The organism is Pararhizobium capsulatum DSM 1112, assembly GCF_030814475.1.
GTDB lineage: Bacteria > Pseudomonadota > Alphaproteobacteria > Rhizobiales > Rhizobiaceae > Pararhizobium > Pararhizobium capsulatum.
In genome coordinates, this window is the sequence record NZ_JAUSVF010000001.1 from 1,133,547 (window position 1) to 1,191,217 (window position 57,671).

51 protein-coding genes, 2 tRNA genes and 6 pseudogenes (1 of these 59 only partly in view) are annotated in these 57,671 nt (G+C 58.1%); 40 read left to right on the plus strand and 19 right to left on the minus strand.

Annotated features, from left to right (window positions below; all coding sequences use genetic code 11):
- A protein-coding gene (locus QO002_RS05350; protein WP_307227430.1) for a helix-turn-helix domain-containing protein crosses the window boundary here: on the minus strand, positions 1-465 show its 5' portion. It extends 942 nt beyond the left edge of the window; 465 of the gene's 1,407 nt are visible here — the first part of the coding sequence; the start codon lies at positions 463-465; the stop codon falls past the left edge of the window.
- Positions 466-585: 120 nt separating this feature from the next.
- On the opposite strand from QO002_RS05350, the gene QO002_RS05355 reads away from it, so the two are divergent.
- From QO002_RS05355 to QO002_RS05380, 6 genes and pseudogenes are all read left to right on the plus strand, one after another.
- A complete protein-coding gene (locus QO002_RS05355) occupies positions 586-2,118 on the plus strand; it encodes an acyl-CoA carboxylase subunit beta (RefSeq protein ID WP_307227432.1) in 1,533 nt (510 codons plus the stop codon).
- Positions 2,119-2,131: 13 nt separating this feature from the next.
- Entirely contained in the window at positions 2,132-4,135 is a 2,004-nt protein-coding gene (locus QO002_RS05360) for an acetyl-CoA carboxylase biotin carboxylase subunit (RefSeq protein WP_307227434.1), read from the plus strand.
- Positions 4,136-4,296: 161 nt separating this feature from the next.
- Positions 4,297-4,608, plus strand: coding sequence for a hypothetical protein (locus tag QO002_RS05365; RefSeq protein WP_307227436.1), 312 nt, complete (start codon positions 4,297-4,299; stop codon positions 4,606-4,608).
- Positions 4,609-4,622: 14 nt separating this feature from the next.
- Positions 4,623-6,821 carry a methylmalonyl-CoA mutase gene (gene scpA, locus QO002_RS05370; RefSeq protein WP_370878455.1) on the plus strand — a complete coding sequence of 733 codons (2,199 nt, stop codon included), beginning with the start codon at positions 4,623-4,625 and terminating at the stop codon, positions 6,819-6,821.
- Between the two features lie 7 nt (positions 6,822-6,828).
- Positions 6,829-7,231 (plus strand): annotated as a pseudogene (mce, locus tag QO002_RS05375) (methylmalonyl-CoA epimerase).
- A 445-nt stretch (positions 7,232-7,676) separates the two neighbouring features.
- Positions 7,677-10,811 (plus strand): type 2 periplasmic-binding domain-containing protein, encoded by a 3,135-nt coding sequence (locus tag QO002_RS05380; protein ID WP_307227438.1) that lies wholly within the window; start codon positions 7,677-7,679, stop codon positions 10,809-10,811.
- A gap of 82 nt (positions 10,812-10,893) precedes the next feature.
- Here the strand turns inward: QO002_RS05380 and QO002_RS05385 are convergent.
- Positions 10,894-10,968 (minus strand) — tRNA-Thr (locus QO002_RS05385).
- Between the two features lie 156 nt (positions 10,969-11,124).
- On the opposite strand from QO002_RS05385, the pseudogene QO002_RS05390 reads away from it, so the two are divergent.
- From QO002_RS05390 to QO002_RS05440, 11 genes and pseudogenes are all read left to right on the plus strand, one after another.
- Positions 11,125-11,334 (plus strand): annotated as a pseudogene (locus QO002_RS05390) (hypothetical protein); the annotation flags it as partial.
- A 229-nt stretch (positions 11,335-11,563) separates the two neighbouring features.
- Positions 11,564-12,856, plus strand: a complete 1,293-nt coding sequence (gene murA, locus QO002_RS05395) for a UDP-N-acetylglucosamine 1-carboxyvinyltransferase (protein ID WP_307227440.1) — start codon at positions 11,564-11,566, stop codon at positions 12,854-12,856.
- 119 nt (positions 12,857-12,975) lie between these two features.
- Positions 12,976-13,413 carry a DUF2948 family protein gene (locus tag QO002_RS05400; RefSeq protein ID WP_307233177.1) on the plus strand — a complete coding sequence of 146 codons (438 nt, stop codon included), beginning with the start codon at positions 12,976-12,978 and terminating at the stop codon, positions 13,411-13,413.
- Positions 13,414-13,499: 86 nt separating this feature from the next.
- The gene (gene hisD / locus QO002_RS05405) at positions 13,500-14,804 is read left to right on the plus strand and encodes a histidinol dehydrogenase (protein WP_307227443.1); all 1,305 of its coding nucleotides are present in this window, start codon (positions 13,500-13,502) and stop codon (positions 14,802-14,804) included.
- Entirely contained in the window at positions 14,801-15,280 is a 480-nt protein-coding gene (locus QO002_RS05410; protein ID WP_307227446.1) for a UPF0262 family protein, read from the plus strand. The genes hisD and QO002_RS05410 overlap by 4 nt, the downstream gene beginning before the upstream one ends.
- A gap of 10 nt (positions 15,281-15,290) precedes the next feature.
- Positions 15,291-15,764 carry an arsenate-mycothiol transferase ArsC gene (locus QO002_RS05415; protein ID WP_307227447.1) on the plus strand — a complete coding sequence of 158 codons (474 nt, stop codon included), beginning with the start codon at positions 15,291-15,293 and terminating at the stop codon, positions 15,762-15,764.
- Between the two features lie 126 nt (positions 15,765-15,890).
- Positions 15,891-16,109, plus strand: coding sequence for a translation initiation factor IF-1 (infA, locus tag QO002_RS05420; protein WP_004435948.1), 219 nt, complete (start codon positions 15,891-15,893; stop codon positions 16,107-16,109).
- A 111-nt stretch (positions 16,110-16,220) separates the two neighbouring features.
- On the plus strand, positions 16,221-16,841 hold the full coding sequence (locus QO002_RS05425) for a Maf-like protein (protein WP_307227450.1): 621 nt from the start codon (positions 16,221-16,223) through the stop codon (positions 16,839-16,841).
- Positions 16,842-16,843: 2 nt separating this feature from the next.
- On the plus strand, positions 16,844-17,062 hold the full coding sequence (gene yacG / locus QO002_RS05430; RefSeq protein ID WP_307227452.1) for a DNA gyrase inhibitor YacG: 219 nt from the start codon (positions 16,844-16,846) through the stop codon (positions 17,060-17,062).
- A 179-nt stretch (positions 17,063-17,241) separates the two neighbouring features.
- Positions 17,242-17,317 (plus strand) — tRNA-Phe (locus QO002_RS05435).
- 808 nt (positions 17,318-18,125) lie between these two features.
- Positions 18,126-18,791, plus strand: a complete 666-nt coding sequence (locus tag QO002_RS05440) for a hypothetical protein (RefSeq protein ID WP_307227455.1) — start codon at positions 18,126-18,128, stop codon at positions 18,789-18,791.
- A 298-nt stretch (positions 18,792-19,089) separates the two neighbouring features.
- On the opposite strand, the gene QO002_RS05445 is transcribed toward QO002_RS05440, so the two are convergent.
- Entirely contained in the window at positions 19,090-19,596 is a 507-nt protein-coding gene (locus QO002_RS05445; protein WP_307227457.1) for a hypothetical protein, read from the minus strand.
- A gap of 700 nt (positions 19,597-20,296) precedes the next feature.
- On the opposite strand from QO002_RS05445, the gene QO002_RS05450 reads away from it, so the two are divergent.
- Positions 20,297-20,767: a single-stranded DNA-binding protein gene (locus tag QO002_RS05450; RefSeq protein WP_307227459.1), complete on the plus strand. Its 471-nt coding sequence runs from the start codon at positions 20,297-20,299 to the stop codon at positions 20,765-20,767.
- A 290-nt stretch (positions 20,768-21,057) separates the two neighbouring features.
- On the opposite strand, the gene QO002_RS05455 is transcribed toward QO002_RS05450, so the two are convergent.
- The 3 genes from QO002_RS05455 to QO002_RS05465 are packed head-to-tail and all read right to left on the minus strand — an operon-like array spanning position 21,058 to position 23,175.
- Positions 21,058-21,702 (minus strand): GIY-YIG nuclease family protein, encoded by a 645-nt coding sequence (locus QO002_RS05455; RefSeq protein WP_307227461.1) that lies wholly within the window; start codon positions 21,700-21,702, stop codon positions 21,058-21,060.
- A complete protein-coding gene (locus QO002_RS05460) occupies positions 21,692-22,336 on the minus strand; it encodes a hypothetical protein (protein ID WP_307227463.1) in 645 nt (214 codons plus the stop codon). Before QO002_RS05460 ends, QO002_RS05455 begins: the two co-directional genes overlap by 11 nt.
- The gene (locus tag QO002_RS05465) at positions 22,333-23,175 is read right to left on the minus strand and encodes a hypothetical protein (protein WP_307227464.1); all 843 of its coding nucleotides are present in this window, start codon (positions 23,173-23,175) and stop codon (positions 22,333-22,335) included. The genes QO002_RS05460 and QO002_RS05465 overlap by 4 nt, the downstream gene beginning before the upstream one ends.
- A gap of 266 nt (positions 23,176-23,441) precedes the next feature.
- Between QO002_RS05465 and QO002_RS05470 the strand changes: the two genes are divergently transcribed.
- From QO002_RS05470 to QO002_RS05490, 5 genes are all read left to right on the plus strand, one after another.
- A complete protein-coding gene (locus QO002_RS05470; RefSeq protein ID WP_307233179.1) occupies positions 23,442-23,867 on the plus strand; it encodes a very short patch repair endonuclease in 426 nt (141 codons plus the stop codon).
- Between the two features lie 62 nt (positions 23,868-23,929).
- Positions 23,930-24,985 carry a DNA cytosine methyltransferase gene (locus QO002_RS05475; protein ID WP_307227466.1) on the plus strand — a complete coding sequence of 352 codons (1,056 nt, stop codon included), beginning with the start codon at positions 23,930-23,932 and terminating at the stop codon, positions 24,983-24,985.
- Between the two features lie 43 nt (positions 24,986-25,028).
- A complete protein-coding gene (locus tag QO002_RS05480; protein ID WP_307227468.1) occupies positions 25,029-25,901 on the plus strand; it encodes a NaeI family type II restriction endonuclease in 873 nt (290 codons plus the stop codon).
- A gap of 365 nt (positions 25,902-26,266) precedes the next feature.
- Complete coding sequence (locus QO002_RS05485) at positions 26,267-26,575, plus strand: hypothetical protein (RefSeq protein ID WP_307227470.1); 309 nt, start codon at positions 26,267-26,269, stop codon at positions 26,573-26,575.
- 144 nt (positions 26,576-26,719) lie between these two features.
- A complete protein-coding gene (locus QO002_RS05490) occupies positions 26,720-26,878 on the plus strand; it encodes a hypothetical protein (protein WP_307227472.1) in 159 nt (52 codons plus the stop codon).
- A 30-nt stretch (positions 26,879-26,908) separates the two neighbouring features.
- Here the strand turns inward: QO002_RS05490 and QO002_RS05495 are convergent, their stop codons facing one another.
- Positions 26,909-27,481: a hypothetical protein gene (locus QO002_RS05495; RefSeq protein WP_307227473.1), complete on the minus strand. Its 573-nt coding sequence runs from the start codon at positions 27,479-27,481 to the stop codon at positions 26,909-26,911.
- A gap of 641 nt (positions 27,482-28,122) precedes the next feature.
- Between QO002_RS05495 and repC the strand changes: the two are divergent.
- Together repC and QO002_RS05505 are read left to right on the plus strand one after the other, a co-directional pair.
- Positions 28,123-28,479 (plus strand): annotated as a pseudogene (gene repC / locus QO002_RS05500) (replication initiation protein RepC); the annotation flags it as partial.
- 69 nt (positions 28,480-28,548) lie between these two features.
- Positions 28,549-29,337, plus strand: coding sequence for an NYN domain-containing protein (locus QO002_RS05505; protein WP_307227476.1), 789 nt, complete (start codon positions 28,549-28,551; stop codon positions 29,335-29,337).
- A gap of 589 nt (positions 29,338-29,926) precedes the next feature.
- Here QO002_RS05505 and QO002_RS05510 read toward each other — a convergent pair.
- From QO002_RS05510 to QO002_RS05520, 3 genes are all read right to left on the minus strand, one after another.
- Positions 29,927-30,289 carry a DUF4238 domain-containing protein gene (locus tag QO002_RS05510; RefSeq protein ID WP_307227478.1) on the minus strand — a complete coding sequence of 121 codons (363 nt, stop codon included), beginning with the start codon at positions 30,287-30,289 and terminating at the stop codon, positions 29,927-29,929.
- Between the two features lie 137 nt (positions 30,290-30,426).
- Positions 30,427-30,852 (minus strand): DUF4238 domain-containing protein, encoded by a 426-nt coding sequence (locus tag QO002_RS05515; RefSeq protein ID WP_307227481.1) that lies wholly within the window; start codon positions 30,850-30,852, stop codon positions 30,427-30,429.
- 96 nt (positions 30,853-30,948) lie between these two features.
- Positions 30,949-31,032: a hypothetical protein gene (locus QO002_RS05520; protein ID WP_307233181.1), complete on the minus strand. Its 84-nt coding sequence runs from the start codon at positions 31,030-31,032 to the stop codon at positions 30,949-30,951.
- A gap of 407 nt (positions 31,033-31,439) precedes the next feature.
- On the opposite strand from QO002_RS05520, the gene QO002_RS05525 reads away from it, so the two are divergent.
- A complete protein-coding gene (locus QO002_RS05525; protein WP_307227483.1) occupies positions 31,440-31,874 on the plus strand; it encodes a response regulator in 435 nt (144 codons plus the stop codon).
- Between the two features lie 76 nt (positions 31,875-31,950).
- On the opposite strand, the pseudogene QO002_RS05530 reads toward QO002_RS05525, so the two are convergent.
- Positions 31,951-32,136, minus strand: a pseudogene (locus QO002_RS05530) (transposase); the annotation flags it as partial.
- Positions 32,137-32,487: 351 nt separating this feature from the next.
- On the opposite strand from QO002_RS05530, the gene QO002_RS05535 reads away from it, so the two are divergent.
- The 6 genes from QO002_RS05535 to QO002_RS05560 all read left to right on the plus strand — a co-directional run bounded on the left by QO002_RS05535 (position 32,488) and on the right by QO002_RS05560 (position 39,964).
- Complete coding sequence (locus QO002_RS05535) at positions 32,488-32,784, plus strand: hypothetical protein (RefSeq protein WP_307227485.1); 297 nt, start codon at positions 32,488-32,490, stop codon at positions 32,782-32,784.
- Positions 32,785-32,955: 171 nt separating this feature from the next.
- The gene (locus QO002_RS05540) at positions 32,956-33,144 is read left to right on the plus strand and encodes a hypothetical protein (RefSeq protein WP_307227487.1); all 189 of its coding nucleotides are present in this window, start codon (positions 32,956-32,958) and stop codon (positions 33,142-33,144) included.
- A 621-nt stretch (positions 33,145-33,765) separates the two neighbouring features.
- Positions 33,766-35,079, plus strand: a complete 1,314-nt coding sequence (locus tag QO002_RS05545; RefSeq protein ID WP_307227489.1) for a COG3904 family protein — start codon at positions 33,766-33,768, stop codon at positions 35,077-35,079.
- 264 nt (positions 35,080-35,343) lie between these two features.
- Positions 35,344-35,679: a hypothetical protein gene (locus QO002_RS05550; RefSeq protein ID WP_307227490.1), complete on the plus strand. Its 336-nt coding sequence runs from the start codon at positions 35,344-35,346 to the stop codon at positions 35,677-35,679.
- 301 nt (positions 35,680-35,980) lie between these two features.
- On the plus strand, positions 35,981-38,344 hold the full coding sequence (locus QO002_RS05555) for a phospholipase D-like domain-containing protein (protein WP_307227492.1): 2,364 nt from the start codon (positions 35,981-35,983) through the stop codon (positions 38,342-38,344).
- 9 nt (positions 38,345-38,353) lie between these two features.
- On the plus strand, positions 38,354-39,964 hold the full coding sequence (locus tag QO002_RS05560) for a hypothetical protein (RefSeq protein WP_307227494.1): 1,611 nt from the start codon (positions 38,354-38,356) through the stop codon (positions 39,962-39,964).
- A 395-nt stretch (positions 39,965-40,359) separates the two neighbouring features.
- On the opposite strand, the gene QO002_RS05565 is transcribed toward QO002_RS05560, so the two are convergent.
- From QO002_RS05565 to QO002_RS31110, 6 genes and pseudogenes are all read right to left on the minus strand, one after another.
- Positions 40,360-40,857 (minus strand): hypothetical protein, encoded by a 498-nt coding sequence (locus QO002_RS05565; RefSeq protein WP_307227496.1) that lies wholly within the window; start codon positions 40,855-40,857, stop codon positions 40,360-40,362.
- Between the two features lie 413 nt (positions 40,858-41,270).
- Positions 41,271-41,528 (minus strand): hypothetical protein, encoded by a 258-nt coding sequence (locus QO002_RS05570; protein WP_307227498.1) that lies wholly within the window; start codon positions 41,526-41,528, stop codon positions 41,271-41,273.
- 398 nt (positions 41,529-41,926) lie between these two features.
- Complete coding sequence (locus QO002_RS05575) at positions 41,927-42,799, minus strand: hypothetical protein (RefSeq protein ID WP_307227500.1); 873 nt, start codon at positions 42,797-42,799, stop codon at positions 41,927-41,929.
- Positions 42,799-43,761: a nucleotidyl transferase AbiEii/AbiGii toxin family protein gene (locus QO002_RS05580; protein WP_307227502.1), complete on the minus strand. Its 963-nt coding sequence runs from the start codon at positions 43,759-43,761 to the stop codon at positions 42,799-42,801. The genes QO002_RS05575 and QO002_RS05580 overlap by 1 nt, the downstream gene beginning before the upstream one ends.
- A 624-nt stretch (positions 43,762-44,385) precedes the next feature.
- Positions 44,386-44,829 carry a hypothetical protein gene (locus QO002_RS05585; RefSeq protein ID WP_307227504.1) on the minus strand — a complete coding sequence of 148 codons (444 nt, stop codon included), beginning with the start codon at positions 44,827-44,829 and terminating at the stop codon, positions 44,386-44,388.
- A gap of 498 nt (positions 44,830-45,327) precedes the next feature.
- Positions 45,328-46,109 (minus strand): annotated as a pseudogene (locus tag QO002_RS31110) (IS5 family transposase).
- A gap of 362 nt (positions 46,110-46,471) precedes the next feature.
- Between QO002_RS31110 and QO002_RS05600 the strand changes: the two are divergent.
- The 5 genes from QO002_RS05600 to QO002_RS05620 all read left to right on the plus strand — a co-directional run bounded on the left by QO002_RS05600 (position 46,472) and on the right by QO002_RS05620 (position 51,436).
- Positions 46,472-47,836 (plus strand): hypothetical protein, encoded by a 1,365-nt coding sequence (locus QO002_RS05600; protein WP_307227508.1) that lies wholly within the window; start codon positions 46,472-46,474, stop codon positions 47,834-47,836.
- Between the two features lie 15 nt (positions 47,837-47,851).
- On the plus strand, positions 47,852-48,217 hold the full coding sequence (locus tag QO002_RS05605; RefSeq protein ID WP_307227510.1) for a hypothetical protein: 366 nt from the start codon (positions 47,852-47,854) through the stop codon (positions 48,215-48,217).
- A gap of 214 nt (positions 48,218-48,431) precedes the next feature.
- On the plus strand, positions 48,432-50,315 hold the full coding sequence (locus QO002_RS05610; protein WP_307227512.1) for an AAA family ATPase: 1,884 nt from the start codon (positions 48,432-48,434) through the stop codon (positions 50,313-50,315).
- Positions 50,316-50,317: 2 nt separating this feature from the next.
- Complete coding sequence (locus tag QO002_RS05615) at positions 50,318-50,860, plus strand: hypothetical protein (protein WP_307227514.1); 543 nt, start codon at positions 50,318-50,320, stop codon at positions 50,858-50,860.
- 273 nt (positions 50,861-51,133) lie between these two features.
- Positions 51,134-51,436 (plus strand): hypothetical protein, encoded by a 303-nt coding sequence (locus QO002_RS05620; RefSeq protein WP_307227516.1) that lies wholly within the window; start codon positions 51,134-51,136, stop codon positions 51,434-51,436.
- 457 nt (positions 51,437-51,893) lie between these two features.
- Here the strand turns inward: QO002_RS05620 and QO002_RS05625 are convergent, their stop codons facing one another.
- Positions 51,894-52,787: a hypothetical protein gene (locus QO002_RS05625; RefSeq protein ID WP_307227518.1), complete on the minus strand. Its 894-nt coding sequence runs from the start codon at positions 52,785-52,787 to the stop codon at positions 51,894-51,896.
- A gap of 146 nt (positions 52,788-52,933) precedes the next feature.
- Here QO002_RS05625 and QO002_RS05630 point away from each other — a divergent pair.
- Positions 52,934-54,307 (plus strand): annotated as a pseudogene (locus QO002_RS05630) (transposase).
- Positions 54,308-54,438: 131 nt separating this feature from the next.
- Positions 54,439-54,744, plus strand: coding sequence for a S16 family serine protease (locus QO002_RS05635; RefSeq protein WP_307227520.1), 306 nt, complete (start codon positions 54,439-54,441; stop codon positions 54,742-54,744).
- Between the two features lie 213 nt (positions 54,745-54,957).
- On the opposite strand, the gene QO002_RS05640 is transcribed toward QO002_RS05635, so the two are convergent.
- Complete coding sequence (locus QO002_RS05640) at positions 54,958-56,925, minus strand: hypothetical protein (RefSeq protein WP_307227522.1); 1,968 nt, start codon at positions 56,923-56,925, stop codon at positions 54,958-54,960.
- Between the two features lie 194 nt (positions 56,926-57,119).
- Here QO002_RS05640 and QO002_RS05645 point away from each other — a divergent pair, with 194 nt between their 5' ends.
- Positions 57,120-57,593 carry a hypothetical protein gene (locus QO002_RS05645; protein WP_307227523.1) on the plus strand — a complete coding sequence of 158 codons (474 nt, stop codon included), beginning with the start codon at positions 57,120-57,122 and terminating at the stop codon, positions 57,591-57,593.
- Positions 57,594-57,671: the final 78 nt, after the last annotated feature.

The window sequence follows — 57,671 nt, forward strand, 5'->3', positions numbered from 1 at the left end:
GTTGTCCACGAAGTGAAAGAAATCGCGCACTTCCTCATAGGGCGTATTCTCCACCAGGATTTGCTCGTCCAGCCGATCGTCAAGGCTCGAAAGCTGTTCGCTGCGCTGCCGGTAGGCCCGATGGCAGTTGATCAGGGCGTGGGCAAACCCCGGCGCATTCTGGGAGACCAGCTTCAATTCCTGAAGGCTGGGAATATAGTTTGCAAACAGAGGGTCCGACAGCGTTTCCGCCAGGGCAGAGACGAGGCGATCTCCGCCTCCGGCCGACAGGTCGCTGATGTCCAGCTTGAACTTGTCGGCGAGCGCGAGCAGGACGGTAGCGGAGACCGGCCGCTGGTTGTTCTCGATCTGGTTCAGATAACTGGTCGAAATTCCCAGTCGTTCAGCAAAGACCGCTTGAGTGGTCTTGTGGGCTTCGCGCAGATCGCGCACCTTTCGTCCGACGTAGAGTTTTCCAGCGGCCATGTTGCTTTTTCGCTAAATGAGATTTGCGTATTTGCAACTTTTACATTTGCACACGATCGGCACTTTTGCCAACCCGTGGTTTTCGCTAGTTCGACAGGGAAATTTAGAAAGAAGGGCATCATGGCGGTTAATCTTGAGAGGCTCGAGCGGCGAAGGGAACAGGCCCGTCTTGGCGGCGGGCAGAAGCGCATCGACGCCCAGCACGGCAAGGGCAAGCTGACGGCGCGCGAGCGCATCGACGTGCTGCTCGATGAAGGCTCTTTCGAAGAATATGACATGTACGTCACCCACCGCGCGGTCGATTTCGGCATGGCCGAACAGAAGATTGCCGGCGATGGCGTTGTCACCGGCTGGGGCACGATCAACGGCCGCCAGGTCTACGTCTTCTCCCAGGATTTCACCGTGCTCGGCGGCTCGCTGTCGGAAACCCATGCCCAGAAGATCTGCAAGATCATGGATATGGCTGTGCGCAATGGCGCCCCCGTCATCGGCCTGAATGACTCAGGCGGTGCCCGCATCCAGGAAGGCGTGGCCTCGCTTGCCGGCTACGCGGAAGTCTTTCGTCGCAATGCCGAGGCCTCCGGCGTTGTGCCGCAGATTTCCGTGATCATGGGACCCTGTGCGGGCGGCGCCGTCTATTCCCCGGCGATGACTGATTTCATCTTCATGGTGCGCGACACATCCTACATGTTCGTGACAGGCCCGGATGTGGTGAAGACCGTCACCAACGAGATCGTCACGGCCGAGGAGCTCGGCGGTGCGAGCACCCACACGAAGAAATCCTCCGTTGCCGATGCCGCCTATGAGAACGACATCGAAACGCTGGAGCATGTCCGCCTGCTCTTCGATTTCCTGCCCTTGAGCAACCGCGAAAAGCCGCCGGTGCGCCCGTTCCATGACGATCCTTCCCGGCTTGAAGCCCGCCTCGACAGCCTCATCCCGGAAAGCTCCGCCAAGCCCTACGACATGAAGGAGCTGATCCTGGCGATTGCCGACGAAGGGGGTTTCTTCGAGCTGCAGGAAGCCTTTGCCCGCAACATCATCACCGGCTTCATCCGCATTGAAGGCCAGACGGTTGGCGTCGTCGCCAACCAGCCGATGGTGCTCGCCGGCTGCCTCGATATCGATTCATCACGCAAGGCTGCCCGCTTCGTCCGCTTCTGCGATGCCTTCTCGATCCCGATCCTGACGTTGGTCGACGTCCCCGGCTTCCTGCCGGGCGTGGCGCAGGAATATGGCGGCGTCATCAAGCACGGCGCCAAGCTCTTGTTTGCCTATTCGGAAGCGACGGTGCCGATGGTGACGCTGATCACGCGAAAAGCCTATGGCGGCGCCTATGACGTCATGGCCTCCAAGCATATCGGCGCCGACGTCAACTATGCCTGGCCAACCGCCGAAATCGCCGTGATGGGCGCCAAGGGCGCGACCGAGATCCTCTACCGCTCCGAACTCGGCGACGCTGACAAGATCGCCGCCCGGACGAAGGAATACGAGGAGCGCTTCGCCAACCCCTTCGTTGCCGCCGAACGCGGCTTTATCGACGAGGTGATCATGCCCCATTCCTCCCGCCGCCGCATCGCCCGTGCCTTCGCCTCGCTCCGCAACAAGCAGGTGACGACCCACTGGAAAAAACACGACACGATCCCGCTGTGAGGACTTAAAAATCATGATCAAGAAAATCCTCATCGCCAACCGTGGTGAAATCGCCTGCCGGGTCATCCGCACGGCGAAGAAAATGGGCATCGCCACCGTTGCCGTCTATTCTGATGCTGACCGTGACGCCCTGCATGCGCGCGAGGCCGATGAGGCCGTGCATATCGGCCCGGCGCCGTCCTCCCAGTCCTATATCGTCATCGACAACATCCTTGACGCGATCCGCCAGACCGGCGCCGACGCCGTGCATCCCGGCTACGGCTTCCTGTCGGAAAACGCAGCTTTTGCCGCAGCACTCGAAAAAGAAGGCGTCGCCTTCATCGGCCCGCCGGTCCGGGCGATTGAGGCGATGGGCGACAAGATCACCTCGAAGAAGCTTGCGGCCGAAGCCGGCGTTTCCACCGTGCCCGGCCATATGGGCCTGATCGCCGACGCCGACGAAGCCGTGAAGATTTCCGGTGAGATCGGCTATCCCGTGATGATCAAGGCATCTGCCGGCGGCGGCGGCAAGGGCATGCGCATCGCCTGGAACGACATTGAGGCACGCGAAGGTTTCCAGTCCTCGAAGAACGAGGCAAAATCTTCCTTCGGTGACGACCGCATCTTCATCGAGAAGTTCGTGACCCAGCCGCGCCATATTGAAATCCAGGTGCTGGGCGACAAGCATGGTAGCGTGCTCTATCTCGGCGAGCGCGAATGCTCGATCCAGCGGCGAAACCAGAAGGTCATCGAGGAAGCCCCGTCCCCATTCCTCGATCCGGCCACCCGCAAGGCCATGGGCGAGCAGGCGGTGGCGCTCGCAAAAGCCGTCGGCTATTACTCGGCAGGCACTGTCGAGTTCATCGTCGATGGCAACAGGAATTTCTATTTCCTCGAAATGAACACCCGCCTGCAGGTCGAGCATCCAGTCACCGAACTCATCACCGGCATCGATCTCGTCGAGCAGATGATCCGTGTCGCGTCAGGCGAAAAGCTGGTCTTCGGTCAGGACGACGTAAAGCTGAACGGTTGGGCGATCGAAAGCCGCCTCTATGCCGAGGATCCCTATCGCAACTTCCTGCCCTCCATCGGCCGCCTGGCGCGATATCGCCCGCCGGTCGAAGGAAAAGCCGCAGATGGCTCTGTTGTCCGCAACGATACCGGCGTCTTCGAAGGCGGCGAGATCTCGATGTACTATGATCCGATGGTCGCCAAGCTCTGCGCCTGGGCGCCGGACAGGCTGTCGGCCGTCGATGCCATGGCCCGTGCGCTCGATGATTTCGAGGTCGAGGGTATCGGCCACAACCTGCCGTTCCTGTCGGCCGTCATGCAGCAGGATCGTTTCCGCGAGGGCCGGCTGACAACCGCCTATATCGCGGAGGAGTTCCCGGATGGCTTCCAGGGCGTCGAGCCGGATGTCGCTTCCGCCCGCGTGCTGGCTGCCGTCGCCACCCTGGTCAATCAGGTGCTGCAGGAACGTGCGGTGCAGATTTCCGGCACCATCGGCAATCACCGCCGCGTCGTGGCCAAGGATTGGGTCGTGCGCTTTGGCGATACGGAGCTTGCCGTCACGCTTGAAACTGGTGCGGAGGGCGTCAGCATCCGCTTTGCCGATGGCACTGCTCTGTCGACCGCCGGCACCTTCGTGCCCGGCGCCACCCACGCCCGCTTCACGATCGGCGGCGAGCCGATCGGCGTGAAGATCGATCTCGTCGGCTCCGCCATCCGGCTGCGCTGGCGCGGCATGGATATCCGCGCCCATGTCCGCTCGGCCCGCGTTGCGGCCTTGGCCCTGATGATGCCGAAGAAGCTTCCGCCGGATACCTCGAAGATGCTGCTCTGCCCGATGCCCGGCGTCGTCACGATGATCGCGGTCTCGGAGGGTGAAACGGTCGAGGCCGGTCAGGCGCTGGCCACTGTCGAGGCGATGAAAATGGAAAACATCCTGCGCGCCGAACGCCGCGGCACGGTCAAGCGCGTGGCGGTCACCGCAGGCGCGAGCCTCGCGGTGGACGAGCTGATCATGGAGTTCGAGTGATGTCCGTCAGGACAGAGGGGGGTAAAACCCCAATCACCAAACTCTCCGTCCCCGCAAATCCCCGCGCCCCGTCTGCATGCCATCATCGCCCCGTCCTGTCATCGGCTACTCCGCGAGGCGTCGCGGCGAGGCGGGATCGGCGCCGGGGGCTGGAGCGGGACGTGATCTCCTTCTTCCGGGGTTGGCAGAAAATGCTCCCCTTCTGCGGACGCCCGGGCGACAATGCCCTGTGTTTCGCCGCAGGCGTGCCTGTGCGGCACACAACGCCCTTGGAGACAGGGGAAGCAGAGGGAGCGGAGTTGCGGACAAAAACCGCTGAACGGGGCGCTTCCGGGCGTCATTTATTTACTCTTGTTCGCGGCACCCTGAAGCGCCCCGGCCGAGATATCAAAGACCTGAAAAACCACGGCGGCATCCCGCGCGTGGATAAAGCCATTTCCGGCGCGCCCGTGGTCATTGCCGCCGCCGACTGAAGAGGAAACAGCCCATGCCCGAAAAGACAGGGCCCGACAAGACAGGGCCTGAAAAGACGAGGCCCGAAAAGATAAGGCCCGACAGGACGATCGCCGATTGGCAGGCCCTTGCCGAAAAGGAGCTGAAGCGCTCGCCCGATGATCTCGTCTGGCAGACCCCGGAAGGCATTGCCGTCAAGCCGGTCTATACCGCAGACGATCTTGCCTCGGTCGATCACCTGGGTTCACTGCCCGGCTTTGCCCCGTTCACCCGCGGCCCCCGCGCGACAATGTATGCCGGCCGCCCCTGGACCATCCGTCAATATGCCGGCTTCTCGACGGCCGAAGCCTCGAATGCCTTCTATCGCAAGGCGCTCGCCGCCGGACAGCAGGGCGTCTCCGTCGCCTTCGATCTCGCCACCCATCGCGGCTATGACAGCGATCACCCCCGCGTCGTCGGCGATGTCGGCAAGGCCGGCGTGGCGATCGATTCGGTCGAGGACATGAAGATCCTGTTCGCCGGCATCCCGCTTGAGAAGATCTCGGTGTCGATGACCATGAACGGCGCCGTCATCCCGATCCTGGCCAATTTCATCGTCGCGGGCGAGGAGCAGGGTGTTCCTCGCGCCGCGCTCTCCGGCACCATCCAGAACGACATCCTCAAGGAGTTCATGGTCCGAAACACCTATATCTACCCGCCTGAGCCCTCGATGCGCATCATCGCCGATATCATCGAGTATACGGCGAGGGAGATGCCGAAATTCAACTCCATCTCGATCTCCGGCTATCACATGCAGGAGGCCGGCGCGACGCTGGTGCAGGAACTGGCCTTCACGCTGGCAGACGGCCGCGAATATGTGCGCGCCGCCATCGCCAAGGGCCTTGATGTCGATGAGTTCGCCGGCCGCCTGTCGTTCTTCTTCGCCATCGGCATGAATTTCTTCATGGAGGCCGCAAAACTCCGCGCCGCCCGCCTGCTCTGGACGCGCATCATTGAGGAGTTCGAGCCGAAGAAGGCCTCGTCCCTGATGCTCCGCACCCACTGCCAGACCTCCGGCGTCTCGCTTCAGGAGCAGGACCCCTACAACAACATCGTCCGCACCGCCTTCGAGGCGATGTCGGCGGCCCTTGGCGGCACCCAGTCGCTGCACACCAATTCCTTCGACGAGGCGATCGCGCTGCCGACGGAATTTTCCGCCCGCATCGCCCGCAACACCCAGCTCATCCTCCAGCATGAAACCGGCGTCACCAGGGTCGTCGATCCGCTGGCCGGCTCCTACTACGTCGAAAGCCTCACATCAGAGCTTGCGGAAAAGGCCTGGGCACTGATCGAGGAGGTCGAAGCGCTCGGCGGCATGACGAAAGCCGTTGCCGACGGCCTGCCCAAGCGCCTGATCGAGGAAGCCGCCACCCGCCGCCAGGCCGCCGTCGATCGCGGCGAGGAAGTCATCGTCGGCGTCAACAAGTACCGGCTGGAAACCGAGGACGATCTCGACATCCTCGATATCGACAACGCCGCCGTGCGCGCCGCCCAGATCCGCCGCATCGAGGAAACCCGACGCCGCCGCGATTCAGCGGACGTCAAAGCGGCGCTCTCGGCACTCACCGAGATCGCCCGCACAGGCGAAGGCAATATTCTGGAAGCAGCAGTGACGGCCGCCCGCGCCCGCGCCACGGTCGGTGAAATCTCCGATGCACTGCGCGTCGTCTTCGGCGATCATTCGGCGGTGCCGGAGGTGGTCAGCGATATCTACGGCGAGGCCTATGCTGGCGATCCCGAGCTTGAGACGCTCGCCATCAGGCTTGCCGAGGTCTCCCGCAGCATCGGTCGCCGACCGAAGATCATGGTCGCCAAGCTCGGCCAGGATGGCCACGATCGCGGCGCCAAGATCATCGCGTCGGCCTTCGGCGACATGGGCTTCGACGTCTTGGCCGGCCCGCTGTTCCAGACGCCGGAGGAGGCTGCCGACATGGCGCTTTCCACCAAGGTCCACGTGCTCGGCGTCTCCTCGCTCGCTGCGGGTCACAAGACGCTTTTGCCGCAACTGGTGGAGACCCTGCGCGAAAAGGGCGGCGGCGATATCATCGTCGTCTGCGGCGGCGTGGTGCCGCGCCAGGATTACCAGTTCCTGATGGATCACGGCGTCGCCGCCGTCTTCGGCCCCGGCACCAATGTCATGGACGCCGGCCGCGCCGTACTGGATCTGCTGGAAGGCAAGCTAAGAAACCTGTGAGGGAAAAATGATAAGCTGGCTCAATCATATCGCGATCGTCGTTCCCGATCTCGCAAAAGCTGCAACGCAATATGAGCGTCTCGGCGCGACCGTTTCTGCACCCATCGACTTGCCGGAACACGGCGTCACCGTCATCTTTGTCGGAATTCCAAATACCAAGATCGAGCTCCTGCACCCGCTTGGCGAGGGATCTCCCGTTGCGAAGTTTCTCGAGAAAAATCCCCGCGGGTGGCATTCATCATATCTGCTTCGAGGTCGCCGAAATCGAAGAGGCGTCGGACAAGCTTCGTGAGATTGGCGTGAAGGTTCTCGGCGACGGGAAACCGAAATTTGGCGCACACGACAAGCCCGTCCTCTTCGCGCACCCGAAAGATTTCCAGGGCGCGTTGATCGAATTCCAGGAGATGTAGACGTGAAAATATTGTCTGGAGCGAATGGAAAAATTCTCGATGCAGGATGATGCGACGCACGCCCGTCTCTCTCCGCTCGAAGAATTCCGACTGTGCAACCGTGACCGCGTGTTCCCTGATCAGCTTCGCCGTATGAAACGTGTGCTCGCGGGTTGAATATTCGCCTTTGCATTCATGCTCGCCGGTCTGAGGCGAGGTATCTTAACGGGATGTTCATAAAACCGGTACCAGGATATTTCTTGTCTTTCTAATGCAAACTATGATAGAATTTTTAGATTGGGAAGGAGCAAGTGATGCGTGTGTTCTTGATGGCATTTCTGTTGGTGTCGCTGTCAGTCGCAGGAGTGGGACAGGTCGTTCCAGCCCATGCGGGACTCGCATGCGATCCTAAACAGCAGACCTGCTGATCGTACGATTCCTACCTTACAGAAGTAGGAGTTAAACGATGGGCGAGAAAACGGATGTGTGGCCGGCAGATGTGCCAGCCCAACTGTGGAACTATGATCTGTTGCAACCGGCAACAGACCGGCCTTTTCCGCTCCCACTGATGGGAATGAAGCCGGATTGGGTGTTTGTCGGCTACTATGCGGTCGGTATCGCCATCATCCTGATGTTTGCCTGGAAGCGCTTCAACAAGCGGACGTTTGGCACCTCGCCCGATGATTATCTCGTGCTGCAGGAGTTGAGCCCCACCGAGTTGCGGGGCACGGGCAAAATGGTCCAGGCCTATTGCTATTATGCCGGCATTCTGCTGCTCATCTACAGCGGTTTCGCGTTGTTCGGAAATCTGATCGTCGCGGCGCTGAAATCGACGGATATTGCCGGTCTTCAGGTCACCATTGATCCCACCTCGCTCGGCAGCCGAAGCTGGCCGATTACGCTTGCGCTTGCGTTTGCGGGATTCACCGAACTGTTCAGGCCGATCGACGTGATGGAAGTATGGCTACGCCGCCAGGCCCATCATTGGGTGGGGATTCCGACGCGCGTAATGGCGCGAACGGAGAGGCTGCTTCATGTTCTCGACGATGAAATGAAGGTCACGGCGGGCAAGAACGATCCGAGCGGCCCGGACGGCAGGAGGCTCCCCGCCTGGGCGATCGATCACATCAGGAAGAAGATGAATGTCGGCCGCCTCATGCAGAAGTATAAGCAATTGAAGGGCATGGCGGCGCTCGTGCAGGAGCCGGGGTCATGGCCCGACATCTCTCTGCTCAATACGGTAAAGCCCCTGGCAAAAAAAGTGTCACTCGAGGCAGAAGCGGCGCTGCTGAACTTCGAGGAGGTTCTGAACCTGAACACCAGACTCGAAACCATTTCCGATGATAAACCACCACCGGCCAAACCTGGAGAAAGTGTAGCCCCAGGGAGCGCGGAATCAGCTGAGCAGGTCGCTGCACGCAACCGGGAGAAAAGGCTCCAGATGCTCGACGCCGCAATAGCGGCTGTTAACAAATCCCGGCGGGAAACTGGCGCGCTGCTTACCGTGTATGCAGAGCGCGATGCGCAGAAGGCCGGCCTTGGACAAACCCCTATCGAGAAAGCGATCAAGACGGCTTTCCCATCCGAGCCGCCGACAGATATCGGCTTTTGGCTTCTTTTCCTGCTGATGCCAATCTTCTTTCTCTACGCAACGATGACCGGGTTCGGGATGCATGGCATGATCAGCAATGTTAAAACCAACCTCATCACCATCCTGGCGACCGCGGCTGCAGAAACGTTCAGGCTTGTCGCAATCTTCCTGCTGCCGCTGCTCGCTGTCGTGGCGTTGAGAAGTTACCTTAAGGAAATCAACCGCTGGCGTCCGCTAACCCTGGGAGGGTTCAACCGCGCGGTACCAATGCAGGCCATCGCCGTGGGCCTTGTCGCCGCCGTTGTTGCCACCATCGCGCTAACGGGGTTCAGCCTCGGCGTGACGGCAGTGGTAGCGGAAAATAGGGATCGATTTCGCACCATTCTGTTTTCGGCGCGGCCGGCAGCGATACCATACTACCTCTCCTATGCCTTCTGCGCCGTGTTCTTTACGCTCATCACGATCTGGGCCGTGGACTCTCTGCTCGAAGTAAAGTCCCGCCCCAAGGCATTTGGCTTCGGAGTGCTCAATGCATTCGTCGTCATGTTGCTGATGGCTATCCATTTCCTCATGTGGACGGGAAGGGGCTGCGGCGAGTTCAGTTGCCTGTTCACCACCATCGGCGAAAGACTGAGCTCGAGTGCGACCCTTTCCGACGTGTATGCGCAGCTCAATCTGACCGATTTTGTAGCCTATTTTGCCATAGGCTTCCTCTCCGCCGGGCTGTTCGCTTTTCCCTCGACAGCGGAGGATACGGGTAAGGACGGTGCTGACAGGCCGCATTCACAGCGTATCTTGGGGGCAGCCTGGGTTATGCTGGCGGCTGTCGCTTTATTGTTGCTGCTGGTGCCCACCCCACTCCTTGCCGGTGGCGAGGGATCCGCGCCCGCTTCTCGGTCCAAGAGGGTCGTCTATGTCGGCGTTCGCACCAATGCCGAGCCCTTTTCCTACAAGGCTGGCAAGGGCCGGGAGCAGATCGGGCTCGCCTATCGGGGATACGCGGTCGATCTTTGCTATCAAATCCTCGAGGGGGCCGGCTATAGCGTGGAATTCGTGCCGGTTACACCCCGCAATAGGTTCAGTCTGATCCGAAAGGAGCCCGGCAAGGACGGCGATTGGTCAGTTGCGGACAAGGCGAAACCGGTGGTAGATATCCTCTGCGAGCCGACGACCTTGCGCTTCAATCGCACGATAGAAGATTCGAAAGGCATTTTCTCTCCGATAATTTTCGCGACGGGCGTTTCGTCGATCATGCGATCCTCTCGCGCTCCAAACGCTTCAGACACCTATCTGGCCTATGTCGATGGAACGACAGCGGGCTTCGTTGCGGACAAGGCGTGCAAGAACGATATGTTCGCCATCTATGACGAAGCGGCATCTGACGGCACGGACTGCTCGCCGGTCTTGGAGCCGACCCGTGAGAGTTTTCGTGATGGCCGAATGCTCTATGCCGACGACTGCAATCCGACGACCCAGTCTGCGTCGGTAGTGGATCCAAAATCACCGAAGGACAAAAGGGTGTCTGTGCAGCCCAAGGCGCGCTATCATGTCTGTGCCTTTGCAAGTCACGACGAGGTAATCGAGTGGTTTTGCAATTTCTCCGATAGGGCACTAAAGGCAAGAATCGTCTATTTTGGCGATCAGGAAATAATCAGGGCCAAGTTGGCATCGGCCCGCGCTGAAGGGCGTTGCCCGGAGGGTGGCATAGAGCCTCAGTCGGCTTCCTATACATATGAACCCTACGCGCTTTTGATGAGCAATACCGATCCTGAACTCGTGCAGGTCGTCCAGCGCGGCGTTTATGACTTCTTCTCCCACAGGAGCAAGGCGATAGGGCTTTTCTCCACCTATTTTCCAGGTGCAGAGATGTCGCCAGTGCTGGCATATCTCTTCCTGCTCAACGCCGTGGAAGATGAAATTTTTTTCCAGGTTCCCTATCTTGAGCGGGAGCGCACCATATACGCCACGCAGAAGGGTGCTTATCTCTTTGGAAAGCGCAACGGCCAATAAGGCCCGAGCGCCGCCGCTGTCACCCATGTGCACCGGCGACGAGCGATGGCGTCGATAACCTGTTGAAAAGTATCGAAAAAAATGGTGCTGCTAGAGAGATTTGAACTCTCGGCCTCTCCCTTACCAAGGGAGTGCTCTACCCCTGAGCTATAGCAGCATCCGGCGCCGCGGATCAGTCCGTTCCGGCGCAAGCGAGGGCCTATTGCCATAGCTGGTTGGCAAGCGCAAGCACCAATCCGCAGATTTCGCGTGAGGATCGAGGAAAAGGGTGGATGACTTTCGGTTTCTTCCGTTTTGCGCTATGGCGAGGATCATGGAAAAAGATGAGGATCAGGCGAACGGCTCTTTGCCGTCGAAACCGGTACGCTCCCGTGCCGCAGAGGCCGAGCGCCAGGCTGAAGCGCGCCGCGAGAGGGCGGCAAAGACCCTGCGGGAAAACCTGTTGCGACGAAAGCAACAGGGCAGGGCGCGCAGGGCGGGTGCGCCAGACGAGGCTTCGGGATTGCCGGGAGCGCGCATTGATGCGGCATCCGGAAGCGCGACGCCCGCCGAGGACGAACCGCGTGCTGCCGTAAATTCGCGCGAATCAGGCGAATAGAATTCCAACCAGCGTGCAGGTGGCCGGGACATCCCCCGTTTCGGCTTGCTGCCCGATGCAATGTTCTTCTCATTTCCCGGCGCTTCGGCTATGACGCGCCAATCCCACAGGAAGACAGTCTTCTAGGAAAGGCGGGCAAGGCCCGTAGTGTTATATGGACCGTATCAGAATAACCGGCGGCAACGAACTGCGCGGCATCATCCCGATCTCCGGCGCAAAGAACGCCGCCCTGCCGCTGATGATCGCCTCGCTCCTGACCGATGACACGCTGACGCTCGAAAACGTGCCGCACCTGGCAGACGTCGAGCAGCTCATCCGCATTCTCGGCAATCATGGCGCGGACATCTCCGTCAACGGCCGCCGCGAGCGCCAGGGCGAAAGCTATGCCCGCACTATCCACTTCACCTCGCGCAACATCGTCGATACGACTGCCCCCTATGAGCTCGTCTCAAAGATGCGGGCGAGCTTCTGGGTCATCGGCCCGCTTCTGGCGCGCGAAGGCAAGGCGCGCGTTTCGCTGCCGGGCGGCTGCGCCATCGGTACACGGCCGGTCGATCTGTTCATCGAAGGGCTTGCGGCGCTCGGTGCCAACATCGAGATCGACAGCGGCTACATCAACGCGACAGCACCGAAGGGTGGTCTCATCGGCGCCCGTTACGTGTTCCCGAAGGTTTCCGTCGGCGCCACCCATGTAATGATGATGGCGGCGACACTTGCCAATGGCGTGACCACGATCGGCAATGCCGCCCGCGAGCCGGAAGTCGTCGATCTCGCCAATTGCCTTAATGCCATGGGCGCCAAGGTCTCCGGCGCCGGCACGAGCACGATCACCATCGAAGGCGTGACTTCGCTCTCGGGTGCCCGCCACCGCGTCCTGCCGGATCGCATCGAGACCGGCACCTATGCCATGGCCGTCGCCATGACCGGCGGTGACGTTCTGCTGGAAGGCACGAATGCCGCCCTGCTCGATACCGCTCTCGAAGCCATCCGCCGCGCAGGTGCAGAAATCACCGAGACCGAAAGCGGCCTGCGCGTCGTGCGTAACGGCAGCGGCATCAAGCCGGTCGATATCGTCACCGATCCTTTCCCGGGCTTCCCGACCGACCTGCAGGCGCAATTCATGGGCCTGATGACCAAATCATCGGGCGTTTCCCATATCACCGAGACGATCTTCGAAAACCGCTTCATGCACGTCCAGGAACTTGCCCGCCTCGGCGCCAAGATCTCCCTGTCGGGCCAGACGGCAAAGATCGAAGGTGTCGAGCGGCTGAAGGGGGCGCCGGTCATGGCGACAGATCTTCGCGCCTCCGTCTCGCTGGTGATCGCCGGTCTGGTCGCTGAAGGCGAAACCATGGTCTCGCGTGTCTACCACCTCGACCGCGGCTTTGAACGGCTGGAAGAAAAGCTCAACCGTTGCGGCGCCAATGTCGAGCGCGTCAGCGACTGATCGTTCGATCTCCCGCAAAGGCTTTAAGCCGCAGCCTGCTGTTGCGCAAAGCACGAGGCCGTCCTATGTCCTTCATCGACAATGCGGTATTGAAGGCTGCGGCAAGGGATCGAACACGCATGAACACATTGAAGCTGATGGCGCTGGATACCGAGGATCTGGAGATCGTCTCCGCCCATGTGCAGGACGCGGTCTTCAAGGTATCGGACATCGCCTTCAACGCCCGCTCCGGGCAGTTTTCCATCGAGCTCAATCGTTTCGTCTGGGAAAGCGCCGAGGAGCGTTCCAAGGTCTATGAGCGCCGGCGGGCCGTGCTGCTCTTCAAGCGGGTGAGCGCCGTGCGTTCCATCGGCTTCGATCGGCGCGATATCGACAAGGTCCTCTCTTTGTTGGCGCTGCGGTTCGAGCAGAACGGCGAGGGGCCGGATGGCAAGCTGGAGCTTCTGCTGTCGGCCGATGCGACGATCGCGCTCGATGTGGAATGTATCGAGGCGCAGCTTGCCGATACCGGTGCCGCATGGGAAACCGGCTTCAAGCCGCGACATCCGGCGGCCTGACCGCTAAAGACGTGCTGCCGTCTGCCGCTGGCAGCAGGAAGCCGCTTCGGCTTGACCACATTCGCATATGACAAGGATCTGATCGCGTGGCTATTCGTCTGGATTATCTTTCCCCCGCCTTCGAGGCTGATTTTGCAGCCTTCCTGACGACGAAGCGCGAAGTCTCCGAAGACGTGAATGCAACCGTGCGGGAAATCATCGAGGATGTACGCCAGCGGGGAGATGCGGCGCTCGTTGATTATACGCGTCGTTTCGATGGCCTCGATCTGGCGATCACTCCTATGAAGGTGAGTGCCGAGGAAATCGATGCGGCCATCGCCGCGGTTCCCTCCGAAGTCCTGGGCGCGCTCAAGGTCGCGGCCGTTCGCATCGAGGCGCATCATACCCGCCAGCGGCCCAAGGACGATATCTATGAGGATTCGATGGGGGTCGGCCTCGGCTCCCGCTGGACGGCAATCGATGCCGTTGGCCTCTACGTGCCGGGCGGTACCGCAAGTTATCCGAGCTCCGTGCTGATGAATGCCCTGCCGGCAAAGGTCGCAGGCGTCGAGCGCATCGTGATGGTGGTTCCGGCCAATGCCGGCGTCATCAACCCGGCTGTGCTGGCTGCAGCGCGCATGGCCGGTGTTGAAGAGATTTACCGGATCGGCGGCGCGCAGGCGATTGCAGCCCTTGCTTACGGCACGGAGACCATCGCGCCCGTTGCCAAGATCATGGGGCCGGGCAATGCCTATGTCGCGGCTGCCAAGCGCCAGGTCTTCGGCACGGTTGGCATCGATATGATCGCCGGCCCGTCAGAAGTGCTGGTCATTGCGGATCGCGACAACAATCCCGATTGGCTCGCCGCAGACCTCCTGGCCCAGGCCGAGCATGATGTCGGCGCGCAGGCGATCCTGATCACCGACGATGCGCCGCTGGCGGCGGCCGTCGAGGCGGCTGTCGAGCGCCAGCTGGCGCTTCTGCCGCGCGTCGAGACGGCACGGGCGAGCTGGCGCGATTTTGGCGCCGTGATTCTTGTGCCGGATCTGGACGGTGCCGTTCCGCTGGCAAACCGCATCGCTGCCGAGCATCTGGAGCTTGCCTTGGCCGGTGCTGATGCCATGATCCCGAAAATTCGCAATGCCGGCGCGATCTTCGTCGGCAGCCATACGCCGGAAGTCATCGGCGATTATGTCGGCGGTTCCAATCACGTCTTGCCGACAGCGCGCTCGGCTCGTTTCTCCTCGGGGCTTGGCGTGCTGGATTATATGAAGCGCACCTCGATCCTGCGTCTTGGAGCCGATCAACTGCGGGACCTTGGTCCGGCGGCGATCGCGCTTGCTCGTTCCGAGGGGCTGGAAGCCCATGCACGCTCGGTTGCGATCCGCCTCAATCTCGGGGACGAGGGATGACGAAACCCTCCAGCCACCGTCTTTGCGATGTCGTGCTGGATGAAACCATCGGCCGCTCGACCCCTGATGTCGAGCACGAGCGGGCGGTGGCGATCTTCGATCTGATAGAGGAAAATTTCTTCGAGCCGACCAATCATCCGGGTGGTCCCTACAGGCTCAACCTGTCGCTGATCAATGCCAAGCAGCTGGTTTTTGCCATCAGCACTGAAGGCGGCGAGGACGTCGCCACCCATATCCTCTCGCTGACCCCCTTTCGTCGCATCGTGAAAGATTATTTCATGATCTGCGAAAGCTACTACGAGGCCATCCGCCAGTCTACGCCAAGCCAGATAGAGGCGATCGATATGGGTCGGCGCGGTATTCACAACGAAGGCTCGCAGACCCTGATGGACAGGCTATCGGGCAAGATCAAAGTCGATTTCGACACCGCCCGCCGGCTGTTCACGCTGGTCTGCGTACTCTATTGGCGCGGGTGAGACCGTGACGATGGCGGTTGCTTCAGAGCTTGCAGTGGAAAGGAAGCCGCCGCGCTCGATCCTCTTCATGTGCGGCATGAACGCCATCCGTTCGCCGATGGCCGAAGTGCTCGCCAAGTCGCTGTTGCCGCAGGGAACCTATGTCGCCTCCGCCGGCGTCAGGATCGGCGAGCGCGATCCTTTCGTCGATGTGGTGCTCGATGAGTTGGGGTTGACCGCGGGCCGCCATCAGCCCCATACACTGGATGAACTTGAAGACGATTATTTCGATATGATCGTCACGCTTGCACCGGAAGCCCATCACGCAGCCCTCGAACTCACGCGATCCATGGCGATTGATGTGGTATATTGGCCGACACCCGATCCGACCGTCGCAACAGGCACTCGCGAGCAGATCGTTACGGCCTATCGGGAGGTGCGAGACCATCTGGCGGCGCTGATCCGTCATCGTTTGCTTGGACAAACGCCCGCCAAGATGCGATAGGCAGACAATTCCAGCAAAAGCGGGATCATCGCTGTTCACAAATGGGCGGTGATTGTGTAGTTTCCGCCAAAATTTTGAATGGGCGCCTTAAGCTGTCCCGACTAAAACCAGAAAGACATATCCTACATGGCGAAAGAAGAAGTCCTCGAATTCCCGGGCGTTGTTACCGAATTGCTTCCCAATGCGACGTTCCGCGTGAAGCTTGAAAACGAGCATGAGATCATTGCTCATACCGCAGGCCGCATGCGCAAGAACCGCATCCGCGTTCTGGCGGGTGACAAGGTGCTCGTCGAAATGACCCCTTACGACCTCACCAAAGGCCGCATCACCTATCGCTTCAAGTAAGCACGGTCGCCGGCTGCTCGCTATGCCGGCTGGCAATGGCCAGATATGGTGCGATCGAATGATCAATCCCAAAGCCGCCCTGAACTGAAATCGAACGATGGCCCTGTTGCGATGGCGTTGACACAAAAGCTTATCCTCGCCTCCGGCTCGCCCCGCCGTGTCGAACTTCTGGCACAGGCCGGCATCGAGCCCGATCGACTGATGCCGATGGATCTTGACGAGACGCCGAAGCGGGCGGAGCATCCGCGCTCGCTTGCCTGGCGACTTGCCGAGGAGAAGGCGCGCGCCGCACTTGCGGCGTCCAAGGGCGAACCGGGCTGGGATGGTGCCTATATTATCGCCGCCGATACGGTCGTTTCCGTCGGCCGGCGTATTCTCGGCAAGCCGGAACTGGTGAGCGACGCATCCAGCGCGCTGCATCTCCTGTCGGGCCGCAGCCATCGCGTCTACACCGGCATCTGCCTTATTACCCCGACGCGCGCCGTGCGACAGAAGGTGGTCGACACCAAGGTCCGCTTCAAGCGGCTCTCCACGCGCGATATCGAAAGCTACATCGCCTCCGGCCAGTGGCGTGGCAAGGCGGGTGGCTACGGTATTCAGGGTATCGCCGGCAGCTTCGTCGTGAAGCTCATCGGCTCCTATACCAACGTCGTCGGCCTGCCCCTGCAGGAGACCGTGAACCTGCTTTCCGGCGAGGGATACGATATCCACAGCCGCTGGACGGAGGGCTGAGAATGAGTGCAGGTGACGACGAGAAGCCGTCTGCGAAGGTGGCGCCGCTGCGCAAGACTGTGCCTTGTCCGGAATGTGGCAGGCCTTCGCACCGCGAACATTATCCGTTCTGCTCGGATCGCTGCCGCAATGTCGACCTGAACCGCTGGCTCAGCGGCTCCTATGCCATTCCTGTTGCCGACGACGAAACGAAAGCGGATGGCGATGACGGAAACGGCTGAAAAAATCACTCCATAAACAAGCAATTTCAACAAGTTCGCCGGCTCTGCAAAAACCTGGAAAAAAACGTCATTTGGTGCTGGACACCGCCGAACAAGATGTTATAACCCCGCTCACTTCCGGGGCGAACCAAGCGCCCCGCGGTTTCCGAAAAGGAAACTTCTGCTGAAGAAGCAGGGATGCCCGGATAGCTCAGTTGGTAGAGCAGCGGATTGAAAATCCGCGTGTCGGTGGTTCAAATCCGCCTCCGGGCACCATTCAGCCTGAATAAAATCAATAACTTGCGGCTCTAGTCTCGGCGGATTGGTATCAACCGCGTTGCTTTCCCAAAGTCTCTACCGTTTGCCTACCATTCGCCCTAGAGCCCGAGGGCGTAGGGAGTGGTCGAATTTTTTCGACGAAGTCTCCCTTATTCCGTCTGTCGTTTCCGCCGACCTTCCTACCGTTTTGCGAGACGCAGCCGCGAGGGAGAAGCGCCGACTCGAATGAAGGGCCAAACGAGAACGGAACGAGTATGAATAGGCTAAAAGTTTGGCTCAGGTGAATATTGCAGCCGTAGCGGGCAGCATCAGGTACCAGGATTTCCCGCTGCGGCTCCGGCACGGGGTGCCAGACTCCGCCTTTCCATTCATGCCACCTGAACACGCCGGCGCTTGGCTTTCCACGGAGCGCTGGTCGAGTCGCGCCGGTGCTCGGGCCGCCCTCAAGACATCAGGACTGAGATAGACAATCATGGATATGAGGAGCCGGCGAAACCGAAGGATGTCAAATAATGACCCCGTGGAGACATTTTTCACGGGGTCGCTCGTAGCTCACCTCCGAATATACGTTGGCCATTGGTTGCCAAATTCGATGAAGCCGGTTGCCGGGTCCACCCGTATTACGAAGCTGCTAGCCAAAGGTGGTTGTGGGCAACCGCAAATACATCGTGGTCAAAGCCGAAATGCGGTGATACCGACCCCTGCCTCTTCTGTTCTGGAGATTTGACTAGTGCGATACTTGGCTGCGTTAATCCCGTTGATAATGCCGACCGTCCTTGCCACATCTGCGACCGCGAGCGACGACATGAAGTTCTTCGTAACGACGCCCGTTCTCCAGAAGATGAAGTTCGATGGGATCGAGGGCCGCGCAGAATTCACGATCCTGCCGCCCGATGTCCAACGACCGCTGACACAACACCAAGAAGAATTGATTGCCAAGTACCGACTGCTAAACGATGGTTGCCAAGGTGCCTACCCCGGTCCTGAAACGGACAAGGTTTGCGAGCAAAGGGATAAGGTGAACCTTAGCAAATTCGGCATCTGCTTCGGAATGAAAGAGCAAACTTTGGCTGACTCGCAGTGGCATGCCTGCAGGGTCTCTTCATACGGATACGAAATCGGTTCTGAAAGTTTCAGAGTTACATGCCGACCAGGCGAAAGCATTACGGTCTCACTTGGTATCTTCGCCTTGGAAGACCTTACCGCGGTGGCGAAAGGGCACGGTGTGGTGAAGCTCAGAAAGAGTGAACTGAGCTCAACCTATTCAGTCATCAAGGTCCCCATGGATGACGGAGATCGAGCGTCGATCAATTACGATTTCGATGCCACGGGTGCGAACCTTCTTCGCGATCTTTACGACGGGAGAAGCGCGAAATTTCCGATCGGCTCCGGCTCTATATCCGTTTCGATTGGGAGCGGCAACGATGCGCTGCGCGATGAAATCGCCCATGCGTACTCGGTCTGCAAATAGGCCATAGTCACGAACGGATAGTTGCATCCGTGCCGACCGTCTCGGTGTTCTTCTCAACGCAGGCAAACAAAAACCCGATGTAGGGCGGCAGCTTTTTCGTCCTATGACGGTCACCATATCATTTTTAGAAGGACGAGGACGGTTCAGCTCTCCTTACACCAGTTGCCGTCGTGGTCGATCTGCACGTTCCTCACGCATGCTCTACCTTCTCCGAAATGTACGTGTTGGGCACCTCCGTAAGGCGGCGGAGGGCGTTCCTCTCAACGCAGAATGTCATAGACACCCACCTACCATGCCTTCATTTCGGTGGTTTTCCGTTCGTCTTAAACCGGGCGTGGTACGCCATTCCACCAGTCTTAGCTTTGCAATCGATCGTCATTTTTCCCTTGAACGGATTTCCATAACGGCATCTCCCAACAGCGGAAATTTTTGAGGATTTGGTTCCACCACCAACATTTAGGATGATCGAATCTATCCCAGTTTCATCCTCGTCTTCTGAGATGTTGGGAAGGTCGAGTCCGCTAAATGTAAGCGCTACTCCTCCATTCGTGACGAAGTGGAAGCCCACTCGGCCGTCATCGTAAGAGGTGCTTACCGCCTTCGAACTACAAATATTTGAAAAATCATGTTCCCCAATTTGGAGTTTTTGGCACCTCCCCTCAATAACGAACATTCCATTTTCTGCCATCGCGATCGCAGGAATAGTGAGAAGGATTGCAGCAGTCATAGTTCCAAGTCGTTTCATTCCAATTCTCTTTTCCCGTCCGCGCCAGGCATTCAATGCAACCTTCGCTGTCACACCCATAGCGCCATATTCGCGAAGTTGCCAAGCCCTCAGATTTACGTCGCCGTCGATATGCCCAATTCGCCAGCACCTACTTGCTGCTGGACAAAGCTCGCGCCCTCGCGCTCCATATGGGCTGCGTAAGCCATAAAATAGCTTTGGGTTCCTTCCTTGCAGAACAGTCTCCTTCGCGTCGCGTCGGGAACCCCGCCACGATCCATCGGAAGGAATGCATCTTGTCGGGATCGTTCTCCCACAGGGGCTTTTCGGTCTTCCCGGCGTCAAGTGAGTCCATTGCGGACTGTAGAGCGTTCCGCGCCCGCGCGTCGCGGGTTTGAACTGTGCCGCGCAACCATCCCCTGAGAGCGGCAAAGACGAATATCGCGGCAGGCCGAAACGTTACTCCAGTTATTGGTAAATTCGGCGACGAGAAGGGCAAGTTGTCACCGTGACGGATTGGGCCACGAGGCGTGGTTTCCGGTATGCTCCGTCCAACAGCGAAGACCAACCAGCCAAGTGACCACAAAACTTTCTAGGGATAGGATGGAACAGTCAGGTTTCTTGTAGACTTCTCCCGCACCCGAGGGGCAGGTGAAGTTTGCATATGTGGCCAGGGGAATGCTTCCCTTGCCGTTTTGGCTAATCGGGCGACATCACTGGATTTGTTCCAGCGACTCACGTCCAGGCGGAGTCGCCATTGCGCGGCAGTAAGGCAAGTGAAATGGTAGGAAGCGTCAACAAGGTGATTTTGATCGGAAACCTCGGGGCGGACCCGGAAATCCGGCATACGCAGGACGGCCGACCGATCGCCAACCTGAACATAGCGACGTCGGAAAGCTGGCGCGACCGCAATTCTGGCGAGCGCAAGGAAAAGACCGAATGGCACCGCGTAGTAATCTTCAACGAAGGTCTCTGCAAGGTCGCCGAGCAGTATCTGAAGAAGGGCGCGACGGTCTATGTCGAAGGACAGTTGCAAACCCGGAAATGGCAGGACAAGGACGGTCACGACCGTTACTCGACAGAAATCGTCCTGCAGGGCTTCAACTCGACGCTGACCATGCTGGGCGGTCGTGGTGACACGGGTTCGGGCATCGACGAATCCGACTACACCAACGATTCCAGAACGTCCTGGACCGGCGCAGGGGGGGCGAGCAGCGGAAGCTTCCAGATTGACGACGACATTCCATTTTAGCATCCAACAGTCTACGTTCTAGACAAGGACGCCGTCGCGGAGGGGTGTTATGTTATCTCGGCTGGCAGGTTTGGCTCAATCTATCGAATGCACTTCGGCGAAATGCGGCGTGCCACGCGAGAGGTCAAGGACCAGAGCAACGACACGCTCTGTATGGATCGGGAGCACGGAACGGCGGGCTGGCTCGACGAGGATATGGCATTCCACCTATTCGATGCAGTTGTTGAGCCAGCATCCTGCAAAGGGCTAGACTAATATCCATTTCGACCTCTATCGACTGCTCGCAAATCTCAGCCAACGCCGAGGATGTTCCACGGCGGTTGGATTTTGGCGATCAAGCCAGCCTCGAGGCCCGCGGCCGTGTTGACTGGTAATCCTCCCCAGCTTTGCGCATCGGGCAGGGCGATCAGCACCTTGACTCGTTTTCCGCTGGAGAGAGCTTCCATGATCAGCGCCTTGACTCTCGCGTTCGTTCTCTGTCGTTCATGGCCCCGCCGGTAGGCGTCGAGCCGAGCCCGGAGGCCACGCTGAGTCAGGCCCACATACTTCACAAAATCATCCACGACAAAGGCGTAAACACCCCCGTCAGTGGGCGCTCGAGCATCGAGGACGAAACCGTCGTCGCCAGGCTGCCACTCTCCCAGGAATAGGAATCCGCCCCGCAGGAGGACTTCCCACGATGTTGGTTCTATTGTCGGCAGGTTCTCCTCTTCCTCCAACGAGACCGTTACCGGCTCACGCTCCAACTGGACCTCGCGTGTCATGCCAGCGGTGATGCCTGCCTTTGTTAGGACGCTGCGCACATGCTGGTATCTGATCTTGAGGAGGCCGCTGATTTCAGTCCGGAGATACCCAGCTTTGGCAAGCGCTCGAATCTTGTCGGATTTGGTCTCAAGTCCTGCGACGACTTCTTCGAAGGACGGTCTATCGGCCATCGTTGCGTGCCCTGTCGGTTATGGAGGTCCATTCGTGGTTTTTGACCAGTGTGCTTTGGTACATCGAGATGCCACTGCAACCCTCGATCGATTTCAACGTCCGCTTGACGGACGCGACCAAAGACTCGGGCATCCAAGGGCTGAGAACAACGTCGGCTATGCAGCCATCCGGCAGAGGAAAGTCTTTGGCTTTGGTTCCTTCGGTGGCATGCTCGTAGAGCACTCTGTATTCCCGCTCCGAGCGACCCGGCCATCGCTTTAGGAACGGAAGTTCGTAGACCGTCGGCGGGTGGCCATTGAGATGCTTGATCTCTCTATAGTCGACTTCACCGTGCCTGACTCCAGGCACGCCCTCGAACGACGCTATCAAGAGGTCCTTTCGCAGGACGACGCAGACGCCATCGCCGGCGGGTGAGAACACGCGCCAGTGACCGTAGGTATCCGCGTCATTCGCAAGGCAGATGGCCACCAGGGTCTGAAGGTTCCTTTTGTCTTTATAGACCTCCATGAAATGGCGGTCGTTGCCGTCGTCCCATTTCTCTGGGCTCAGCAGCGTGATCTGTTTCGTTTGAAGCATGTGAATCGCTGCCCCGAGGTTCGTGTATCTGCGATAGGTCTTTCCGCTACTGGTCATGCCCGCCCCCTAATCCTAAATTGGTCTATAAATCCTCTCGTGCTGGATTTGCCATAGCCCGAAATGGGCGACCAAACGGAGCACCGCAGCTGGACGATGTCGCGGTAAAGTCGAAGGAGATGCGGCACGAGCGCGCGAAATCGATGACCGGAGCAACTACACGCTTTACCTAGATTGGCAGCATGGCACGGCCGGATGGCTCGACGATCCAGGTTTTCCTCTTTCGCCCGAATCCAAAGCTTGGGATTGCGGGTGCCCGACTCGACTACTACAGGCGTAGTTTCAACGTACTCGAACTTGTCCGGAGATATTGCTCGACCGAGAAAGTAGTTCACAATAAAGGTTCGAGCCTCCTTGACCGTGATAGGGTTACCCCTCTTATTCATATCAGCAAAGTCGCGTCCCTTTTCGAGTACGCCACACTTCTGGCACCACTCACGGAGGTCCGTCCCCTCAATCGTGGCAAACATGCGATCAAGGAGGTCGGTCGGAACCGAGATGTTGGTGTTTGAGATTACCTGAACATCAAGGCGTTGTTCTTTGTTCAGGTTGAAGTAAACCTTCAAGCCGTTAAAAACATTTACGCCAGCCGAAACACCACCAGCAATCGCTTCAAACCGGTGTTGGCCACCGATGACCTCCAAGCTCCGCGTTTTCCCGGGCGAATACTCACAAACGATGTTGCTAAACTTGCGACCGAGAAGGGCATCCTGTTGCATCCGTTCAAAGGCGGCATGGCTATATACACCGTCACGATTGGTACGATATTCGGGAGCCTCGTCTGGGTCCAAGGGGACATCGGTCGTTCCCTTCGTGATAATCTGGTCCGCCTTGAACATGGCACTCGGTAAACGCCGCGCCTGTAAGGTCGTCTTTCAAGAGAATCATAGCGGCGCGCTCAAGGGGGTTGAATCCCGCGCAGAATGCTTCTGCGGCCTCTTCAAGTTCCGTAGTATCCAGGTTCTCTTCGAACCCGGAAAAAAGAACGTTATCTATACTGCTCATGCAGACATCCAACCCAAGATAGAATTCTGTTCATGCTGGATAGCGCAAAAACAGGGAACAACAAAGCAGGTTTCGCGGAGAACATTGATTGGGCGCACAAGTGAAACTCCTCTCTGCTGAACGGCGTAGCGCGAACATGGCGCGCATCCGTTCCACGAACACCAAACCCGAAATGATCGTTCGAAGACTGGTGCATTCACTGGGATATCGATATCGGCTGCACCGAAAGGACCTTCCGGGCAAGCCCGATATCGCCTTCGGTCCTCGGCGGAAGATCATCGAAGTCAGGGGATGCTATTGGCACGCCCACGTTCGCTACGACCCAGCATGCTGGGAAGCCCGTTCGGAGTCAAAATCGAACCGGGCATACTGGGGGCCGAAAATGGACCGCAACGTCGAGCGAGACCGGAAGAACCTAGCCCTGCTCGAGGCGGCCGGTTGGCGGGTCCTCGTCATCTGGGAATGCCAGCTCCGGGATATGGAAGCGGTCCGCATCCAAATAGGCGACTTCCTCGGCGAAAAGTAATCCTGTGGGTTCTTGCTCCGTTCACCCGGTTAAGTTTGGCGAAACCTTGTACGGATAGCTTGATGGATGAACCGTTGCGCCGAGTCGGTAGGCGTGCTATGGCGGGTACGTTCTTCTTTTGTTCCTGTATGTTCATGTATGGAGGCCCCCCAATGTCCCTTACCTCGCTCGAAATGTGCGCCGGGGCCGGTGGACAAGCGCGCGGCCTGGAGCTGGCAGGTTTCGACCACTCCGGCGTCGTCGAGATTGACCGCGATTGTTGTGAGACGCTTCGCCTGAATCGCAAGCAGTGGACCGTTCACGAAGAAGACCTGTCGTTATTTGACGGCACAGGATACAAGGGAATCGACCTTCTTGCGGGCGGCCTGCCATGCCCTCCGTTCTCCGTCGCCGGCAAGCAACTCGGTGACAAGGATGAACGCAACTTGTTTCCTGCCGCGATCCGTCTCGTCGACGAGACGCGCCCCAAAGCCGTGATGATCGAAAATGTTCGTGGTTTCCTCAGTGCCGTCTTCGAGGACTACCGTGGTTTCATCAAGGGCGAATTGAAGAAGCTCGGTTATGACGCCCACTGGCGTCTATTCAACGCTTCGGACTACGGCGTGCCGCAGCTTCGGCCGCGCGTTCTGATCGTGGCGCTGCGCGATGACATCAAGGACAATTTCGAGTGGCCGTCCCCGTCGCCGTTCGACGCGCCGACCGTCGGCGAGACGCTGGTTGACCTCATGGCCGCAAACGGCTGGAAGGGCGCGAAGGCTTGGGCTAAACGCGCCAATGACGTCGCGCCGACGCTGGTCGGCGGCTCGAAGAAGCACGGTGGTCCTGACCTCGGCCCGACACGCGCACGCACGGCATGGGCGACGCTCGGCGTTAACGGCAAGTCGATCGCCGAGGAAGCACCCGAACGCGACTTCGTCGGCATGCCCCGGCTGACGGTTCGGATGGCCGCACGCATTCAGGGCTTCGACGACCAGTGGCAGTTCACCGGGAAGAAAACCGCCGCCTACCGCCAGGTCGGCAACGCGTTTCCGCCTCCTGTTGCCAAGGCCGTGGCCTCAAAAATCCGGGAAGCCATTGAGACACGCGCGAGTCGTCCCGTTTCGGCACTCGCAGGTTGATATCTTAACGATCCGCTAACCATGTCCGGCGATCATCGCCGGCATGTCGCAGGTTCCACTCGATTCGTTACATCAGGATTATTTGCTCGTCTCCAGACTGGTAGCCGCGCTCCTTCGGCATGCCGGCGGCTTCGACAAATTCGCGGTGGAAGTCCCCGTTCTGCTGCGTCAGGCCTTCGACGAAGTCATCGACGCTCCGAGAACGAGCCGTTTCACACTCGGCGAAACCGAGAAGACCGAAAAGACCTACGTCGGCACCAAAGTCGAAATCCTGATCAGGAACTACCTCGGTGTCCCAAAAGGCGCGACCCTAGACATGCTGGTCGACGGCACCGAGATCGACATCAAAAACACAACCGGACGCGACTGGATGCTTCCGAGAGAGGTAATCGGTAGGCCGGCACTCCTCGTTAGGTCATCGGAGAAAACCGCGCTATGCGACGTTGGTGTCGTGATCTGTCGGCCTGAGTATTTGCGCCTGAGTACAAACCAGGATGGCAAGGGCCAGCTTTTGGCGGCGCAGCACGTGAACATCTGGTGGATACTCCGTCAGCATCCGTATCCGCCGAATTTCTGGGAAGTCTTATCAGTCGTGGATCGCAACGAGATCATGTCCGCAAGAGGCGGTACCAACCGCATTGCGGCATTGTTCGAAAAGGTCCAAGGGAAACCGATCTCGCGACAGCAGGTCAGCGCCCTGGCTCAGCAGCACGACTACATGAAACGCATCCGACGGAATGGCGGAGCGAGAGACATCCTCGCGCCGAAGGGCATTGCCTTGCTTTGGGGGCAACGCGACCGGGCTTTGATCGACCAACTTGGCCTCGGCCTTGTCACAGCCGATGAGTTTGTATCATTCACGCCAAAGACGGCGGCAGACATTGCTCTCCTTCGCGATGCCCGGCACATCGATTGACAGGCACGGAGGCACGCTACGAGATGGCATGCCAGACTGCGGCAGCCAGCAATGTGGCAACCATGGTTGCCAATCCTAACTCCATATAGGTCTGCCGATACAGTCGCTTCGACTCCCGGTACTCCCGCATGCGCTGCTCATTAGTCGCCCCGACGAGTTCCTTGTCGCGCTTTCATAACCGGGGGTGGGTGATGGAGATCAATCCACCATTCGACAATCCGGGGACGCTTGAATTTCACGGTGTGCTTCCTACGCTTCGATTTCTTTGCCCGTTAACGGATCGATCGCCAAAAGCAAAGAGGTCGACTTGCCGGAGCCCGGCGTGCCCGGCATAGATGACGACGAATATGCAACGGAGGCGCGACATGGCGAACATCGGAAACCCGGCATACAGCGCGGCCATGGGAAATGCCGGCGGGATGATGGTCCTCGCCGCCGCGGGTGTCGGCCTTGCCTCTGCCATCGGGGACGGACTTGCCGCTGCACGGGAGGCTCGCTATCAGGCCCGCTATGACGACGCTTTGACGACCGCGATCAACCATGCTGGCGAGATGGAAGCCATGGCGCGCGCCGCTATGGAAATGCTCGCCGAACTCGAAGCCGAGAACCAGTCGCTCCGCGCCGCATGCCAGCAGCGCCAAGCTTACATTGACCGCATGAAGGGGCGTGCGTAATGCCTGAGCTGAGCGAGGAGCAGTGGCAACGCATCCGCCGACATTTTGGCGATCTGGTCTACGAACATCCAGAACTGCATACGGTAATGCTCGAGTTGCTCGACGCAAAAGACCTCGATACGGCGCTGGATAAAGCCAAAGGAGATGCGCGCCAATTTCGCCAAGGGTCTCGCCGTCCGCCTCGGCTTGTCCGAACGGGATCACGACGAAAGCGTTGCGGTCGAGGAGACGATCGCAAAGGCCAAGGCTATCCTCGACCGCGCTCCAGACGTCCCGCCTGATCCAGGCGATGAACTGAAATGAAAGAAGCCCGCCGAGATGGCGAGCTTCTGGTTATCGGGGCATCTGAAACTGAAGTCCGGCCTTTTCGGCTCTCGCTCGCACTCGCCAGAGCATCCGCTCCTGAACGGTCTTTGGCTCCGTCCGTTCTGGGACTACCGCCTTGATAGGTTGCCCGGGTGTGAACGCTCGGACTCCGAAGACTCCGTGCGGCTTTCCGTCCACGAACTTGCGGATCGCGGAGAGACCAGCTCGACCGAGCGCGTCGAGTTCAAGGTCGCTCATGTCGAGCAACGCTGTCCTTAGGTCCTCTTTTACCGGACCGAGGTCGAACGTCGCGCGACCGGCCGGAGTGGTTCGCGTATAGCTAAGAACGGTATCAACGCCGTCGCGGTCAAGCGTATGTACGGCAGCACGGCGCGCTCGCGCCTCGTCGAATTCCTCGAGTAGCTGCGTCGAACTGACGTCCGGCTTGTATCCCGGGGTTGGCATCGCTCGACCACCGTTTCCAACGATCACCGAAAAAGGCCAGCGCAACAATTGCTCACACCAATTCACGACGCCCAATGTATTCTTCCAAAGCCCGCTCAAAGCCGACATCAAAGCTCTACCGATTGCTCTCAGCATGGATTTTCCCCCCCTTAGTGTTTCATGGCAATCATCTTCGCGCACCTCGCAAGGAGCAAACATGGTCGCGCAAGGAATAGTCGAACCACTACCATCAAGGAGCGGTGAAAACGCATGGTGTCGCTCGTCATCTGCCTTTTAAATGACGCGTTCAACCGGCCTTAAAACGGAAAAAGCCGAGGGGAACCTAGATTGAATAAACGCATGGGTGTCGCACAATTGGAACATACGGCGGCACGCGATGTAAACATCCATACCGATCGGTGCCACTTCAGAGCAGGACGCATTGCCGCTCGGTAGGTGTCCCCCAGCCGTCCCGCGACATCCAGTGACGGAAAGGTGGAAAGCAACCCGCGCGGGATATTCCTGCTAAGATGGGACAATCGAGTACGTGAGCAGAAACGGATGTCGCAGTGTTTCCCCGGGCTGTGATCAACTCCTCAAGACGGGCAAAGCCGTTTCAGCCGATATCATGGCTGACGGCAAGGCATACACGTTTGGGCTGAAAGCAAGGGATGCCGCGGCATTGGCGATTTCATCGCTGACAACCTGGGCGACCGATAGCTGCGGAAAACGAAAACTCGAAATCCGCCGGCGACGTCGGGGGAGGGGAGAAGGTCACCAGAAGGCCGATAGGCGAGGGCGGCGCATCGAAATCGTTCCCCCTTGGAATGGACCTGCAGGCTTGCCCGGATATTTCCGACTACCGCCCAAGTGGACAGATCACCAATTGGCGCGACTTGATGGCCGCCGCTGTTGTAGTGCGATCCATGCTGGGTGTCAGCCCGTCAGCCTAAGAGCCGGGCTGCGCGGCGATGGGACCCGAAAATGTCGCAACCGTGATTGCCTGCATCCTCGAGCGAGGCGGTCACATCAAGTCGGCGGGCGGCTAGCTTCGCGACCTGACAAGGCGAACCGCGGCCGGGGAATTGGCGATCGGACCGATGCTGATGTCACTGCTTCACGCAAACAGTCCCATTGGACGGAAGGTCGGTTGATGAGAGACCATCGGCGAGGTGGCCAACGGATTACTATTGTGTAATCTGTTGCCATCTTAGGGAGTGATCATGGCAACAAACAACTCGGGAACGCTCGCCCTTCTTATCGATGGCGATAATGCTTCGCCAAAGATAATTGTCGGTCTGATGGCGGAAATTGCCGACTATGGGACGGCCAGCGTTAAACGCATTTACGGCGACTGGACAGGTCCCAACTTGAAGGGCTGGAAGGAATGCCTGCTCGAGCATTCGATTCAGCCAATCCAACAGTTCGCCTATACAAGCGGAAAGAATGCGACCGATGGTGCAATGATCATCGACGCTATGGACCTGCTCTACACGGGACGCTTTTCGGGTTTCTGCATTGTCTCCAGCGATAGTGATTTTGCACGTCTCGCCGCCCGCATCCGTGAACAGGCGGTCACCGTCTACGGGTTCGGTGAACGCAAGACACCTCGGCCATTCATTACCGCTTGCGACAAATTCGTATATTTCGACGTGCTGAGTGGACAGGCCGAAGAAGTTGATGAAGCCGTGGCTCCGGTTCCTCAGAAGCCCGCTGAGGCGAAACCTGCAGCCGCAACAGTTCCACCCAAGAAAGTGGGTTTGAACAAGGCAGCTCGGAACATGCTGATTAAGGCGGTTATAGCAACCGCCGACGAAGACGGGCGAGCCAACCTAGCGCGGGTGGGCGACCATTTGGCAAAGCAAGCTCCCGACTTCGACGCACGTAACTACGGTTTCCCCAGGTTAAGTGACCTCGTCAAAGCGTCCGGTCTCGTCACTGTCGAACGCGCAGCAGACAATCATAAAATAATCATGGTTCGCCTAAAGGAAGCCCCCAAAGCGAGCGAATGATAGGGCTGTCCTCGTCGCCATTTGCGCTAACTGTTTCGCGTTCGAAAGGGTCGATCCGAAGCAAACGCGAGGATCGGCGGCGCAGCTGGCGGCTACCTCCGCTATTTGAAACGACCCATTTCGCGCTAAAATCCTGTCTTACGAAGGCAGGGCTAAGCCAAAAGGAGGGCTCCCCTGATTGTCTTAGAGCGTGCGCAGACGACGGAACTAGGTCCGCCAGCTTTTCAATGGTCCTCTGGCATCAGCGGTCGGACACGTCCACAATCCGAGCCCTGTGGCCGAACGCGAGCCGACAAGATGGGAGCGGGTAGACCGTTCACTCGGTAAGGCGAAAGCACAGTTTCTTGCCACGTGTGCCATCGACGAATCCCGGCTTACTATTTGTCTCAACCTAAGACTGACACGTAATTTCGCCAATACACTCCTGGGTAAGGCGTCTCCTTTTCCCGCTTTATCTACAGCGCAGTTCTGCGAAGACTTCGGAAATGCTGGGCTCTTGAGGTTTTTGTTGAAGCTAAGCGCCTCTCGGTTCCCATCGCTCCTATGCTCGTTTGACGGCCTGGGTGCCGATAACATTCCTTATTGGAAGCTAGGAAACGGCCTCTTCAGCAGTGCGCCGACGATGGATAATCTGCTCCATCAGGCGCGGTTGAGGCTCGTTGCCGAACCGATTTTCGATAAAGCGGGCTTGGCTTTCGTCGGCCGCGAAGACGAAGCGCACCGCGCCCTCGACCACCTGTCGATTGCATTCCTTGACGAGGCCCGTTTGATCGGCCCGCAGGAGATCGCGCAGAAAGCGCGTGTCGTGCGAGGCGATAAAAAGCAGCCGTGGACCAATCGGCAAGGCGATGTGGCCGCGCTCGCTTATAAGTCCGTTGGTGCGGATAACAGGACGATCCGACGTGAGAAGCAACGGAGCGGAGGCGGCCGTTTCCAGAATCCGCCATTCCATTTGGTTTATGTTCGTCCCTACGCTGTCATGCTCAAGGAGCGTGTTCAACGTCTTGAACATATACGACTCTTTGACTGCGATCGATTGCCCGACGAGATATTCCGAGAACGTCGCGGGATCGCCAGGCTTTCGCGATTTCAGATAGTCGCTTTCGGCCTTGGCGCTGTGCGCCCGAAATCATCATGCCACCAGTCCCGAAACGTTTCTATGTACTCTGGACATCGCAGCAGGAGCGACAGCACGAACCGCGTCCATGCCGTGCGGCTCTTTGCCGTCCAAGGCGCGTTGTGGCCGTGCCGATAGAGCATTTCGAGGGCATCCGCTGCCATCGTGTCCACAGGCTTGAAATAGTGTTCCTCGAACTGTTGAGCATGGGCCGGATTATGCCCCCTCATTTCGTACAGGCGTTCTTGAAAGCCTGTAGCTTCGGGCGCTTTCCCCTTGGAAACGACCCTGCCGCCGTAGACCTTGGCAAACTCCGTTACCTTGCCCGAGACGGCCCAACGGCTCAGGTAGAACGCTGGTATGTAATGATGCTTGATCGGCGGATTGTCTGATTTCATGGCACCGATATAGCAGAACGGAAATGCCTAAAACTAGATCACCGAAAATCCTAGATATCGGGGCCGTCATCGTCGCCAGAGACGGAAAGGCCCCCCTCAATGCGCCGCCTCTATAAAAGCCGCCCGAGCGTCTTCGGCCGTGTCGTCTTCGCTACCGCGTAAGACGGCCTCGCAGACCATCAGGGCGGTAAGATAAGCCTCGCCGCCATGTTAATTTTCCACCCCCCGCGACAAGCCCGCGACGGTAGCTGTCTCGGTCCGTGCACACGGCACGGTTTGGATCGCGTCGATTATAATCTCAAGGATTGTGTGAGCATCGCGGCTTTGGGACCGAGCGGGAGGCGAGGGCGTATGCAGCGGACCGCGCAAGATTTTTGCGGTCATAGTCATGGGTTCCTAAACGATTGAAGGATACGGGCCGGCGGAAAACCGGCCGCTATGAGCCGCGATGACGCCGGCAACGTTTAAGGCCCGACGCGACTGGTGGCATTTTATTAATATTGTTGGCAAAGACTTTGGTCGTGGGCGGAGCACGCGGAGATTTCGTGCGTTCCGTATGTCCACAACCCCGGAGTCGGATCATATTTTTGTATGAGCATACGGTTCTGGTCGTCGAGGACGACCCGCTTATTCGTCTCACGCTGTCCGAGTGCTTGCAGGATGAAGGATATGCAGTCGTCGAGGCAGGTAACGTTCTGGAAGCTATCGCGGTCCTTGGCAAGCACGACAGGATCGACGCCATGGTGACAGATATCGACATGCCCGGGAGCCTAAATGGTCTCGACCTTGCCCGCCTCGTAAGGGGGTGCGACAGCAAAACTGTCATCATCGTCGCCTCGGGCGGCCAGGTCGTTGGCCCTGACGAACTTCCTGATGGCGGTTGCTTCCTGGCCAAGCCATACCGGATGGCCGACCTGTTCTCGATTCTCCTCCACGGGATTTCGAGGCCCCCACGTGGCCACCTAGAAGACACCTGCACGGAAAACCTAAAGCCCGCGCCGCTGGCACGTCGGAGCACTTAGCGGGTATCCGATATCGCCCACCCGATGTGCAAGCTAGGGGGACGATGTCGACGCTATCCGACTTCAGGCCATTGCCCTGCAACCATTCCTCGTTGGTCTTCGAGCGGTAGGCGCTGTCAGCCCAGACCGTTGATGCCGTGTTGTCCTTGGTCACAACGTTTCTGAGCTGGGCTCGGTCATGAGCAGACGCACTCGTGACCGTCCATCCGCGGATGAAGCCGTGCGCCCGGTCGGTGCCCGCATGGTTCTTGTAGCCGAACATCGGAATCGCGATGTCGTGCTGTCGGGTCGCTGTTGATGTCGGCGTTTCTGTCGGTTGCTTCGCCTTGGAATACTTCACCGTCCAACGCGCGTCGCGATCCTTCTGCGCAAGCTTGGCGGGCTTGTCCTTCCAGGCTTCAGGGGTCTCGCCTGCCTTGATGGCTGCCTTCTAATCCTGGCTGTTGTGCTGCTTTGGTGCCTGGATGATCGTGGCATCGACGATCTCGACGCCGAGTTCCTAAGACATCCTCCGACTTTCCTTCTCTCTCGAAATGGAGCATAAGAATTCGACTGAAGGCGGTGTCTCCCACCGGTGTCCTGGACACCGCAACCGAGCAAAGGAAATACTGAATTGACTGGAAAGTTTTATGTTATCGCGCTGGCCGGTGCCCTCCTCGTACAGCCCGCATTGTCTGCCCCCATCACCGCCGATCATCGGGACTATGCTTGCCGCGAAGCCATGCAGACGACCCTCAAGCCCGCCGCGCCGAAGGCGCTCCGTGCGAATGTGCTGAAGGCTTGCAAGGCAGCGTTGGCTGACTTCCGCAATGCTCCGGAGGCGGCATGTGACCGGCAAACAATGAAGTTCCCCGCAAGCCAACGGCTGGCTATCGCCTACACCTGCATGACGGCGATGCAGTTTCGCTGACCAACAAGACAATCAAGATGACCGACGCCGCCATCCGTGCGTTGCCCCCGGCTGCGGAAGGGCAGCGCTGCTCATTCCGCGACACCATTGTGCTCGGGTTGTTGGTGCGTGTCACGGCAAATGGTGCCAAGTCCTTCCTGCTCTCTGGGGCGATGCCAAGGAGCCGTGGTTTTGCCCCGACCCAACGCGATGCCGCCGAGGCCAACTGGGCTATCCAAGGATCAACAGGTTCAAGCCGTCCGCGCCGCAAGCGTCCCCGCCGATATCCGCGACGAAAGCCTGATCGAAAGGGATAGCCCACCGACCACGACGGCGCTTGCCGATATGGGCCGCAAGCCTCAGCTCGCCCGCCTTGCTTGAACTTTCGCCGCACCCCCCGAGATGGGCTCAGGCTCAAGCATTCCTCAAGCGGGGCTGAGCCGGGCTTGCATGATCGGAGCAATGACGAATACGGACGTCGAGATAACGGGTGTCGCGCCGGAACCGTTCGAACGTGTCACGTCTCACCACGGCGACCCGGGCTCCGGAACCCTCGATATCGGACCCTCGACCGATTAAGAGAATGGCTTCCGGGTAACGAGTTGGGGCTGTTTGTCAATCGGCCCGGAGCTTCGACAAAGCGATCCATAGTGACGTACAACTCTGGAAAAGGTGAGCCTGCACACTCCTGGTGGTAGCGTGTTCCCGGCGCTTCTAATCGCCCGCGCGATCAAGGCCGCGGGCCTCAGTACGGCGGTACCAACGCGGGACGAGTACCACTCGGCGTGTTAAATAATCTCCCTGGCGGGCCAACCGCGGATTGCGGACGTAAAGCTGGGCGTTCACCAGGTGTCAGGTGTCAACGATCCTTCTCTGACTCAATCAGCCAACGGGCCTCTAGATATTTGTCAGCGAGTAGAAAAATGACGTATGGCGTCACACACTTGCGCTGTCTGGAATCATTTTCCGTCCATCCCTCCGTTGGCTGTTTGCTGACCTCGTATGCCATTGCGGTTGGTACGAACTTCGATATTCTTCTTCGGTGTGAAGAACGATCGGGGAAGTGTGTTGCGTTTCTATCCTGCCTTTCTGGTTGTCCTTATGGGCATTGCGTCCATGTCATCTGCGAGGGCCGCCGTTTCCATTCAAAGACTGCCGATCGATGGCGGTGGTTCGGTGCTCGTCGTCAGGGGCGAATTCGAATTCACAGACGACCCGGCCGCGTTAGCCAACGAGGCAAAGGCGTCCGGTGCGCGCGTCGTCACGTTCGATAGCAACGGCGGAAACATCCACGCCGCTATGGCGTTCGGCCGAGCTATCCGATCCCTTGGACTGGAGACAATCCAAATTCGATCGGCGCAATGCGCATCTGCGTGTGCTCTCGCATTCGTGGGCGGTGTTACGCGGACAGCGGAGCCAGGCTCTATCGGCGTGCATCAATCTTCCTTTTCTGGTGATGCCCAGATTGACGGGCAATCGGCGGTCGCGGCCGTTCAGGCTATGACAGCGGACATTATGACCTATCTCGTCGAGATGGGCGTGGACCCAAAGCTCCTTCAGTTGAGCCTTTCGGTCGAGAGCTCGGATATGAGGTATCTGACGTCGAGCGAAATGACACAGTTCAGTGTCACTTCGTCTTCGTCGGTGGAGCACCAACAGACACCTGCAACTACCTCAGAAGTCATTCCCGCCGCCATCGAACCGAGCGGGGAGGCGGCGGTGATCGCACCGACAGCCCGAGACCAGGCGCTCGAGTTCGTGACCCGTTACCATGAGGCTTGGTCATGGCCGAACACCCGGGCTCTTGCCTTCATGAATAGTGCCTATGCTGACGCCGTTGTTTTTTATGGCAACGCCGTATCCCGGGCCGATGTTCTTCGAGAGAAAACAGTTTTCGCAGAAAGATGGCCTCAACGCGCCTACAGCGTAAAACATGGGACCGAGCAAGCGGTCTGCGGTTCGACATGCACGGTCAGCGCTATCGTGGAATGGTACACACATAGCCCACAGCGTGCGAAGACGTCTTCCGGAGCGGCCGAATTCACCCTGACGTGGAACCCCGCGACGGGAAAGATTGAATCCGAAACAGGCAAGGTGTTGCAGACGGACAAGAAGGCACGAGAACCGCTACGGATCATCTCGCAGTGGGAGAGACAGAACGGCGATTGCCGGGGAGGTCCTGGCAATTCTGCCGAGACCCTGCGGGCTTGTGATCGAAGGGATGCGGTCGGAGCTAAGCTTGACGCTGTGGGTTGGTGCTACGGCAGAGAAGGGGAGTACGGATATCAGATGGAATGGCACGTTTGCGGTCAATGATTCTGGGGCGCTGGCGATGCAATCCCGCCTAAGCTCAGCTCGAATTCCCACACTTCGCCCGCGTTTTCTCCCGAGAGGACACGTTATTTGCACGCTCTGAAATGGCTTCCTGTAAACACCCGAACGCTTGCAATTGCTCTTGCTCTCGCCGTCCTTGCTGCAGGGACCTTTTGCTATTCTTGGATATCCGGAACCTCCCTTCACGGGGTTTATCTCAAATCGAGCCTGTCGTACGTCAGGCTAATCAAAGGATCGCCAGAGGGAATGGAAGGCGACGATCGGTGGTTCTATTACGGTGATGACGAAGTCACCGGCCGGCCCGCAGGCATCTACTTGGTCCAGTTCAAGGGAGGCAGGGTACGATACTTCGCCTATGCGGGTGATCTCGAAGAGATTCACGGTATATCGATTGGCACACCCATTGGGGTCGTTGAAGGCTTACTGGGAAAGCCTTCACGTGTCGACTACACGACCGACAAGCTCACACAGATGTATTCCTACAATGATCTGAACGCGATGTTCACCTTCTTCAATGGGCCGGTGGAAACACTTGGCGTCTTCGACCCGGGATCGGGACCGATGAAATTTGCCGATGAATAGGATTGAGGGGCCGTCGCGATCAACCGTTGTCGTCTGGGGTAGAACCTCCGAAATCCAGTTCGGCGGCAAATATGCCGTGAAGGCGTAGAGTACATTAACGTCGATTATTCCCTCAAGGGCTTGATCGGCCTAGAACAAATTGGCCTGTATTCGCCCCAGGCCTTCCCGGATACGACAATAAGTTATATACCGCGAGCGGGAGACGTCTGGGGGTGGGGGAGTATTGGCAGAGCATTCATTTTCGCCGCGCGATCTATTGGCGTCGCACCCTTGGTCGTCCGTCTTCTTCACGACGTACTCATTGAGCCTCTCGTTTCTTGAAGCGATCCCGCTGGCGGCCGTCAACAAGAGCTATCGCAATTTCACAGTTGTCACGGATGTTGCGGGATATCGCTCGTCGCTGGCCGATGTCGGCGCGGTCGGCATCGGTCGGGATTACGATCTGGTTGCCGTGAAGTGCGCGACAGGGGTCTTTCACCCGAAAATTGGATTATTCGCTGACAAGGACGGCGAGGTGAGAGCTACCGTAGGGTCAGGAAATCTTACCTTTGGCGGCTGGGGTTACAACAACGAGGTCTTGGAGGTTCTTCGGCCCGGGCGAGATTCCTCGTGTTTTTCAGGTCTCGCCGATCTGATCGAGGCAATTCAACGGGCGGCTCGGCCTAACGGGTTTCTCGAATGCCTACGAACACCCGACCTCCATAGCTACGCATCTTTGGCTCGCAAGGCGTCACTCGTAGCGGGTGCCGGGACGGGCCGCCTATTGCACACTATGGCGGGTCCGCTGACTTTGCAGATCGCGGCGCTTGTTGAGGAACTGGGCGGCGCTGAAGACATGACGGTGGTCTCGCCCTTCTTCTCGGCCCACAACGGTGTCGCAGCATTGGCCGAAGCTATAGGGTGTCAGAACGTCAGCGTAGCTGTTCCGCCGCGAGCGCCGTCGGTCTTCGACTTCACGGCGGCATCTGCGGTCGGGTTGAACGCCCGCCCCGTTTCGTGCGACGAATTCAACGATGGGCGATCCCTGCACTCGAAGGTATTTGATATCGGCTGCCGGCGCGGACGCCTGATCGTTAGCGGAAGTGCAAACGCGACGATCCAGGCGTTGGGGACGGCAAACGTCGAGGCTGTCGTCGCGCGCATCCATGACCGCGCGCCGTTGTTCGGTTGGACACTGGCCAGTGCGCAGCGGTGCGAAACTACGGGCGAGGAGGCCCCGCACGAAGAGGAGCGCGCCTCGCTTTCCGTAGACTACGACAGCGGTGCGATCCGGGGACGCGTCATGGGAAGCGGAAGTCACTCCGGAACCTGGACCGTCGCATTGGCTTGGGGCGCGCGCAGAGAAGCCGCGCCGGACGTACTTGTCGATGAAGATGGATATTTCGCGTTCAGGCCGCCTCCGGCGTTCGATCCGGCCCGGGTAGCTTCATCGGTTCAGGTGATCCTGTCTCGAGAGACGGCAGAGATACGCGGCTGGCTCATTCTTCGCGGCTTCATTGACGCGATGAACAGACGCGGTCCTATTGCGAGATCGATCAGAAGGATGATCGCGGGGCTGGAAACTCTCAACGACCTTACGGCGATCATGGACTATGTGTCGAAAGACCCACGAGCCTTTATCGAGGCAGCGGAGCGCACGGGCGGCGGCCGCGCTGACCGCGAACAGTCGCTCGGCCTGAATGTCAGCCGTGCGTTCGGGGGCGGCGACGCGTTGTTGTTATCCGAGGGGAACAACAAAGGATCGGGTGTTGTCAGCAGCGGCGACGAACTGATCGACGCCCTCGTACGCATGCTCGCGACGACGCTTCCCGCCGCGAATGACGATAGCGGGGATGATGCAGAAGAGGATGATATTTCTCCGTCGGCAGCGCCCGAGAAGCGCGGTTCAAGCACGGAACCGAACGGCGGCGGACCGCCCAAAAGGGTGAAGCCGAAGGTCATCGATCTGGCCTTCAATCGCCTTTTTGAAACACTTACGCAAGTTGCGCCGGGGCCAGCCCGCGTGCCTGGTCTCTTCCTGATCTTCGATATGATCGCTAAAATCGCCCCGCGTAGCTCTCTCGGCGACGAATTGGTCCCTCGATTGTTGATGAAATGGCTACACGCAGCTGCGGGATCGAAACCCGTTGACGTCGATTTCTCCGGTCTGGATGAGTGTGTGGTCGTGACGGTGTGCAGGCTGGCTATCGGCGATCCTGCCAAGGCCCAGGATATGCATGCTTTCCTTCAAGGATGGAACGGAGGAGATGTCACTGAAGAGTTTACTGTGCTGTGCGAACCTATCGCTGGGCGGCTAAACGAGGAGGCTATCGCGCCGGGAACGACGCAAGCCCAATGGACTGAGGTCTGGGCGGCGATCCTTGGGACAAAAACCCCCTGGAACAGGATGAACGATCTCCGAAAGGCCTTGGAAATCAAGGATGGGCCGTATGAACTTCCAGAGGGCGCGACTTCCGATGAGGAAGCCGCGATAGCTCGTTATTCGGCAAGGCAAGGGAGGCTTGATCGCATGTACTGGTCAACAACCAAGTTCGAAGACAAGCCGGGTTGTCCTCGATGCGGCTTCCGCTTCCCAGGTGTCAAGGCAACGAAGTTCAGGCGCACGCGGATCGCAACGTGTGAAAACTTCACCTGCGGTCGTGTCGTCATAGACGTATCTCTTTAGGAGCGTGCGATGAAACTTGCCGAAATAGACAAAATGATGGACGAGGCGAGGGGCGTTCGGGTCGTTTCCAATCTGACGGTCGAGGAAAGCGGTGTTGATCCAATTGGCCTTAGGCAAATCAACCTCGACCTCATGGATCACGTTGCCCCTGGGATCAACAACGTCACTCAGCACGTGAGATATTATACGTTCATGGCCTGGGCGGCGTGGAAGGCCTCCAGCCAGGCGCAGTTGGAAGGGGTCGACGATCCCAAGATCATCAGTGACCTTATGGAGAGATACGAGGCCTACTATGCCTGGTCACATCTTCTGGACGGCCGACAATTCCGGGGAGCAGTGCCGCTGAAGCAGACCATCGCTCGAACGCCTGAAGGCCAGTCATTCCATTTCGAAGGCAAGATTTGGGATGACTACAAGCGGACCCGTACAAACATCATGGCCCCGACGGAATATGGTCCCTCGATCAAAGCGCTGCGCTACCTTCGCCTCGACGAAAGCGTGGTGCCGGACCAGGTGATGCCTGCCGTCATGGAATTCGAGGTGCGCGTGCAGAAGGTGTTGCCGCCGCATCTGTTTGCAGTCACGCCGCCCTCGGTCAGCGCTTCAGAGATTGCGGATTTCGCAAAGGAACTCGCCGTTGACAAGCCGTCGGACGTGGAGCAGCGGGTCTTCCGCGTGATGTTTCATTCGCTTGGATCGGCTGAAAGCGCGTCATCAGCAATGCGGAGACGCAAGGCAACCATCGACTATCTGATGGGAGTCCTGAAAGAGATCGGGCCATCGACAGAGGACGAAATCCGCAGGCGTTTCGTCGAGAACAGGTTGCCAGTCAATTTCGAAGGTAATGTCGAGGACGTCACTCATTCGGCGATCATGCTGTCATTTTTACAGGCGCGACAGCTTCAGAGGCTTGCCACGGAGGCAATGTTGCTCTGGACGGAGCGCGTTCTATCGGAGGACAGCGACGGCGGGCTCTCGCGTCCTGTCCCCACAGAGGAACTCGTCGGGCGAGCCGACGAAGCCGCTGCCAACCTCGACGATGCCTATAGCGGAGCCACGACCGTCGGTGACTATCTCAGGTCGATCGAGCTATCAGGTCGGTCGACGGGCTGGCCCGCGAGCGCCGCGCAGAGCGGGACTGCTGTTGTCGATCTGATGAATGCCCTGCGCGAGGCGCAACGGAGAGATATCACCCGTGTTCCTGGCCTCGCGGCCCGTAGCCTCGCAGTCGTCAAAGCGATCAACGATGCGCTCTCGCTAACCGAAATTCCCCAGACTCTGCGGAGGGTTTTGGACGGGCGGCCGGACCGATTGCCAATGGACCTGATGTCGAAACGGCTTCAAGCAATCTCGGATCGGCCCCGCGCATCCATGTGGGCCGAAGTCATAGAGGCCTGGGTTATTGGACAGCACGTCCACTGGTCGGCCGTACGAGGCGGCGATGGAAAGCAACGGCTGCGCATCGGTCTCGAAGGCGCTGGCTGGATGCGGGTGAGAAAGCGCGCGACCGGAAATTTCGTCCCGACGCCGGATCGTCTGTACACAATGCTCGCCCTGTCGGCGTCCTGCGGGATCATTCGCCGAATCGACGAAGATCGCTTCGCTGCTCAGAACGCCTGATATGGTTCACGTACAAGGACGGAAGTTTAGTTGGGGGAAACGCATGATGCCGTCAGGCTCAGGCAATGGGACTTTCGGACTTATAAGGCGGACTGAGCGGCTGGTGCCGACTATCGCGATCCTGGCGACATTCATTTGCTTCTCCACCGTGCCGGCCAGTTGCTTCCGGAACGTCGGTCAGCGTTCAGGACGCGGTGATCAGGATCGAGGGACTCATTACTGAAGAGGTGGCAAAGAGCTTCGCGGCCGTCATCAAAAGCCGTTCCTCACTGGCCTCACATTTGTGTGGTGGTCGCGTCGGGCGCGATTAACCTGCAACTGATGACGCTTGGGGAGCACGACTGTCACGAACGAGAAAACCCCCGGATGTCGGTCAAGACATCCGGGGGCAAGACTTAGAGGCGTTCTTCGGCCCATGCCTGCGTGGCGGGGCCGAGGCGCTTAGCTGCCCAGGCTGCGAGGCGAAGCGGATAAGCCACCATGCGGCGCACTTCTTCGTCATCATCTACGCCGCTAAGAGAGACGTAGATGATGCGCCAGTCCTCATCTGCAGCCGCATATTCCGCCTTGCCGATTGCATCGAAGCGAGCGACGGCCTTAGGCGGGAGGTACAGCTTGGCCACGACCGTGAGCTTGTCGTCACGCTTGACCACGAGCAACAGGAAGTCCGCACGCAGGTTCAGGCTCCGCACGAGCGGAGTGAAGACGTTCCACGTCGCGGCGCGAAGACCTTCCACGAAGTACGCGCGCCATGTACCCGGGTGGGCTGCCTGCTCACATTCGAGCTGGTGCTGGAGGAACCGTGACACCTCGAACTTTTTCGGGCTGTCGTAGGTCAGATTCCAGTTGATTTTCGCCTTAGGCTGCGGCGTAGGCACGTTGGTGTTCGACATTGTCGAGACCCTTTCGTTTGACGGCAGAACGAGTGCCGATGCTCGATCCGCGAACACAATATTCACGGCATATGAGCGCCAGGTTCGTCTTTGTCTTAGCCATGAGGTCTCTCCTTTACCCACCAATTTGTCCGTTGCTCATACGCGGCAATCGTGAATCGAAATCTTACGGAATCATTAAAATTCTATTGAAGTGTTGTTTTCTGGTGGTCCTAGACGATTTCGGTCCAGTGCGAGCCACCGCGGTCATCTGACTGAAGGAAGCCCCGCCAATATTGACGGGGCCAAGGAGCAGCCAGGTGGTTAAGCCGCCATCGCGAGCTCGGCGATAAAGGCATCCAGGTGCTGCTGGGCCTCGGCCTGTGCAGCTTCCAAAGCCTGCTTTGCCGTCGTCATGACGGCGTAGGCGTTAATTAGGTCCGGGTGATGCAGCTCGTCACCGAGCCGACGGTGACGCCCGCAGGAAATACTGACGAGACCGCGAGCGGTCCTGGCTTGCGGACTTTGTTGGGCGTCACGAGATATCCATCGTCGTCTACAGAGAGACAGCTACCACCGAGATCACGGTCTTTGTTTGCGAGGTTGTGGAGCTGCATCGCCAGCATGAGAGTCGCGAAACGCGTGAGATCAGGTGCAGTAGGTTCCGAGCCGTAGCGGAGTTCGTGAGACATATTATCGTCCTTCCATCGGATCGAAACGGCATCCGGAGGCCGAGTAGCAAGCTGTCGTGCTACGTATTGCCTGGCTACGTGTTTCGATCGTCGACATGGGACGCTCCGTTGTTCTATCGGCTTCTATCGCGACTTTCGGAATCAAACCCTTGCACCGATTCATCCAATTTTAGGTATCTGAAAGAAACGTCTGGCGATGGACGGTGTCCTTGAGTAAAGCGACGACACGCGACTTCACGCCCTGATATTTTTGGTCGAATTTTCAGAACCGCACTTCATCGGGAATGGGTGGCGAGAAACCATGGCCTGACAGGCCCCGCCCCGATCGCTTGAGCGGGCGGCTACTTCTCTTTCCCTATTGTCCCGATGTTGTTTTCGCCGGCGGCGCAACCTCAAGTTCATGGCCTTCGACGAGGAAGAGGCAGGTCGCGGAGGACTACGAGCGCTTCGGAGCCGCATGATCCGCCACGCGCCGCGTCTTCGAGGCCGAGCCATCCCCAGGCATCGACAATGCTGGACACGAGGTCGATGACTGCAGCGGATGGATGTTCGTTTAGCTCCGCCCTGAATTGCCGCACCACGCGATCGTGGACTTCGAGCGTCGCCAGCGGAGCGCCGTCAGGATCGCGGACGCTGTAGACATGCCGATCCGCCTTTCCGAGTAGCCAGTCATAGCCGCCATGCCCTATGAAATGACGCATGCCGCTGCCCTCTTTTCGGAGCGCCAACGGTGACAAGAGTTCGACGAGGATATGACTGGCTCCGAGGTCGGCTACTAAGGCCTCGTCGTCGGGACCAAGCGCGACGTCGGCGACTTTTCGCGCCTGGAACCCCTTGTTCGCCTCGTGCACAAGGCGCTGAAGACTACCGCATTTCATGATCTTCTTGGGATAGCCGTCAGGGCCAAGGTTGCCGAGCCACGCATGCCCCTCTGTCTGGGCGTTTTGTAGCCAATCAAAGACATGTCGGACAGGGGCGCTATTCCAACCGACCCAGAGTTGGGCCCGGCGCGACCATTTCCGTCGGACGAAATCGCCTCCTTGTTCGGGCCAGCCGTCAATCCTTTGCCATTCCTCGCCGCCGTGTTGCTCGATCACGTGGAGCCACTCGGGGTCGATTGCATCCTGTCGGAGCCAATGTGCGTAGAAGACGCGCACCAGACTGCACTCGACGAGGTGCCGGACAGGGTAGAATATCCGTCCGGGGACATCGAGTTCAAAGACCAATTCTCGGCGAGCGATTGCGTATTCCGGATTGTCATACTTGCTCATCAAGCGGCTCCCGCAGGCTTCAGTCGGGGGTCGTATCCGCGGCTGGCAAGAATGCGATCGAGGTGCATAGGCTCGTACACGTCATTAGACCTGACGTGGCGGGTGACCTTCGCGCAGAGCTGTGCGTGCAGATCGGTCCACATGGCATTGATGTCGATGAGCACCTGGAACATCGAGCGCCCGTATCGACGAGTCTCCGGAAGCTTGTTCCAGGCCTGCTCGCGCAGCGCCAGCGACGTCCATCGCAGCGTGTCAGGCATCGCTACGCAGCAGGCGAGTGTCATCCCCCTATGACGGGCAACGCGGGTGATCTCCTCTGCGATGCAAGCGGCGTCGAGGTTGGCGACGTCGGCGAGCAGGAACAAGTCCGACAGGTGTTTGACCCTGAAATCCGTCGGCGACTGGGTAAGTACCGCGAGCCATTTCTCCGCCCCGACGGTGAAGAGTGGCACTGTTTTGATGCGGAGCAGATCGATGCCGTCCACGAACGAGGGCAATACTGAATCAATGATGACCGGCGGCAGGGCGTGTGGTCTCCGGGCCAGCGTGAGGTCGATGTGCGTGTTCGCGCCGACGCCGCCGACTTTGCCACGCACTTTGTAGCGTGTGACCGGGTCGCCGTAGCCGACGTCCATTTCCTGAGCCTCGGGAGACAGGAATTCGAGCGTGATTCCTCGTGTTTCGAGGAGCCGGGCGATGACATTGAACCCATTCTGAATCTCGAGGTTGCCGTACCGACGGATCGTCAAGAGATCAGCGTCATCGGTCTCGCGCAGCGTCTGGGGAAACAGGCTGCCGCCTTTCAAGACGATCGGAGCCGGCCCCATGCCGTAGCGCCAGACGGACAGGATCGCGTCGCCTAGAACACGTGCCGCCGCCTTCTCGATGTCGAGGCCGTTAAGGCGCACGGCTTTCTTGAGCTTGCTGTCTATGCTTTCAAATACGCCGGATACTCTTGCCATGATCGTCCCCTCAGACTGTCGTTAAGGGGATCGTGGCCGCCGGCGATGCAAGGAACGACATCACTACGCGATTTTGCCGTCCGGCGATTCCGAAATAGGAAGTAATGGGGAGAGGACAGCCAAATCCGACAGGTTCAAGACGGCTTGCATGCGGAGTTGGGGACGGCCGATTGGGAAGCGCCGGAGACCAAAGGAACAACGTCCTGGACATCCAGACGTCGTACACGTCTACGAACCTGACGTTCTGCCATTCGGAGCGAGTAGCCGCGCGAGACCAAATAATTGATTGCCATGAGTTCCAGACCGTCCGAGCGGCGGACGTCTTTCTCGGAGCCGAGTTGCTCCGCCGTGTGCCGATACACGGCAAGCGCCGCTGCTAATGCAGTGTCTACGGCATCCGCCTCCGGGCGCTTCTGCCCACGCAGGCGATCTCGATAGCGCTCCTGCGCACACCTCTGCACTTCGTTTTCCGCATTTCTCGCTCTCGGCATGACCCGATCCCCCATCACTACGGTATCACTACGCGAGGATAATCAGTGCCGACGACGCAAGAAACAAAAGCTCCGCCGTGATCGACGAGGCTTTACAAATTAGAAATGGGACGCGGATGTCCCATCCTTGATTTTAGATGATTGACCGTAATTTGCGTACCCTCTCGCCAGCGGTCATCGGCGGATACGATACGTACTTCGGTTTGAGCCGCCGGTCACGGCACTGGCCCCGGATAGCCATTGGCGCACCGATCTGAACGTCGTATACCTCGCGCAACACTTCCATGATCCGTTCGGCTCCCGGGCCGTTCTCGTGGAGGATCATCATCGCGGCGTCCGCAAGTGCCTGCCTGGTCGTGTCCGCAGTGCGGATCACGGTCTTTCGTTCTTCCTCGGACGCGGCGATCCTCGCCCGGCGGTCACGTGCCTGCTGTGTTCTATGGGCCCGGAGTTCGGCGTCCGACATGCTGGAAACATCGGCTCGTTGAGGACGCCCGAGGTTCGCCTTCACCTGCGGTGCTTGCAGTGGTTCGTTAATCAGTTCGCGCAGCATCGCGACATCAAGTCTCTCCGCCATATACAGCTCCTCGTGTACGGAATTAAGTATATCGTGCGTGCCGGCGCTTCCTTCGTCAAGAAAAATACAAGTATTTCTATCGATAGAAGTTACATGTAGTTTTGTGTTTTTCTTGTCATGTGTTCGGCAGATTTAAAACTACCTGTATTTCCTGATTTGATCGCGCTAGCTAGGAGGCTCCGCCGCTCCGCCGGACGTGAAACCGGGCTCCAAAGGGCCGTTGAAATCGGAAACCCATAGGCTTTGCGATCCGAACCCCGGAGGGACCAGGTCAGTTATCCCCGTTGCTTCCGCGTATCTGTCTTCTTCGGTTGTTACCACAAGCGCTGCACCGCTTCGGGTGAGGAATAACAAAAATAAGCGAAGCGGTTTTTTTAAAACAGGCGGAGTTCGGGGAAACGAAAGCAGACAATGAGAACCCTGAATCCAGAGGTCAGGCTATCTATATAGAGGGTTTTCTATATCCCCATGCAATTCTGTTGATTTCATCAGACGGCACTAGGTTCTGTTGACAAAGTAGGGTAGCCAAATCTTTGCGGCAGCCAACGCGAGGAAGGCTTCAAAGGAAGCTCTGGTCTTATCGTATCTGGTGGCGATCCTGCGAAACTGCTTGAGACGATTAAACATCCGCTCGATACGATTGCGATCCTTGTATGCTCGGTAGTCACAGGCAGGCGGGTTCTTCCGGTTCGCTTTTGGCGGAATAACGGGACGGATGCCGCGCATCAAAAGCTCTTCCCGGATAGAGTCGCCGTCATACCCCTTATCTGCCAGGAATAGCCTGGGCTTGTTGACTGGCATGGCCAACAGAGCCGGAACGGCATTGTAGTCCGAGGTCTCGCCACCCGTCAGGATAAAGCCAAGAGGGCGTCCCTGACCGTCCGCTCTGGCATGGATTTTTGTCGTAAAGCCGCCGCGTGATCGACCAAAAGCCTCCTTATGAGTCCCCCTTTAGCGCCCGCTGCCTGCGAATGGCCGCGAACTGTGGTGCTATCGATCATGTGCTGCCAGTCGTCAGTCAGGCCAAGGCCGACCAATGTTTCCAGAAGGGCATCCCAAACGCCGTGCTCAGCCCATCGCCGGAAACGGACATAGACCGAATTCCATTTGCCGTATCGTTCGTGCATATCCCGCCAAGGGCATCCGACGCGCAGAACGTGCAGCATCCCGTTTAGAAAGCGCCGATTATCATGGGCAGGACGGGATTTTCGTCCGCGCTCCGCAGGCAAAAGCCCTTCAATAATCCGCCATTCGACATCCGAAAGATCGCCACGAGCCAAAGCAGCCTCCTAAAAGACAGCGTTGAATCATGCTTCAGGTGATTTGCAAACCCACTTTGTCAACAGGACCTAGGTCAAGCTATGGGTTTTATTGTGCACGATTGTCGAAAGGAAAAGTCTGCTGCAACCTGGGTGACAGGTAATCGTTAAGGGGACTTGGGTTTTATATAAGAAGAATGTCTCTATCGCCATGCAATTGTGCTGACGTGACCATGAACCCCTAAGAAAAGGTAGAGATTTTATTGTGCATCATTGTCTGATTATCGAATGTATTTGTGAAATAAATCAGAAACGAGCACAAATGTACTTGTGCCGATCACCGCCGGCAGTCAGCATAGTGATGAAGAGACGGGAACAAGAACGTGGCACTCTCAACATTGCATTTCAAATCCGACGGCACTGAAGTCATTCAGGCGTCGCAGCTGACCGGAAAAGACATTCGTCGAGGCAAGGACCGCCGCGGCTTCCGGGCTGGAGACTTTGAGAAGGAAACCTCCTCTGAGCGCCACCTGCTCGACAATCCGCAAGTTGAGCGCGTCCGTAACCTCGTCGAGACGCTTGGCGTTGTTGGCGCTGACAGGCTGACGGCGCAAGACATCGCGGTCCACGAATACCTCATCGCATGGGCGCGACGAGAAGGTATCCAAAAGCCAAAGCAAAAGGTAGAGCTTGGGCGCTTGCTCGACTATCTCGGCATCACCAAACCGGAACGGGTTTGGCAGAGCCTTGAGCGCTTGATGGCGACGTTGGTCAAATATCGGATTGTCGATCCAAGCACGTCGAAACGGGCAATCAAGCCTCTGATCGAACAGGTCGCGATGTCGACTAATCGCCTGACCTCCAGAACCGTCATCGACTACTCGATCCCCGGCGTCATCCGAGACACGATCCTGCAATCTCGGTCGTGGGCGTGGCTCGACATCAACGCCTTCCCGAAGTTCGCAACGAAGTACACGGGGCGGATTTACCCAAAACTGGCATTGATGGCCGGCTACGACTACCGGGTCCGTAAGCCATGGACGCCGACTATCGAGGAGCTGGCGCAGTTCATAGGGTATTCGGAAGCCGGTGAAGATATTCACGTCGGAAGCTTCCTCAGAGCCATCGATAAGGTTCTCGTCGACCTGGAAGAGCACGTGGATCGATTCAAGGTCACATGCGTAAAGCCGAGACGGGGAGCGGGCCGCGGAGGGCGGAGAGAAGGCACCTTCTTTTTCCAGACGACGACCGCATCGAAGGGCCTGTATGAACACCAGCCTGCTGTCCTCGGTCCGACACAGATCAACCGCATCGAGTTCCGGCAGCAATCTCCCTTGGCATCGCGAGAACACCCGGAGACGAGGTGGTTCGCCCAGGCACAAATGATGACCAGGATCGATGCGGACGAGCTTTCCGATCGCTGGAGAATGAACGTCGCCGATGCCCGTCTACACCCGGAGCGACGCTTCGGGGCCCTGACAGGTGCTCTTCTGACATCGGTCCTCAACGACGAAGGAGTGCGTCAGGCATTCCGCATGTGGATCAACATGTGCGTAGTGTTCGGCGGCGACGTCGTCGAATTGCCTGTAGTCAGCGACGACACTCCGAGAGTTGCGCGGGGCACCATAGCCAAGACATGGATCGAGGAAGAAGTCTGGTACTCCGACGACTACGACGAAGAAGACGAGCGCGAAGACCTACGGACCGGCGGCGATTTCGCCCACCTGCCGTACCGCGAAGAATACTAATTGGAAGGGAACCCTATGGAAACGGTCAAACAGAAATTCATGCGCCTCTACGCTGGCCAAATTCGCATTCACAACCTGGAGCACATGCGCTCGTTTCCGCTTATCGGGTATTGCAGTATCGACATGGTCGGCGGCCACGCCCTCAAGGGCTGCATCGGTGGTGATCGTTACGACCTACTGGCCGACGCACTGACGCGGCTTCGTGAAATGGACGCAGAGATCATCCGGCGGCGGCTCTATCTTCGGCTCATTACCTTCCTTTCGAAGATGGACCTCGGCGGGCTTGAGGGCGAGTGCATTAGCATCCTTCGGATGCCGAGACCTGAAGGTGCGAAGGTGCCAAAACCCGTCCTGCAACACAACTCTCTTCTGCATATCTGACGATCGCAGTCCGTTAACCTTGCGATCGGTCTCTGGCATACGCCGAGGAAAATACCCGGGTGCCGCGTTGACAGCCTGGTTCGCACGCGGCATGGTTGCGGAAGTTGACGCCGAAGGACTTGAATAAGCCATGACGCACCGCTTGCAAATACCACGGATAGTTGCCTGACCCCCAGTCCGGGGTCGCTTCCGTGGGTTTGCAAGGGGTCAGAAAATGGCTGAAGAAAAGCCTTCATTCGAGCGTCGTATCGCTGATCATCATATTCAGCGCCATCTCCGTAGCTACCGCCGTGCCAAGGCGTGCTTCCTCGTAGTTGTTCTGCCGGCAGGGGTGTCCTCGCTCGTCTGGAAGGACGCTGCACTCGCGTGGTCGACCAACGGCGACAAGACTCGTTGGAGTTTCAAAGACCCGGTAGTGGTAGCAACGGACAAAGCGCTCACTGACCTTGGCGTCGCGCGCGACCGTATTGTTGTTTTGATTGAAAGCGACGACCGTGATGAGTTCCTTGCGAACACCACGATCGCCGCGGCGGACGCTGTCATTGAGATTACCAGCATCGACCCGAAGCTTCTTCAGTTGTCATATCGCGAGGTGACTGGCGGCAATCTATCCCATGCAGACGCCACCATTCTCGCCGCGCTGCCTGCACCGCGTCGCCGCTTGGTGTCCTTGTCCGGCCGTCCCGCGGCAGCGGCGGTCGCGCGTCTTGCCGCGGCACAGGAAAACGAAGACGCCGCCAAATCCGTCGATACGGCCTCGGCGAAAAAGAAGACGCCAGCACGACCGCTCGGGGACCTCCACGGTTATGGCGACGCGAAGCAATGGGGTCTCGAACTTGCCCGCGATCTCTCTGACTACCGTGAGGGCAAAATCCAGTGGTCGGACGTAGACAACGGATTGCTCCTTTCCGGGCCACCTGGGACGGGTAAGACAACCTTCGCGAAGGCTCTCGCAGAGACGTGCGGTGTTGGCCTCGTGAAAGGGTCTTACGCTACCTGGCTGGGGACCGGAGACGGTCACCAAGGCGACTTCCTCAAATCTATGCGTGAAGCTTTCGATCTCGCTCGCAAGCTTGCGCCCTGCGTGCTTTTGATCGACGAGATCGACAATTTTACGCAGCGCGGCAGCGGCAGCAATAAACGCTATGACGATTGGATGCGCGGTATCGTAAACGGGCTTCTGGAGCTTCTGGATGGCGCGACGCCGCGCGACGGTGTCGTAGTTGTGGGAGCATGCAACGACGCGTCCGTCATTGACCATGCGCTCCGTCGTCCGGGTCGTCTTGATCGTCATATCGAAATCGGTCTTCCGGATGCGGGCGCGCGCATGCATATCCTTCGCCAACATCTTGGTGTCGACCTCGATCTCCGCGCATACCTGCGTCGCACCGAGGGGTTGTCGGGTGCCGATCTCGAGCTCGTGGCCCGCGATGCCCGTCGCCTTGCGCGCCGTGAACGCACCGAAATTGAACATCGCCACCTCGCCGAGGCGCTACCGGTGCGTTTGCGCCGGACGCTTGAAAACATGCGTCTGCTTGCCCGTCACGAGATCGGACATGCAATCGTTGGCACCGTCCTCGGGGCCGGGCATCTCGTGGCCGTCGACATCTCTCAAGAGTACGATCCGAACGGCGGAGCGTCTGTTGCCGGAGCGGCGGTCTTCCGCCTCGATCCCCTCGAACATCGCACAGCTACATCGCACGCTGACACCCTCTGCACCAAATTTGGCGGCATGGCAGCCGAACGTATGTACTACAGCGTTCACGGCGAAGGCTCCATCTCAGACCTGGAGGAAGCGACAGCGCTCGCCACATACATGATCGCGTCCGTCGCCATGGGCGATACGCTGTCGTCTTCTGGTCTTCGCGATCCCCAAGCTTTGGCGCAAGCGCGGACGATGGAGCCGGTGTTGGCGCGTGCTGTCGAAGAGCTGCTCCAACAGCAAGCTGCTCGTGCGCGCAAGATCGTCGAAACCCATCGCGATGTCATCGACGAACTCGTTGAACTCCTCATCGTGCGCGGCCGCCTGAGCGGCTTGAAGATCATCGAAACGATCCGTGCCTATGAAGCAGGTAAGACGTTGACGGAGGCGGTATGACCGTGGCTTTCGTCAAAAAATTCTATACCTCGGACACCCATTTCCTCCATGAGCGCCTGCTCGGCATGCAGCCGCGTCCATTCGAGACGATCGAGGAGCACGACGATACGATCATCGATCGCTGGAATGCCGTCGTCGGGGATGCGGACCACGTCTATCATCTCGGCGACTTCGCATTCGGCCTCGCCAAGCACGCCGAGCGTGTCCGGGAGATTTTCGACCGCCTGAACGGCCGCAAGTACTTGATCATCGGGAACCACGACGTCAACAAGCGCGGGGACCTGCATCCCGCCCTGGCGGACCTAGACTGGGCGGCTCGGCCAGAACACGGGCTACGGACGAAGGATGGCGGCCGTGACCTATGGCTTTCCCATTACGCTGCGCGCACCTGGCCAAGTAGCGGTTACGGGGCCATCCACTTCTACGGGCACTCGCACGGAAAGCTGTCTGGCGTCGGGCGATCTCGTGACGTCGGCGTGGACATGCCCGACGTCGATTTTACCCCGCGCACGTTCGCGGAACTCACGAAAGGGATGGTCGAATGACCAGCGATGACCTCAACTGCATCTGCGGCTCTATCATCCGCCCCACGGCATCCGTATCGGTTCCCGAACACTGGCCCACGGCACACATCGCATTGGAACCCTTCCGCGACCTCAAACGGATGTTGGAGCCTTCATCATCAACCGGAATTCGAACCAACGGCGGTTTCGTTTTAGGGATCGGCGCTGTGCCTGATCTCACGCGGACGGACGGGCTGATGCGCATCGCGGGTATCATCGAAGCGGCACAGTCGTCCGTGTTACTTGGTAGCACTGATGCGCTTGGAGAACGATCTCGCAATCCGCCGTCAAGCCGGAGATATTCTCCCCGACGACGTTGCACTCGGCGTTGGCGTTGGCTGGCACTGTTTGGTTGGCAAGCCTCGCTTAGAAATTCGTGACGTCACAGACGAAAAGACAATTGTCCGTCAGATCAAGGAGCGCCGCGATCGACGCTCGATTTTTACGGACGCAACGTGCAGTTTCCAGGCCGACATGCAGCGTGTGGTCAATATTGCGAGTTCTGCGACCGAGACGCCGGCGTCGATCTACGAATGTGCGGATGTGACGGATGGCTGATGGCGGCTGACTGAACCATTCGAATCGTCACTGCGAGTTTGGACTTTTCTGGCCTGAGACCACACATCCAACTCTCCCTGTTGTGGGAAAGTAAAATACAGTTCGAACAAAGTCAGGTTTATCAATCGAAGCACGCTTTACGTGAGATTCTCGGGACCGTTATATTGTCCAGTATCGAAAGCAGTAGGACGGCGGTAGTCAGGGCGATCTGGACATTTCGGCCGAGCCCAGTCGGGAAATGCCGCACCTACACCCTTGTCAGGTACAATGGCAACACTCGGACGGCTAGGCCATACTTTCGCAGCCAAGCGTCTTCGATGAGTAATGGTCCCTGCAACCGAGACTGTAATCCGTACCGGGAGTTAATTGGCTGAGGCGGTTTAGGCTGCCACATGCTCTAATGTGCCAGCATGACGCCTTTCGGGCCCAAGCAGTCATGGGCTTCGCAATTCACCAGCTACGTTGAGATAACCAAGTGACGAGCGAAATGCACGAAGCTGAGCAGCATTTCGCCGATTTTTTTGCAAGTCACCCAAACGGCAATTAAGACAGCGATCACGCCGTTAAACCATGCGAATGACAACAAAGCACCTGACAGAGCCATAATGAGGGCATCGATCGCACCGACGGGGTCGACGGCCCAACTTGATCCCCATGATAAGGCACCCAACGACGACGCAACGACAATGAACTGCTCCGAAACGTAGAAGCACATCACGCCAAGCAGCAAGCAAATTGCGCTATATATTGCCAAGGACACAATGACGCTGAGCGAGACAAACGCATGCCACGTCATACTATATATCCACTGCCACGCCAGATGTCGCATTGGCAGAATAAGGTCTGCGGCCATTGAATCGAACGCCTCTTCGTAGTGGGCGCTATTCATCTTGTACGCTTCTGTGTCATCTAAAGCGAGTTGGCCAATTCTAAGTATTTGCCCTGGCAAATGAGCAATATTCCACAGCACTATGCGTGAGTAGCGCATAGCTCGGAACAGCATAAATGACAGGATCATAAAAAAAATAGGGAAGATTGCCTCAACGTGAAGCTTGAGCTTCACTACAGGTAGTTCAATGTCAGCGTCTGGGTGACGAAGCGCCTCTCCAAAGATCAAAATGGTGAGCGGCAAGACAAGGACGAGCACATGCAATGCATTCCTCGTGCGACCATGATGATATAAGATGGTGCCTTCTGCCGATGGCGATCCACCCTCGCCATCATTGAAGGTCGTTGCGTTGGCCTCCGCGTAGGCTGCCACCACTCTCGGCTTTGGGTCGGCCTGTCGAGCCGATTGGAGTTGAGGCTGCATATTGCTGAGCACCAAATTACCGAAACCTAAAATAAGCACTAAACTTTCATGTTGTCTAGGCACAGCGACATGTCGCTCCAACAAGTTGAGTGACCGCTTCTGGCGGATACTGTTGAAAAACTAACCGTTGTCGGCATTGGGATGTCATGATTCAATCGTCGCATTGATTTGCGGGGGATTGAGTGATGATGGGATGCCAGACAGCTCCAGCGCAGCTCTTCTACGACTTCTGCCTTGATGATCACGTTCCTGCCGACCACATGCTGCGCGGGATCGACCGCCATCTCGAACTCGACAGCGTACGAGCGCACTTGAAGCCTTTCTACAGCGCCACGGGTCGCCCCTCGATTGATCCCGAGCTTATGATGCGAATGCTGATCATCGGCTATTCCATGGGCATTCGCTCGGAGCGACGGCTTTGCGAAGAGGTCCACCTCAATCTCGCCTATCGCTGGTTCTGCCGCCTCGGTCTGGACGGCAAGGTCCCTGATCACTCAAGCTTCTCGAAGAACCGCCATGGCCGGTTCCGGCAAAGCGACATCCTGCGGCATATGTTCGAAACGGTAGTGGAGCGCTGCCTCTCTCAAGGGTTGGTTGGTACGGAAGGATTTGCAGTCGATGCCAGCTTGATCGCGGCGGATGCAAACAAGCAGCGCTCGGTACCAGGATCGGAATGGGAAGCCAAAGAAGATGCGGGACGCTCGGTACAGGAATATCTGGCTGTTCTCGATGATGCTGCTTTCGGCGCTGCCTCGCCGGTCACGCCGAAGTTCATCTCCTCGTCGATCCGGCCGCCCAATGGACCGGTGCCCACAAAGGCCACGCCTTCTTCGCCTATGCGACCAACTATCTGATCGATACAGACCACGGCGTCATTCTGGATGTGGAGGCGACACGGGCGATCCGCCAGGCGGAGGTCGGTGCATCCCGCACAATGCTCGGCAGGACCGAGAACCGCTTCGGCTTGCGGCCCGATTACCTCGCGGCCGACAGTGCCTACGGTTCTGCCGACAACCTCGCCTGGTTGGTCAACGAGAAGGAGATCGCGCCGCACATTCCGGTCTTCGACAAGTCGAAGCGGACGGATGGCACCTTCTCGCGTTCCGACTTCACCTGGGAAGCCGAGAAGGAGCAATACCTTTGCCCTGCCGGAAAGGAGCTGAAACAATTCCAACGCACTTACGACCCACCCAGATCGGGGATCACGGCCGAGGGAACCCGGCTTTATCGTGCCAGCAAGAAGGACTGTGATCAGTGTGAACTGAAGCCTCGATGCTGCCCGAACATGCCTATGCGCAAAGTACCGCGCGATCTCAACGAGGATGCACGCGATGTCGCCCGAGCGATTGCCAAGACACCGGAGTATGAGCAGTCACGGCATCGTCGAAAGAAGGTCGAAATGCTCTTCGCTCACCTCAAGCGCATACTACGGATGGCACGTTTAAGGCTTCGAGGGCCGTGTGGTGCGCGAATTCCTGCTTGCCGCAACCGCACAGAACCTGAGGAGGCTGGCCAAACTCAGGCCTCAGATGCCGCCATGCGGTGCCATCGCCGCTTGAGGGCGGCATCGACCGATACCCTGCGCTAAGGCGTGGGCAGATCGCAGCATAGTGCACCGCCCAAAAGACCGAAAAGGGCGTGTGAGCGGATAATCCGTCGAGTTTTTCAACGATATCGGCGCTTTTGGGCCATGACCGTCGGGTCTAATTCTGCGGCAAAAGAGGCCGCAAAAATTGGAGTTGATTATTTTAAGGCGAACATTGGGCGTATAAACACCAGCGCTCGCGTTGGCGAACACGACTATCACCTTCATCTCGTTGAGCTTCAGACCAATGGCGCACTTACATCTGTGACAATGGCAGCGTTTGTCGCTTTGTGTTCGGCAATAACTCAAAAACCAATACAATCTCAGATGGTGGTTCTAGGAAACATGAGCCTTGGTGGAAATGTGAAATCGGTTCGAAAATCTCGCAGACAGCTTGCAAATGGCGTTTGATGCAGGTGGCAAGTAAATCCTGCTCCCCATGGCCAGTGTGAAAGACATTACGACAGTGCCGGGCGAGTTGTTCGCAAAATTTCAAACTTCGTTTTATTCCGATCCAATTGATGCAGTTTTTAGGGCTGTCGGCCTTAGTAGATTAACCTCAAACGATCAAACGCAATGAAGTGCGAGAGAGGCCTTGTCGCGACGACAAGGCCTTCCTGACCGTCATTGAGTTGCGGCCGACTTCGACAGCGTCTCGTTCAATTTGAGCGTTGTCAGACGCTCAACGATTTCTGACGGATCGCTTGGCAAGGTCCAGGCCGCTGCCAAAACCTCTGGCTTCGAGTCCAGTCGCGCCTTTTTAGCCAAGGCGGAAAAGATGGCAGGTTTCGCATGATCTTCTTGCACTTTCGATGCAAGCACTAGCAAGCGGTCAGGATCGAGCTTCATAAACGAGGATGGGTCCCGCATCATAATCGCTGCAAGAACTTCCCCTCGTTCGGAAATCAACTTGTCTAAATTCGCCAAGGATTGTTTTGACAGCCCGGTTACGTCGGGTACTGTCCATGCGTCGAAATAGCCTCCATTCGCAATGGCGGCATCTACGACCTCGACAGGGTTTCCAACCCCCTTTTCAAGCGAAGTTTTCAGCAATTGCGTGTATATCCCCCCATCAAAGCGCCCAGCGGCTTTCACCTCGGCGAAGGTTTGTTCGAACTTGCCGTGATAAAGAGTCGAGTAAAGGATGTCGTACAGGTTTTCCTTCCAGGCAGGTGAAGTTCTGAGGATTTTCAAAACCGCCTCTAGGGTACCACCATCCCCACCTTGGGCCGCCGCACCAGCAATATTCGTGAGCATGGCGGGTGATGCATAGCCGCTGCTTGCGGGGAGGCACGCCGTGGCCAAAGGCACCATGAGATCGAAACGCTCGGCAGAACGTAGCAACCCGGGCGCGATTTCACAAACGCGCTGCCTGTCGGCATACACGAGATCGACCAGCGCACTTTCATTCTTTGCACCTGACACGATTTCACGAACTGTTTGGGCGATGCGTTGATTTTCCGGATCGCTCAGCGGAAGCGTTTTGTCGAGCAAGCCCTCTACAACAGCCTTCTTTTCTTTGCCTTCGAGGGCGAATTCAAGCACAGGTCTTGGATTGGCGCGCAGGGTTTCGGGAGAAGCTCCTTCCAGGACGGAGAGTCGTTCTTCCGTCGAAAATGCTTTCATGCCGCTGGCGATCAGCTTGACTGTGACTTTCGACCGTTCGTCCTCATCCTGCGCAAGTTTGAAGGCAGCGACGCGTTCCTTTTCACCGACACCCGCAAAGCCAGCCAACGCGTCAACGCGATCCTCGCCTTGCGCGAAGCCAATGAGTTCCTCAACGATCGCAACCGGCGGGTTCGTCTCATATCCGTTTGAAAGCCCGCGCATGGCGATGCTAGCGAGCAGCGGCTGTTGATCACCCCCGGCGTCTTTGACAACCCTCAGAGCAAGGACTGAGTGATCACGCAGGTTGAGCTCTGAGATCAGCTTCACCCGCATATCGTCCGCACCATTGGGATTTGCGGCGATCGCCGGCCACTTCAGGACATTCTCGTAGAGCACGGTCAATTCGTGTTCGTTGTAGGCGGAGGCGGCGCTGTTGAGAAATTCGCCCACGAGTTTCGGATAGACCGCATTTGTCTTCTCGGATATCGATGGAACGCCAATTTTTTTGGCGATCATGCCCAAGATTTCATCAACATCCGTATCAAGTCCCGATAGCTTCAGTTTCACGATAGCGTTGCCGACCCCATCGACCGTCTTCTTTTCATCGACAGCAAGCATCTTAGTGATGTTTGCCTTGATCAATTTCATGGTGCAGTCGGCGTTTTTCAAGGCAAGGCATACGCCTGGGCTGTCCTTGAGTTCAACGATCTGCTGTTTGAGTTCCGCAGCGGTGAGGCCGCCGATTTTTTCACTCGATGCGATCTTCAAAGCGGCCTGAGTGGACTTGAATTGGCTGGTGATGCTGTCGAGTTTCTTCTCCGCGCTCGAATAGGCCTGGTAGCGATCCCATTCGCCTTTGGTGCTTGCCCCTTGTATCTCCGCCGCAGCATCCACGAACAGCGCGGTTGCGTCCTTTTCAGGATCGCTGCACGAGGCCAGGCCGGCCAGTAAAGCGCCAAACAATGCTAATCGTATTGCATCCATAGGTGGTCCCCTCTGCCCCATAAAAAACAGAATTAGGTAACACGAAAATTTGAACGCTGGTACGGGGCCCCGCGATCCGACGGCGAGAAAACTCACGGCATCAGCTGGTTCCCTTCTGCGATGGTGCGCGCTTAGGCGATCAGTCGCTCATCAGGGCGACGAAGGAGATTCGCGCAAAACGGACCGGAAGAGTGGTGTCCGATGATGTTGACGCTTTTGCGCAGGTCAAGACACCCCAGAAATACAAGCCGCGCGAGCGTGCAGAACTGGGACTGGTCTTCGACACTCTCGACTTGCCATCGGGTGAGTTCCTGCTGGCCGCCCAGGCCTGGCAACTCTGCCGGCGTGGCGAGGACGACCCCAATCGCTTTGGCATCTTCGATGAAGGCGGCTTCTGGTTCATCGCCTCAAATATGATCCGTGACCTCGCTAGCCTGAACAAGGTCGAGATGCTGCCGTGGGACGACTGGGGGGCGATGCCATCCCCAGACGCGGAGATCAGCACCGAGGAACTGCGACGCTTCGATCACTTGGCGGAGGTCCTGCTCGACCCCGACCGTCATGGGGAAGAGCTCCGTTTACTCTATGGCGCTCCAGGGTTCGGCATGCCTGGAGAGGTCTTCAATGCTGTCAGGCAGGTTCGTGAGACGGTTTCGGTCGCGCAGTAGGACTCAAAAGCTCGTCGGCTGAAGTTCTGCATGCTCGGGTACTATGCGACCGCAAATACCAGTGACGGCTGCAAAATT

What these genes read in the sequence shown, in the direction of transcription:
- QO002_RS05355 (WP_307227432.1), top strand. Translation starts at nt 586, where the DNA reads ATGGCGGTTAATCTTGAGAGGCTCGAGCGGCGAAGGGAACAGGCCCGT.
- QO002_RS05360 (WP_307227434.1), top strand. Translation starts at nt 2,132, where the DNA reads ATGATCAAGAAAATCCTCATCGCCAACCGTGGTGAAATCGCCTGCCGG.
- scpA (WP_370878455.1), top strand. Translation starts at nt 4,623, where the DNA reads ATGCCCGAAAAGACAGGGCCCGACAAGACAGGGCCTGAAAAGACGAGG.
- QO002_RS05380 (WP_307227438.1), top strand. Translation starts at nt 7,677, where the DNA reads ATGGGCGAGAAAACGGATGTGTGGCCGGCAGATGTGCCAGCCCAACTG.
- murA (WP_307227440.1), top strand. Translation starts at nt 11,564, where the DNA reads ATGGACCGTATCAGAATAACCGGCGGCAACGAACTGCGCGGCATCATC.
- QO002_RS05400 (WP_307233177.1), top strand. Translation starts at nt 12,976, where the DNA reads ATGAACACATTGAAGCTGATGGCGCTGGATACCGAGGATCTGGAGATC.
- QO002_RS05410 (WP_307227446.1), top strand. Translation starts at nt 14,801, where the DNA reads ATGACGAAACCCTCCAGCCACCGTCTTTGCGATGTCGTGCTGGATGAA.
- QO002_RS05415 (WP_307227447.1), top strand. Translation starts at nt 15,291, where the DNA reads ATGGCGGTTGCTTCAGAGCTTGCAGTGGAAAGGAAGCCGCCGCGCTCG.
- infA (WP_004435948.1), top strand. Translation starts at nt 15,891, where the DNA reads ATGGCGAAAGAAGAAGTCCTCGAATTCCCGGGCGTTGTTACCGAATTG.
- QO002_RS05425 (WP_307227450.1), top strand. Translation starts at nt 16,221, where the DNA reads ATGGCGTTGACACAAAAGCTTATCCTCGCCTCCGGCTCGCCCCGCCGT.
- yacG (WP_307227452.1), top strand. Translation starts at nt 16,844, where the DNA reads ATGAGTGCAGGTGACGACGAGAAGCCGTCTGCGAAGGTGGCGCCGCTG.
- QO002_RS05440 (WP_307227455.1), top strand. Translation starts at nt 18,126, where the DNA reads ATGAAGTTCTTCGTAACGACGCCCGTTCTCCAGAAGATGAAGTTCGAT.
- QO002_RS05445 (WP_307227457.1), bottom strand. Translation starts at nt 19,596, where the DNA reads ATGGGTGTGACAGCGAAGGTTGCATTGAATGCCTGGCGCGGACGGGAA.
- QO002_RS05450 (WP_307227459.1), top strand. Translation starts at nt 20,297, where the DNA reads ATGGTAGGAAGCGTCAACAAGGTGATTTTGATCGGAAACCTCGGGGCG.
- QO002_RS05455 (WP_307227461.1), bottom strand. Translation starts at nt 21,702, where the DNA reads ATGGCCGATAGACCGTCCTTCGAAGAAGTCGTCGCAGGACTTGAGACC.
- QO002_RS05460 (WP_307227463.1), bottom strand. Translation starts at nt 22,336, where the DNA reads ATGACCAGTAGCGGAAAGACCTATCGCAGATACACGAACCTCGGGGCA.
- QO002_RS05465 (WP_307227464.1), bottom strand. Translation starts at nt 23,175, where the DNA reads ATGTTCAAGGCGGACCAGATTATCACGAAGGGAACGACCGATGTCCCC.
- QO002_RS05475 (WP_307227466.1), top strand. Translation starts at nt 23,930, where the DNA reads ATGGATGAACCGTTGCGCCGAGTCGGTAGGCGTGCTATGGCGGGTACG.
- QO002_RS05480 (WP_307227468.1), top strand. Translation starts at nt 25,029, where the DNA reads ATGTCGCAGGTTCCACTCGATTCGTTACATCAGGATTATTTGCTCGTC.
- QO002_RS05485 (WP_307227470.1), top strand. Translation starts at nt 26,267, where the DNA reads ATGGCGAACATCGGAAACCCGGCATACAGCGCGGCCATGGGAAATGCC.
- QO002_RS05490 (WP_307227472.1), top strand. Translation starts at nt 26,720, where the DNA reads ATGCGCGCCAATTTCGCCAAGGGTCTCGCCGTCCGCCTCGGCTTGTCC.
- QO002_RS05495 (WP_307227473.1), bottom strand. Translation starts at nt 27,481, where the DNA reads ATGCTGAGAGCAATCGGTAGAGCTTTGATGTCGGCTTTGAGCGGGCTT.
- QO002_RS05505 (WP_307227476.1), top strand. Translation starts at nt 28,549, where the DNA reads ATGGCAACAAACAACTCGGGAACGCTCGCCCTTCTTATCGATGGCGAT.
- QO002_RS05510 (WP_307227478.1), bottom strand. Translation starts at nt 30,289, where the DNA reads ATGGAATGGCGGATTCTGGAAACGGCCGCCTCCGCTCCGTTGCTTCTC.
- QO002_RS05515 (WP_307227481.1), bottom strand. Translation starts at nt 30,852, where the DNA reads ATGAAATCAGACAATCCGCCGATCAAGCATCATTACATACCAGCGTTC.
- QO002_RS05520 (WP_307233181.1), bottom strand. Translation starts at nt 31,032, where the DNA reads ATGGTCTGCGAGGCCGTCTTACGCGGTAGCGAAGACGACACGGCCGAA.
- QO002_RS05545 (WP_307227489.1), top strand. Translation starts at nt 33,766, where the DNA reads ATGCCATTGCGGTTGGTACGAACTTCGATATTCTTCTTCGGTGTGAAG.
- QO002_RS05550 (WP_307227490.1), top strand. Translation starts at nt 35,344, where the DNA reads ATGGAAGGCGACGATCGGTGGTTCTATTACGGTGATGACGAAGTCACC.
- QO002_RS05560 (WP_307227494.1), top strand. Translation starts at nt 38,354, where the DNA reads ATGAAACTTGCCGAAATAGACAAAATGATGGACGAGGCGAGGGGCGTT.
- QO002_RS05565 (WP_307227496.1), bottom strand. Translation starts at nt 40,857, where the DNA reads ATGTCGAACACCAACGTGCCTACGCCGCAGCCTAAGGCGAAAATCAAC.
- QO002_RS05570 (WP_307227498.1), bottom strand. Translation starts at nt 41,528, where the DNA reads ATGTCTCACGAACTCCGCTACGGCTCGGAACCTACTGCACCTGATCTC.
- QO002_RS05575 (WP_307227500.1), bottom strand. Translation starts at nt 42,799, where the DNA reads ATGAGCAAGTATGACAATCCGGAATACGCAATCGCTCGCCGAGAATTG.
- QO002_RS05580 (WP_307227502.1), bottom strand. Translation starts at nt 43,761, where the DNA reads ATGGCAAGAGTATCCGGCGTATTTGAAAGCATAGACAGCAAGCTCAAG.
- QO002_RS05585 (WP_307227504.1), bottom strand. Translation starts at nt 44,829, where the DNA reads ATGGCGGAGAGACTTGATGTCGCGATGCTGCGCGAACTGATTAACGAA.
- QO002_RS05605 (WP_307227510.1), top strand. Translation starts at nt 47,852, where the DNA reads ATGGAAACGGTCAAACAGAAATTCATGCGCCTCTACGCTGGCCAAATT.
- QO002_RS05610 (WP_307227512.1), top strand. Translation starts at nt 48,432, where the DNA reads ATGGCTGAAGAAAAGCCTTCATTCGAGCGTCGTATCGCTGATCATCAT.
- QO002_RS05620 (WP_307227516.1), top strand. Translation starts at nt 51,134, where the DNA reads ATGCGCTTGGAGAACGATCTCGCAATCCGCCGTCAAGCCGGAGATATT.
- QO002_RS05635 (WP_307227520.1), top strand. Translation starts at nt 54,439, where the DNA reads ATGACCGTCGGGTCTAATTCTGCGGCAAAAGAGGCCGCAAAAATTGGA.
- QO002_RS05640 (WP_307227522.1), bottom strand. Translation starts at nt 56,925, where the DNA reads ATGGATGCAATACGATTAGCATTGTTTGGCGCTTTACTGGCCGGCCTG.